This window comes from Pseudoalteromonas sp. GW168-MNA-CIBAN-0100, assembly GCF_040309225.1.
GTDB classification, from domain to species: domain Bacteria; phylum Pseudomonadota; class Gammaproteobacteria; order Enterobacterales; family Alteromonadaceae; genus Pseudoalteromonas; species Pseudoalteromonas arctica.
Genome location: NZ_JBEOOL010000036.1, coordinates 1 through 41,487, shown reverse-complemented (window position 1 = coordinate 41,487; position 41,487 = coordinate 1). Strand labels below are relative to the sequence as shown.

Here is a 41,487-nt window from a genome sequence, read left to right as displayed (position 1 = left end):
CAAATATGGGATAACCCCAAGGTAAGTGTGGCTCAAATGGTCAGAATAGGATCTCCGCGTAGCGGCTTAGTTCAACAGCTTTATCAAAGGACACTTTCCCTATCTTAGAGCGAAAACGTCCTTATTTCATGAGCTTCTATTATTATCAAATAGTGTAAATTATTACCAGCTATAAATATTATGCTTACTGTAGTTTATTTACACATATGAAAAAGGAGATAGTTTCCTTTTATTCTTACTAAGTTAATGACAACTCACCTGAGTGACGGCTTATCGCTCTTTCCTGACTATCAACTAATTGCCAAAAGCTAACTTTATTACTCCCGAATAAATTAACTATATTCGATTCTTAATATTTACCACGCAAAAGTTTTGTGGAATAATGCCCGCCTCTTAGGGGAGTAGCCCGCTCAGTAATGAGTAAACTTATCAACATAATTGCACCTCATGTGCATGGTAAGTTTGTAATGCTGTAGCAAGCGTTATCGGCGAGACCTAGGTAGACACTATCCTCATGGCGGGAGATAGTTGTTTGCCTTGGTTTAGTATTCCCGCCTGTAAGAATCAATAATGGAAGTTTTTTTAACCTCAACCGTCACTGTCACACTTGCCGAAATAGGCGATAAAACCCAGCTTTTATCGCTCCTGTTAGCCGCCCGTTTTCGTAATAAAGGCGCGCTTATTCTTGGTATTTTAGCCGCAACTTTACTCAATCATGGTTTATCAGCATGGTTTGGGCAGTGGTTAACTAATAGTTTTTCTTCTGAATACTTACCTTGGCTTGTAAACATCAGTTTTATTGTCGTTGGCCTTTGGCTATTAATTCCAGACAAAGACGAAACTGTAAGTAGTAAATATGATAGCTACGGGGCTTTTTTAGTCGCTTTTGTATTATTTTTTATTGCAGAAATTGGTGATAAAACACAAATAGCCACCGTACTATTAGGCGCACAATATCAGTCTGTGTTTTGGGTAACAGTAGGAACCACGTTAGGTATGCTAATTGCTAACGTGCCTGTTATATACGCCGGAAATGCATTGCTAAAAAGAATATCACTAAACACTGTACGTGCTATTGCTGCTTGTGTGTTTGTCTCATTAGGTATTTATGGCTTAGTTACAATTTAATCAATATTAAAGCTCGCAACTATTGATTAAAGTGCGAGCTTTAGTTTATCGATACGTTATTTATGCATTATTTACACAGTAACATCCCTTGGTTTGTGTAATTAAGAGATTTGAGTTAAAACCAGCAGCTAAATTAGTGACCACAGTTTCAACAAAACCACTTCCTTGGGCGCAAGCTAGACCTTCGGAGAGCGGCCCTGCATAAACAAATTCACCCGCTTTGTTAATAATAACAGCAGCAGGAGTAGCTGGAATAACGTGTTTAAGAATTGGTGTTAATTCAACTTGCACAATCTTCATGCCTTTATTTGTAGCAAAAGAATTTAACGATGAAATATGTGGTTTAGCTTGTATAGTACACCCACAGTTTTTTTCTGTTATAATCACTAAAGACGGCTCACCAGTATCAACCCAATCTAATTGCTTTTTAAAATTACTAAACCAATGTTTTTGCAATAAAATTTTTGAGCTATCAAACGGTTTAAGCTGCTCTAATTGAAAATAAACTAACCCTGCAACAACACAAATAAGCCATGTAGCTATAAGCGAAAATACGAAAGTGTTAGATTTATTTAAACTTGGCAATGCTTTGCTCTAACAAATCAATACTTACGTCTATTAACTGCACCTTAGCAGTTAACTGCTGCACTATTTGCGTATCTTGGTACTGATTTTGGCGCATAGTATCAGTACTGCTTGCTATTAATTCAGTATTACCTGCCTGCTCAGCTACAACTTGTGCAACTGAATCAGAGCTTGAAGATACTGCAGCTATTTGCTCGCTCATTGCTGAAATATTCTCTTTCATCGCAGCACTAATACTTGTTAAATCCACTACAAAACTTACACACTGACTCATTGATTGCGTTGACGTTTTACTATTATTAACGAGATCTTTTAATGTTAAACTAATTTTATCTGTTGTTGCTTTACTATGATTAGCCAAAGATCTCACCTCATCAGCAACAACAGCAAAACCTCGACCATGCTCGCCTGCACGGGCAGCTTCAATAGCAGCATTTAAAGCAAGTAAGTTAGTTTGCTCGGCAATACCTGATATCTCATTAAGAAGACCTGAAATAACATCACCCGCAGCCACTAAGTGGTTAATTTTTTCTTCGGTATGGTTAAGTAGTGTTAGCAGCTCTCTACTTTTAGCGTCTGTTTGAAGTACTTCTTTTAATGCATCGCTCGCAGCTTGTGTAATATGGTCTACTTGACGCTTAAGCACCTCACTTTCTTCTTCTACAAGTTTAAAACCATTAGCAACTTGAGCGCCAGAATTAGCAATATCATCAGTTTGTTGTGTACGCTGTACTGCGCCACCCGCCAACTGATCATGAACATGAATAAGCTCTTGTGAGTTTTTTTGCAGTGATTCTGATTGAGTTTGTACCTGTTTAATAACATCAGATAAGTAATCTAGTAACGTGTTAAACCCTGCTACAGCCTCACTTTTAGTGTCATCAGCGCGTAGAGAGAGTTTAATGTTTTCGGGGTCTTTCATTATTTGCTCTGTCGCATAACTTAAAGATAAACCCGCACGACGTTCGCGTTGCAACGTTATAGCGATGTAGCCTGCAACTAGCACCTCAACTATTGCGTATCCAGCATGAATAAGCACCGTAGTAAAAGCAAGCCTATCAGGGTCAAATACGTAAAACCCTGTATTTTGAGTTTGTAAATAATAAAAAGATAAATGATGAACAGCTACAAATACAATTGTAGTAATAAACACTCGCCACTGTACAAAAACAATTAACATGGGCATTAAAATAAATATTTCAAAATGGACTTCAATCAACCCAAAAGTTTGTTGAATGTGCAAAAAAGAAAACATCATTATGGCGGCAGCTACCACATGCGGGGTAACAGGACTGTCCCCTTGTGTGTTTAAAAGCCATATAGGTAATAAACACAATGGCAAACCTATCATAAAGGCCTGCGCTAATGTGTCGAAATACAAGCCAATAGCGATAGATTCGACAAACAAAAGACTAAAAATAATTGTAAATAACCGGCCAATACTAGACATAAGAACCTTAAAATTGTTGTTTGCATTGTTGTTTTATAAAGCAGTTTGCAATATACGTATCAAAACGAGTTTCAGTTTACTGAACACAATAATAAACTACCGACACATTAAAAAATAATACATTTAATTTACATTACATACATGCGGTCTACTTAATTATAGGCAGTATTTTTTTAAACGTAGGTGTTGCTGCTTTTTTTGTCCATTGAAAAATAACTATTTCAGCGCATGAAATTACCGAACCAGCTTGGCGTAGCTGTTCAATCGCCAAATTTTTATGTTGCGGATTTCTCGAGCCAACTCCGTCGTGTACGATAATAACTTCAAAACCATTTTCTATTAAATCTAAGCATGTTTGTAAAACACACACATGTGCTTCAGTGCCAACAACAACAACTTGCTTTTTACCATAGCTTTTTAACTTATCAACAAAGCCAGGCTCTGCACACGCACTAAAGTACGTTTTATGAAAATACGTAGCATTAGGTAACGTATTTTTAATTTGCTGATTAGTCTCGCCCAACCCTTTGACATATTGCTCGGTTATTAAGGCCGGGACGCCGTGAATAATACCGGCCTGCACTAACTGCAATGTACTTTTTAAAATATTCGGAAAGTCTTTAATTGCAGGAGCAAGCAACGCTTGTAAGTCTATTATTAATAACACGCTGTTTTTTGCATCAATATTAGATAAAACCACTATACTCTCCTTATGAACATTAGCTGTTATCTATATAGATTAGCTCACTATTTGAAAATAGAGCTTTTAACTTTACGTATATTATTTGTAATTAAAAAATAAAAACTTATGCTATATTTACTATCTAGCTAAGTATCATCCTATCTTCCACTGAGAGTGTTTATAAGTGCGTTTGAGCAAACTTTTTTTTCATATCACCATTGTTTTTTTACTATGCATCCAAAGCACTTTTGCATCACAAAACTATGCTCAACAATTACAACGAATTTCTACTGACGAAGGTCTCTCGCATGGTTATGTTGTCAACATTCAAGAGGATGATATCGGCTTTATATGGGTAGCGACTCAGCAAGGTTTAAACCGTTTTGATGGGTATCAAGTTACCACGTTTGACGGCGGTTTTGGTTTAGATAAACATTACATATATGCATTATTAAAAACAAATGATGGTAAGTTGATAGTTTCCACCGATATTGCAGGTGCATACATTATTGATCCAATAACGCTAAAAACAGAAAAAATTTACTCTGGACAAATAGATAAAGAAAAGCAGCTTTACTCTCCTATTTCAGCAATAGCTGAACAGCATGGTCTTTATTATTTAGCCATAGATGAACAAGTATTCAGATACGATAAAGCAAGTAAGCTTTTTGTATCAATATTAAGCTTACCTAGCAAAGATGATTATATCCGAGCATTAAAAATCGACAAAAATACACTCTATGTGGGCGCTAATAGTGGTTTATTTACTGCAAACTTAGCGACTAACCAATTAGTTGAATTGCCATTTCATTCCCCTGAGAAAACAACCGCAGACAATAAAAATGTAAAGTTTTTAAACGTGGATGACGAGTTAGGTTTACTCGTCGGTACTGTTGAAGGTATGTACCAAATTGCCTTTAATGATAATAAAGAAATAGACAGTTCAAATATAACAACCATAATCCCAGACTATAATATATGGGAATACATCAATAGTATTTACGGCGAATTTGTTGCGACAGAAAAAGGTTTATATAGCTACCATCGAGAAACTGGAGAGTTTGAATTCATATTAAGCTTTGATAAAAGTAAGTTTGATGTAAGTGAAAACTCTATTAATGATATTATGATCGATAAGTCTGGTACACTTTGGCTTACCTCAAGAACCCAAGGCGTATTTACTTGGCCAATTAAATCACGCCGATTTAAACATATACTTTTACCTGGTAACAATACCATCCACAAAATTTATCAAGACAAAGATAATATCATATGGCTTGCTACCGATGATGGCATTGCCCGTTATGATCCACTCACTAAACAAACCGATATTTTTCTCAATACCACCGATCCCAAAGCTGCATTTGGTAATGCTGCTATTTACGATATATTTCCATCATCAATAGGAGACGATTACCTATGGTTATCAACTTTTAATGGTTTTCAATTTTTTGACAAGAGAAGCGGCGAAATTATTGAAAACACAGGTGCTAATAAAGGTTTATTAATACGATATGATATATTTGGTTTCGCTCAAATAAAATCGAATGAATATGCATTTTTAACTGATAAAAACTATTATGTACTCGATGAAAAAACGGGCAAATCTAGAGTTATAAAAGGTCTTAAAGAACTGTTAGACCCCATTAATGCCTACTCGTTTCATACCCCATTAGAAAGCCACCCGAATGAATTTGTTATTGGTACAAATAAAAACCTATATAGGTACAACGAGAAAACACAAAAATTAACACGTATCTTTCAAACTCTAAACCCTAAGAATGGCCTTTTTACAACGATAGAAAACTATTATTTAGATTCAAAAAGAAATATTCTCTGGTTAGCCAGTACCTATGAAGGTTTATTTGGTGTAGACCCAATAACCTACGAAATTAAGCATCACATTGGCTCAAAAAATGCTGTTAATACTGACGAAATATATTCCCTCTTACCTGACGAATATGGTTTTTTATGGATTAGCACTAAAAATGGGTTATATCAGCTAAACCTCGATACGCTTAGTTTGGCAAGTTACTCAACAAAAGACGGCTTAGTTACGAACCAATTTTCAGCTATTGCCGCAATACCACTAAATGATGGTCGGCTTATGTTTGGGACTAACAACACAGGCGCTATTGTATTTGACCCATCGGACTTTTTAAAACAAGAACAGCTTAGCCATCAAAAATTAGCCATTACAGATATTAACCTTTTTACGAGAGAGCTGAATTATATACCTAATAAATATCTCAACATGCCTCTTGAGTTAGATTATGAGGATATGGGCTTAACCGTTAATTTTTCCACCTTTGCATACCCGAATGTCGAAAAAACGTATTATAAAGTAGTTCTTGATGGACCCACTTCGCTTTCCTACGAAGACTTAAGATCTAATCATGTCTTTTTCACTAAACTCCAACCCGGTAATTACTCGCTAACAATATCGGCACATACTAAAGAAGGGCTTAGAACCAGTGATCTGATAAGCATTCGAATAAATGTAGCCTACGCACCATGGAAGTCGCCCTTTGCTATTGCCGCCTATGTAATTTTAATAATTGCCGTGTTGTTTTTCATTTTTTGGCAATACCGCAGCCGCCAAGTTGCAATAGAACAAGCGCATAGAGCCACTATTCATTCGCAAAAGCAAACAGAACTCGCGCTTAAAAATAACAAAAGCGGCGTGTGGGATTATAATTTTAAAGATGCTTCCGTAAGTACGCTCAGAGGAAGTGAATTAGGCTATACAGGCTTACCTGTACGCGTACACATAGAACAATTTTTAGCGCTAATACACAAAGATGATCGACGTCGTTTTGAAAACCAATGGGAAAACTACTTCAAGTACAAAAAACAGCAAAACTGGCAAGCAACTTATCGTTTACAGCATAAAGAAGGGCATTGGTTATGGTATCAAGATACAGGACAAGTTATATACGATCCTCAAACAAATGAGCCGCTATATGTTTCTGGCATATATACCAATATCACTGAGCAACGGGCTAATGAGCAACAAGCAAAAATTTTAGGTGAAGCGTTTAGCCAAATAAACGACTGGTTACTTATACTCGATAAACATTTAATGCCATTTTCTGCGAACAACAGTTTTATTGAAACGTTTTCAAATGAACAAGCAGCCACTAAAATTAGTCCAAAATTATTTATTAGGGCCATTGGTAAAGATAAATGTAGAGAGTTTGCAAATATTCTAAAAAAATTAAAAGCTACAGAAAACTGGCAAAGTGATGCTTATATAAAAACAGCAAAAAGTAACGAACATCCAATACATATAAGCGCCACAGCCGTAACAAAAGATACTGCAAGCTACTACGTAGTTGTTATTACAGATTTAACTGAGCAAAAACGTGCTGAAAACGAATTGCGCTATTTGGCTAATTTTGACCCTCTAACACATCTCCCAAATCGTAGTTTAATGTATCAAAACATTGAAAAAGCGATTAAACATGCCAATGAGAGTAATACACAATGCGCATTATTATTTATTGATTTAGATAAGTTCAAACCTGTTAATGACTCTTTTGGCCACGCAGTTGGCGATAAGCTGCTTTGTAATATTACCCAAAGAGTAAACGGTATGCTTGGCGCAAACGCAAAACTTGGTCGCCAAAGTGGTGATGAATTTTTAGTGCTGATTCAAAATATAAAATCGCTTCAGTCTCTTCGCGATACAGTAAGAAAAATTAGTAATGAGTTAGCTAATAAAGTAATTATTGAAGACTTCTCTATTAATATTTCAGCCAGTATTGGCGTAGCTCTATACCCATTCGATGCTGTAACCACCGATATACTTATCCGTAATGCCGATGTTGCGATGATGCACGCTAAACAAGGCGGGAGAAACGACTTTAAGTTTTTTAGCGATGAAATGAATGAGCTGATAAAACAAAAATTACTGCTCGAAAATGATTTAAAAGATGCAGTGAAAGACAACCGATTTTTTAATCACTATCAACCCATTATCGACATAGAAGAAAAAACAATAAATGGCGTGGAGTTACTCATGCGCTGGAAAAATGAAGGCCAGTTAGTATCCCCAGCACTTTTTATTCCGGTAGCAGAAGAAACCGGTTTAATAGAGCTCCTTACTGAGCAAGCATTGCAACGAGCTCTTATTGAAATTGCACCTATACTAAGCGCAAACCCATTGTTTTATATATCTTTAAACTTATCTCCTAAACACATTTTAAAAACAAACATAACCCAGCGGCTAATGTCCATATTAGCGGACTCTCAAGTTCATCCAAGACAATTAAGACTTGAAATAACAGAGAGTATTTTACTAGAAGATAAACTCAAAGCAGCCAAGCAGCTACAAAACTTAAAAGCTGCTGGGTTTAAATTACTACTTGATGATTTTGGTACTGGTTACTCGTCACTCACCTATTTGAGCCAATTTCCTATTAATGTTATTAAAATAGATCAAAGCTTTGTAAACAGTATTGGTATAGATAAAGGTGATGAGTCGATTATTAAAACCATTCTTTCGTTGGCCGAAAACCTAGATCTTTACTGTATTGCAGAAGGAGTAGAAACGCGCGAACAGATGATCTTTTTAGCCGAGGTTGGGTGTACTGTACTGCAGGGTTATTACTTTGCAAGGCCAATGGATGCTAAAGACTTACGTAAAAGCGATTGTTTTAGCAATATCTTTGATTTGATTTGATTTGATTTGATTTGATTTGATTTGATTTGAAACATTAAAAGCGTGCTAATCATTATTACACGCTTTTATATTAATTAGATGCTACTAATGGATGTGATGGCATTCGTGGCTTTCTATTTGTAATACACTATTGCGTACATTAAATTTTTCAGCTAACAGTTGTTCTACCTTCATACGACATGCTTCATCGTGTTTTTCAATAGTACAATGCTCTTTAAGTACAACGTGCGCCCCGACTACTACACCCTTATATTTACGCGTTACAGTGACGTTATGGACATTGTGAACATGCTCCATATCTGTAATCTCACTTTCAATATCTGCTACTTTAGGGAGTTTTGCCTTATTTAAGCGTAAACCTTTTATACAACTAATAATAACCTTAATACCGGTAAACAACACGAAAGAGGCGATTAACATGCTCGATAAAATATCGATAACAACCCAGCCCGTAAAATATATAAGAATACCAGCCACAAATGTCGATACGGTAGAAATCAAATCAAAGAATGAATGTAAAAATACCGCGTAAACATTAATACTCGCTTTGCGGCCTTTATATAAAACCCATGCAGCAGCACCATGAAACAAAAAACCAATAGCAGCAATAACCGACATTAAATAACTATTAATAGCCAGCTCATTTCCTTCATGCTGGTGTATATAGCGCTCACCACCTTCATACAAAATAATTAAACTGATTGCTAGGTATAAAAATCCGTTCACCAGACCACCCAAAAGCTCGGCTCTTTGATGACCATCGTTATAGGTTTTAGCAAAATGAATAGCGAGACTTGATGCAATCAGTGCGATGAATAACGAACTATTGTGAACAAACAAATGCCCCGCATCGGCAAGTACAGCAAGCGAATTAGAATAATAAGCACCTATAACCTGAATTACCATAAACGAACACGTAATTGCTAGCGCAATAAGTAACCGACGACGAGAAGCTTGGTGTGTAGTGATTTCTGTCATGAAATGCTTGAATAACCTATACTTAAAGTGCAAATAAACCAAAGATGGATTAGAGTAGAAAAGGGTAATGATATACAGTATCAATTATAATACGTACCGCCCTCAAACGCACTAAAAACTTAGTAAATCAAAAAAAATGTGCTAATAATTAGTAGGGCTTGTTGAACTTCGGTGGTTGAATTTGCAGTAGTATTTTTGTTTTTTAGGCAAGGCAGAGTCTATGTAGTGTGGCTATTCCCCATAAATAGGCAATAACGCAGTATAAATACAAAACATGCGCTGCCCTTTGAGCTCGATCTAAGGACGATTAACACGCCCAAGTAAAAACAATAAAAAATACAATAGATAACAATTTAATTGTGGCTTAAACACATGGAGAGTTGAGTGAGTAATAACCTATCAGATGAAATATGGCGAAACTTGGAGTTACTGCCGTTTTGTGTATTACTTTATGATGCCAATGAAAATATATTTAAAGTTAACAGCCAAGCACAGGACTTGTTTGGCTTAAAAGACCAATCACATTTTAATAAAATTGATTTTGCACACATCACTTTGACCAATCATCACAGTAAAAAAGAACTGTTAATCGAAGATCTATTCTTAGACTATTTTACAGCAAATAATCAATGCCAGTTTGCTTTATCAAAACAAACATCTAAATTACTACTCAATGTAAAATTTGCAAAATTACCTAACTCACATTCAATTATTATCATTGATATATTAAATAACAATGTCGAAGAACAATATGATTTTGATAATATCATTTCGAACATATCAACTGACTTAATTGATATTCAAAACGACGACGTTGATAAGCATATCAACTATGCATTAAAAGCTATTGGTACCGTATGCCACGCAGATAGAAGTTATTTATTTAAGTTTGCCGAGGACGGTAAAACAATAAATAACACTCACGAATGGGTAAATAACGATATACAAGCATTTAAAGACGACTTACAGGACCTTCCAAAAAGCGACCTCCCTTATTTTTTTACTTTAATGGCCCGTACTCACTTATTTAGAGTTAACGATGTAACGTTGTTACCTATCCAAGCAACGAGCGAAAAAATAATTTTTCAGCGACAAAAAATAAAATCAGTACTTTGCATCGGGTTACGTTATGACAAAGAGCTCGTTGGCTTTATAGGCTGTGATTGCGTTGTTCAAAAGCGAAACTGGACTGATTTAGACCTTATTCGCCTAAGGTTAGTAGGTGAAATGCTTGCTAATGCTTTCAAAAATTTAAATTATAAGCAAGAGCTACAACAAGCTCAACAGCAACTCATTAATGCCAATCATAAACTTAACAAACAAGTTAATACTGATGGCCTTACAAACATTGCTAACAGACGCTGTTTTGATCAAACTTTAAAATGCGAAATAAAGCGCGGCGCACGTAATAAAGAACCCATTAGTTTAATAATGTGTGATATTGATTTTTTTAAGCGTTATAACGATAACTATGGGCATCAGCTCGGAGACGAAGTGTTAAAACGAGTTGCCAAAGCGCTGCATGATCTTTGTAAACGTGAAGGTGATTTAGCCGCTCGTTTCGGTGGTGAAGAATTTGCGATAATTTTACCTGCAGTCGACACAGATCATTGTCAAAGGTTTGCTGTTCTTATTCAGGAAAAAATCGCAGAACTCGCAATTGAACATAATTTTTCAAGTGCTAGTAATTACCTCTCTTTGAGTATTGGATTTTATAGCCTTATACCCAATCAAAAAACAACACCTAAAGAAGTAATAACTAACGCCGACATAGCCCTTTATAACGCAAAAGAAACAGGCAGAAATAAAATAGCCAGTTTTTAAAAAACCGACTAAGTCGGCGCGCTACAGTGAGTTTTAGTGGTTAAAAGTTCGCTGTAGTGATAATCTATACACGCTGAAATTATAAACAATACAACCACTCAGCGTTTAATTATTATAAGGAATGTTTAAATGGATCCAGTCACACAAATTCTCGATATGGTTTTTACTGTTGAGGCTTTTTTACTTGTTTTTGTTATCGTGCTTTTAAAAAGTAGCGTTAAATTTGTACCACAAAACCGCGCCTGGTTAATCGAACGTTTTGGTAAATACCAATCAACTAAAGAAGCCGGCCTCAACTTTATTATTCCATTTATTGATAGAATCTCGGCTGATCGTAGCTTAAAAGAACAAGCTCAAGATGTACCATCGCAGTCAGCTATCACTAAAGATAACATCTCACTTATAGTTGATGGCGTACTGTACTTTAGAGTACTAGACCCATACAAAGCAACGTATGGCGTTGACGACTATACGTTTGCAGTTGTACAACTTTCACAAACAACAATGCGTTCAGAATTAGGTAAAATGGAGCTTGATAAAACATTTGAAGAGCGTGATTTACTTAATACCAACATTGTTGCAGCTATAAACCAGGCATCTGAGCCTTGGGGTATTCAAGTACTTCGCTACGAAATTAAAGATATTGTGCCGCCTAACTCTATTATGGAAGCGATGGAAGCACAAATGAAAGCTGAGCGTGTTAAACGAGCTCAAATTTTAGAGTCAGAAGGTGATCGCCAAGCAAATATCAACGTTGCTGAAGGTAAAAAACAAGCACAAGTACTTGCTGCTGAAGCCGACAAAGCCGAGCAAATTTTACGCGCTGAAGGTGAAGCAACAGCTATTACTACAGTTGCAGAAGCACAAGCAAATGCACTTATTAAAATAGGTGAAGCTGCAGATACAGAGCAAGGTCAAAAAGCAATTCAGCTAGATTTAGCAACTAAAGCAATCGCGGCTAAAGAAGCTATTGCTCGTGAATCATCAATTGTATTACTACCAGACAACGCGACAGATGCAAGCTCAATGGTTGCCCAAGGTATGGCAATCATTAATAGCTTAAATAAAAAGCATCTGGGTTAATAACTAAATAAAGAGGTTTGTATGGATTTTATTACGCAAAATTTACCGCAAACACTTATGGTACTTGGTATTGTTGCTTTAATAATAGAAGTAGCAGTACTTGGCCTTTCTACATTTATTTTGTTGTTTTTTGGATTATCGTTATTCCTTACAGGATTATTAATGAGTTTTGGTATTTTGCCTGACTCATTAACAACAGCCCTTTGGAGTAATGCAGTTGTAACAGCTGGCTTGGCCGTTGCACTTTGGAAACCATTAAAACAAATGCAAAATCGCGTAGATAAGAAGCAAGTGAATAGTGATTTTGCTGAACTTACTTTTGTACTTACTAGCGATGTAACAGAACAAGGTTTAACTACACATCAATATTCAGGTATTAGCTGGAAACTCAAAAGTGAGCAACCAATTAGCGCCGGTACTGAGGTTTTAGTAACCAAAAAAGAAGTGGGTGTTATGTGGATTAAGCCTAAAAGCTAATCATCACTTTAAAACAAGCACTGTGTATAATAAATTACAGTAAAACGGGCGGCTCAAACTGCCCGTTTTTTATGCCTGAGATTTGAAATACAGCGCCTTGTTCACTAACAGTATTATTAATCGATTCATCAAATGCCGATGTCACAAGTAACAATTCAGCATTTTCACCACCAAATGCGGTGCATGTCGGTTTTATTGCACAAAGCTTTATTGTTTTAATTAGCTCACCGCCTGGGGATAAACATATAACACACCCCATTCCCCAAACAGCTAGCCACAAATTACCTAATTGGTCGGTTACGCAGCCATCGGGGTCAACATCAGTGTTATTAAATTGATAAAAAACACGTGGCTCAGAGCAAGGTTCGCCAGTTTGCTCATCCAAATCTAATACATAAATACAACTCGTTAAAGAGTCGCAGTAATAACCGCGTAAACGTGGCTTATCAAAGCACAATCCATTTGGGATACTCAAACCACTTACAACGGCTTTAAGCTGGTGTTTATAATAACGGTATATTTTACCGTAACCTTTTTTAGCATTTACGTTCATTGTACTTAACCAAAAACCACCCCATGGATCAGCGCGGCCGTCGTTTGAACGCCTATTTAGTTGTGTATTTTCAATATTAAGAATAAGGTGGCGAGTGCTCGAATTAATATGGTATTTATATAAACCAGTGCTTGTACCTAGCAACAAGTGCTGCTCATCAATCCACGCTATTGCACTGAGCGTATCGGGCATATTAACTGTTTTTGGTTGGCTTTCGCTGTGTATTTTTTTGCTTAAAAGTAATTTTTTATTTATGTCGACCCAAAAAAAAGTATTCAGCATAGGGTGCCAAAGAGGACTTTCTGCAAGCTGATTCTGTGTGCTTTCAAAAATGGTTACGCTAGGGTCAAACATAAATACTTATTCTTTATTATTAACAAAGCCTTGTAACCCAAACCTTACCAGAAAACAGTGAATTTCGCGATGTGTACCTGGCTTTAATTTATCAACACATTTAGTAATCTCTATCGCATTTTTTAGACTGAGTTGATAACATCAAATTTAATAAAAAGGATTGACCATGAACAACAATAATAAAAACACACTCGTCGTTGAAGGCGGTGCAATGCGCGGTATATTTGCCGCAGGTGTGCTTGATGAGTTTTTAAAACAGCAATATCAGCCGTTTGAACGCTATTTTGGTGTTTCAGCCGGGGCAACTAATATAGCCGCATTTTTATGCAAACAACCAATGCGAAATTATAAAGTGATTACTGACTACTCATGCCGTCCTGAATTTATTAATTTAGCGCGCTTTATTAAAGGTGGTCATTTATTTGATTTAGATTGGTTATGGCAAGAAACAATTCGCGAAATACGCCTACATACGGAGGTCTTTGAGCAAACTCCACACGAGTTTTATATTGTATCTACGGCAATCGAATCAGGCAAAGCACATTATTTAAAAGCCACCAGCGCCGATATGGTGCATCAATTAAAAGCATCATGCGCTATACCCATTGCATATCGTGACTACCCTATTATTAATGACATAGCGATGACCGATGGCGGTGTTGCTGATTCAATTCCGGTAATAAAAGCTTACGAAATGGGCGCACGCGAAATCACCGTTATTTTGTCTCAATGTTTAGGCTATCGTAAAAAATCAAGTAAGGCACCTTGGCTTACTAAAAAAATGTATAAAAACTATCCAGCATTAATTCAAACGACCTTAAACAGGGCTGATTTTTATAATAAGTCTATCGATTTTATTATAGATCCACCAAATGACTGCAAAATCAATATCATTGCACCACCGGCTAATTTTAAAGTTGGGCGTACCACTAAAAAGTTTGAAATACTTAATAGTGGTTACAACATGGGAGTTGATACTGCTAAGGCCTTTTTAGCTAAATAACTGCATTATTTAACCTAATAATTGCGGTGCTTTACCCGCAATAACTGCGGTTAGTAAACCAGCTAACATAGCTCCCACAACGGTGCATATTGCACCGCCTAAAATACCGTAAACACTCATAAAACATATCAGCGCTAAACCAAATAGCAGTGCACTTAAAAATGTTTTAGCCGCTAATGTAAGTGTGTTTTTTCGTAGGTTGAGCATCATGAGTAGTAAACTCACCATCGCAATTGTAATTAGTAGCTCGTTCATGCGGGTTGTACCTCAACTTGTAATTTTTGTGTGTTTTTTATTTTTAAGGCAACAAACATACACACGATACCCACCACCATAAAGCTTATATCTACTACCGCGACAAGCGAGCTATTAAGGTTAATAACATTGCTAACGCCAAGTAAAATATTAAGTGGCAGCACCAAAGCAAGCGAAGCGCCGCATAGTAAAAGAGTCAGCTTAAAGTAGTTTTTATAACCTATGGGTAATACACTTAATAGTAACCATGCCAACCACGTATAAAAGAACACGGGTCCAAAAAAGCTATTTTGCGCCACACCAACAACGCTATAATTAAGTAAAACTTGCATAGGAAATAGCACAAAGCTTGCTAATACCAAACCGCCACAACTGCCAATAATAAAACGATTCCAGCGTGCATATGCCTGCATACTCAGTGAAGGGCTACTACCACGTGTGCGCTTTGTTAGCCACATCATCATGCCCGAAATAGGTAAAAGCGCAGTACTTAAGCCAAGCAATACCCAAAGTAATTTTACAAACACTCCTGCAAAGTTCCCAAAGTGCAGCGGAAACATCAACTCAATTACTTTTATCGAAACACCTGAAATATCACCAAAACTACTCATCGACTGCACAAACTCACCATTGCCCTGATAATGCAGTAACTGAGAAGCAACAGCCTCGCCACCTAACAAACGCAAATATACCTGCGCATTCGCATCGTTATGCGCCATTATTGTGACATCCCTAATTATTGCTTCAGGGTAACGACTATGAGCATGCTCTAAAATAGTGTCTATTTTTGTAGGTTGCTTAATGTGGCTAACTACAGGCTCAGGAATAGCGGTAAACGTTTCTATTAACTTATCTTGATCGCCACCAAAGCTCACAAACGCAGCTGCTGGTAGTAAAATAATGGTCGCGAGCCCTAAAAATGATCCTGTAAAACCAATCACAATATTAAATACGCTGCCCCAAATACCTATAACCTTATGAGCATCGCTTACTGCAATATCTAACCCTTTATCTCGCCTAAACGTAAAGAGCTCTTTTATCAATTTGCGATGAATAAACAAGCCTGTCACTGCACTTACTAAAAGCGTTAAACCTAAAAACCCAGTGAGTATTAACCCAATTGGTCGCCCTAAATGCAAATCTGCATGAAATTCACCTATATAAGTTGGCGCATCCGTTTTTTTATTGGCGTAAAACTCTTTACTAGGCCCATAGTAAGTATTTTCCAGCGTCAACGTATCGGGATGAAATTGAAATACTCTGGCCACCTCTTGGTCGTAATTTTCATCGCCATGGTGAGATTCAAATACCAACGTTAACAAATGAAAGTTATGCCCACTTGGTAAAAACACATGAATGTTTTCGCCAAATTCACTAGGTACTTTTTTATGGTATTCGTTTACTAGTCGGTTAATTTGCGCGCTGGCAACGTATTGGCTAGATTGTAGTTCTGGATTAGCCCATATTTTTAACTCAGGTCGCGACAGAACTGCTAACGCCCCACTAAATGCAACAATAAATAGCAGTACCGCAGTAATAATTCCTACCCAGCTATGTAATAAAAATAGCTTTTTTAAAGTAATCGACTTCATCCCTGCCCCTGCGTTAACGCCCAAAAACTCAATAAACCATGTAATACACACAATGCAATCATTACTACAAAAGGTTGCCATACTTTTTGCGCCAAATACGCATAAATAAACAACGCAGTCCAAATAACAGGAAAGAGTAAAATAGGCAGTAATATTTGTTCATTCATTTGAAACGGTAAATAGGTTGTCATACCCGGAATCATTATTACCGCTGTAACTAGCGCTAATACACACGCAATTAAGTGCCTTCGCCGTGTAGCTGTAAACGTTTTTTTATTATTCATTATTCGCTCAATAAATTTGCCCAAACATATACAAAACAGCACATGCAAATGATAACAATTGTCATTATATTGTGCATTTAATGCTTAATGCAATTTATTAAACAAATTAAGTTTAAAAACACTGTTGGTTTACCTTAAGAGCTTTTATGCTACGCCTCGTAATTTAGGTACGCAGTAATGCGTCATTTCAGTTAAGCCGAGTTCGGGCTTTTTAATTTTTCAGGAAGCAGTAAACCGTGGATATAATTAACGCGATTATTTTAGGTATTATTGAAGGTATAACAGAATTTTTACCCATATCATCAACTGGGCACTTAATTGTAGCGTCAAAGTGGTTAGGCATTGAACCAACAGATGCTAACCTCGCCTTCGAAGTAATTATCCAGCTTGCCGCCATTTTAGCGGTACTAGCCAACTATAAAGACAAGTTTAGCCCTAAACATTTCAATTTATGGGTGAAAGTTGCCATTGCATTTATTCCTTTGGGTATTATTGGTTTTATATTTAGTGATGTAATAAAAACACTGTTTAGCGTACAGGTAGTAGGTGTTATGTTTATTGTAGGCGGTGTGATTTTTTTACTATTAGAGCGCAGTTATAAAGAGACTCACTGCACAACTACCGATGTAACCCAAGTTACTTATAAACAAGCTCTTTGGATTGGCGTAGCACAAGTATTTGCGTTAGTTCCAGGGACTAGTCGTGCTGGAAGTTCTATTGTTGGTGCCATGTTGTGTGGTTTAAACCGAAAAGCCAGCGCTGAATTCTCATTTTTACTTGGTTTACCTGTACTTGCAGCAGCCTCAGGGTACGACTTACTTAAACATTACCAACTGTTTAGCTTAGATGACCTAACTGCCCTTACTGTGGGTTTTTTAACGTCTTTTATAGTCGCTTACTTTACTATTAAACTATTCATACGCTTTCTAGAAAATTTCACTTTTGTTAGTTTTGGTCTTTACCGAATCGTATTTGGTGTTATTTTATTAGCTATAGCCTACACATAAGAGAATATTATGAGCGAAAAAATAAACGAAGAAGCACTCCACGCCCTAAAAATAGCTTTTACTTACATGCCTAAAGCGATTGAAGTGACAAAGTATGAATATGGCGAGCGCTACCAAAGCGTACTTGATCACATTGAAGCTGTACGTGAAACACTGCTTATTAACGATGTTGACCCAGAGGAAGTAGGCGGCGATATCAACCCGCAATATACCCCAAATTCAACGTATTAAAAGTATACCGCTGAGTATTATATGCTCGGCGGCATGCTGCGCTATATACAAGGGCCTGTTTATCTTTCGAGGTTAAATTTGCAGCAGACTGCTTGGTATTTAGGCAAGGCAGAGCCTATGTAGTGTGGTTATTCCCCATAAATAGGCGATAACGCAGCATAAATGCCAAACATGCGCTGCCCTTTGGGTTCTGCCTAGGGACAATTTTTAATCCTGAAAGGTCAACAGGCCCTACTACTATTAATAAACCACTAACTTAGTTCATAAAAACATAAGGTTATAAAATTTAATACGTATCAATTTTAGTTATTAGTAATTAAAACTGCTAAACTGGATTTTAAACTAATACCAATGCCCTAATTGGCCTATGTATTATATAAATTGAACAAAAGCTTACGGGGTGTTTTCTTTTGAATTTTTTACGATGTTTTCACGATATAGTTTCTAATCAATCTCTTGATTTTGAAAATAAAATTAATAAGCTCTTAGTGTTTGGGTTAGAAGTATTTGACCTTGAGCTAGGTATTATTAGTAAAGTAGATAAAAACAGCTACACCGTTTTATATGCCAAAACCCCTGACAACTCACTTTTACCCGGTACCGTGTTTGAATTACAAGGCACCTATTGCGTACATACGCTCGCTGCAGGCTCTGCACTTGCCTTTCATAAAGCATCTCAAAGTGCAATTGCAAACCACCCATGTTATATAAACTTTCAGTTAGAGTCTTATATTGGCGCGCCAATAAAAATTGGTGATAAAATATTTGGCACCGTTAACTTTTCATCCGCAAAAGACTCCCTCGCTTTTAACGATGATGCTTACGACTACATCGAATTATTTGCACAATGGCTTGGATCGGAATTTGCTCGCACCCAAGCTAAAGAACAACTAATAAAAAATAGTAATACTTTATTAAAGTTAGAGCACGTTGCAAATATAGGTACGTGGGAGGTTGATCTAGTCTCCGATAAAATTACCTGGAGCGAGCAAACATACCTCATACATGAAGTGGATGAACAATTTCAACCGCAAATGAATTCTGCAATCGAGTTTTATAAAGAAGGTCCAAGTCGTGAAGGCATTACTCGCGCGGTAGAATTAGCCATAGAAAAAGGCAAAAAATGGAATCTAGAGCTTGAAATTATAACCGCTAAAAATAAACACTTATGGGTGGCTACCTTTGGTGAGGCCGAATTTGATGAAGGCCGATGTGTCCGATTATTTGGCACCTGCCAAGATGTAACCGAATCAGTAATGCTACGAGAAGAGCTTAAACAAAAGCAAGCTCAAGCAGAGCGCCTACTTGAAGACAGAAGCATGCTATTTGCTAAAATCAGCCACGAATTAAGAACCCCACTGAATGGCATTACAGGTATGCTAACCACATTAGTTGATGAACACAGTGAAGAAGTTCGCGCTGAAAAAATTAAAATAGGACTTAGAAGCGCCGATATTTTACTTAGTATTATTAACGAAGTGCTCGATTTTTCTAAAATTAATCATGGTGAGCTAAAGCTTGAACCTACTGACTTTTTACTAAAAACAATTTTTACCGATTTAACTTCTTTATATACACCTCTATTTAAAAACACGCATGTAACGCTACAAGTAAATAATACAATTGATGACAACTGCTGGGCGTTTAGCGACAACACACGCCTTAGCCAGATTGCTTCTAACTTACTGAGTAATGCACTTAAATTTACTGAAAATGGTTCAGTTACACTAAACACAAGCCTTTCTAAAGTAAAAGCTAAGCTAAATTTAAATATTGAAGTGTCTGATACAGGCCGAGGAATGAGTAAAGGCTTTTTAGAATCACTGTTTTCTCCTTTTTCTCAAGAAGTAGATGCTAAGAATTCAAAAGGTGGAACAGGCCTTGGCCTTGCAATAGTAAAAGAGCTTGTTGAATATATGGGCGGAAAAATAAAGGTAAAAAGTACACCTAATAAAGGCACTACGTTTTTAGTAAATATTCCTATTGAGAAAGGGACAGAACAAAAACAAGAAAGCCTTAAATCAACGTTAGATATCAATGGCAGTGAACTATCAGTGCTTGTAGTAGATGATAACGATATTAATAGGTTGGTGCTTCACGCTTCTTTAGGCAAACTTAATATTAAAGCCGACTCTGCAGTTGATGGCCAAGATGCTGTATTAAAATGTCGCCAAAAGCATTATGACCTTATTTTTATGGACTGCATAATGCCCATACTCGATGGATTTGAGGCAACAAAGCAGCTTAGATCAGAAAAAATCTGCTCGCGTGAAGGAACCTACATAGTGGCTATAACTGCTAATACTTCATCACAAGATAAACTTGCCTGCAAACAAGCCGGTATGGATATGTTTATATCAAAACCTTTTAAACTACCCATACTTGAAAAAGCAGTTATTAACGCGCTTGAGCATACAGCTAAAATTAGCTAACCTTTATAGCTAACTAATTGGTTAAATAAGGATATAAAATTAAAAACATAATTAGAACTATATTGCTAACAGTGCTTATTGTTGCGGTATTTAAAGCCGTTTCCACTGGGCAATGGAGCTCATCAATAACAATAGTTATCGTATCTGGCGTATTGCTGTTAGTTACATTTATCAGTGCTAAGTCATCACGTGGATCATCCGCTTATACTGGCAGTGACTCATCAGTTTCCTCTAGCAGTAACTCATTGCACTCTCACACAAATTGTAGCAGCGGTGATTCTGGCGGTGGGTGCGATTAAATCGTGTGCTAATTCTTAAGCATTAAAAAAGCCGCCTTTGGAGAAGGGCGGCTTGGGTTAACAAACAGCTATGGGTGTAGCCTTGCTGTTATATCAAGAGAGTTTTTACTAATTACATTAAGCAGCGCTTTGATCAGCTTCTTCAGAGTGACGAATTAAATAATCAAATGCACCTAAACTTGCTGTTGCACCGCTGCCCATTGCAATAATAATTTGTTTAAACGGAGTATTGGTTGCATCCCCCGCGCCGTAAATTCCTGGTAGTGACGTTGCGCCTTTAGCATCAATCAGTATTTCACCAAATTTACTTAATTCAAGGTCGCTGTCTTTTAACCACTCGGTATTTGGTATTAAGCCTATTTGTACAAATATACCGGCAAGTTCAAGCTCTTTGCTCTCTCCCGACACTCTATCTGTGTACATTAAGCCAGTTACTTTTTTACCATCACCAAGTACTTCGGTAGTTTGTGCACTTTTGATAATGGTAATATTAGCCATGCTTTTAGCTTTACGAATAAGCACTTCATCAGCACGTAGTGTGTCTGCAAATTCAAGTACCGTAACGCTTTGCACAATATTAGCTAAATCGATTGCCGCTTCTATACCCGAATTGCCACCGCCAATTACGGCAACAGGTTTACCTTTAAATAAAGGGCCATCACAATGTGGGCAATATGCCACACCATGGCCGCGATATTCTTGCTCCCCTGGTACGTTCATTTCGCGCCAGCGTGCACCAGTGGCAAGTACGAGCGACTTAGCTTTGAGTACTGCGCCATTTTCTAGTGTAATTTCGTAGCCATTGTTATAACCAAGTGCCGCTGCACGCTGATTATGCATTACATCTACATCGTATTCTTTAACGTGCTCTTCAAGCTGGGCAACCAATTTTGGCCCTTCAGTCGCCTTAATCGAAATAAAGTTTTCTATTGCTAATGTATCTGCAACTTGTCCACCAAATCTGTCGGCAACAAGACCTGTATTTAACCCTTTTCGTGCTGAGTAAATCGCAGCCGATGCGCCCGCAGGCCCGCCACCAATTACAAGTACATCAAATTTATCTTTTTTACTTAGCGATTCAGCTTGGCGCTGTGCCCCTTTGCTATCTACTTTATTGAGTATGTCGGTAAGGCTTAGTGCACCTTGGCTAAATGGTTCGCCATTTAAATATACAGCCGGTACAGCTAAAATATTTCGCTCTTCTACTTCGTCTTGAAATAATGCGCCATCAATCATGGTCGCTTTAATATTGCTGTTTGTCGCTGCCATAGTATTAAGTGCTTGCACTACTTGCGGGCACGTTTGGCAACTTAAACTTATATATACTTCAAAGTTAAGTTCTTGAGTAAGCGATTGTATTTGTTCAATGTCTTCGCTTTTAGCTTTACTTGCGTGTCCGCCAGTATGTAAAAGAGCTAACACTAAACTTGTGAATTCGTGGCCCATAGGTACGCCTGCAAACGTAATATGAGTGTTTTTAATAGGTGAATGTACAACCATTGACGGGCGACGCGCGCTTGTATCTGGGTTGTTCATTACCGTAAATTTATCGCTCAGTGAGGCTAAATCGTTCGCTAAGCTTTCTACTTCTGCTGATTTTTTGCTGTCATCCAAGGCAATAAGCAGCTCAACAGGTTGAGTAAGCGATTCAAAATGGCTTTTTAATTGATTTTTTATGTTGTTATCTAACATGGCTTAACCCTTTTAGGAAAATTTAAACAGCAAGCCTCCCATGCCAAATAATGCATGTGCTTAAACAAGTATATTGATATAGGAGGCACCAACAAACGGATGTTCGGTGATTTAAGGGCAGTTACCTGCCCTTATAGTAGGAATAAATCTATACTTAGATTTTACCAACTAGGTCTAGTGAAGGTGCAAGTGTGTCTTCACCTGGCTGCCAAGATGCAGGACAAACTTCACCGTCGTGAGTTGCAATGTATTGTGCAGCTTGTACTTTACGAACAAGTTCTTTAGCGCTACGGCCAATACCTAAATCGTGAGTTTCAATAATTTTAATTTCACCTTCTGGGTTCATTACAAATGTACCGCGAAGTGCTAAGCCTTCTTCTTCAATCATTACGCCAAAGCTACGAGTAATACGTCCTGTTGGGTCGCCAATCATTGGGTAAGTAATTTTACCAATTGTGTCTGACGTATCGTGCCATGCTTTGTGAGTGAAGTGAGTGTCAGTAGATACTGAGTAAACTTCTACGCCCATTTCTTGAAGTTGTGCGTAATAATCTGCAACATCACCAAGTTCAGTAGGACATACAAATGTAAAGTCTGCTGGGTAAAAGAAGAAGATTGACCATTTACCTAGAACATCTTTTTCAGACAATTCTACAAAGTCACCGTTGTGGTAAGCGGTTGCATTGAATGGTTGTAATTTTGTATTGATTAATGAAGTGCTCATGGTATTTCCTCATCTATATTTAATGTATTTAAAAAGTAATCAACGCTCTCGTTTAAAACGACCTTCTGCGTTGGCTTGGTTAATACAATAAGGCTAATGGATAATTAAATAAAATTGATTGTTTAGATTAAAACAATCGGTTTTTTGGATTGAACTATATAATCCCTGTTATCGTAAGCATTATTTGGATTGTAAACGCTGGCGAATTATTAAGATCGCTAATCGCAATACTGCTACAATAGCCGCGCTTCAAATAAGTCATTAAATATAAGGCACGCCGTAATGGAAAAATTTTTTAACCACATACAACTAGGTTACTTAGGCTTAATCCCGTTTTTAGGGTGTGTGGGTTGGCCGCTTATGTTTGGCAGTAATAGCCTTAACTTAGAGTTTTTTACTTTTTACAGTATCGCCATTTTAGCATTTATGGCAGGTAGCTTGTGGCGCGCCGGAGAGCAAAGCTATAGCAATGCAATTAAAGCGGTATTACCTGTTATCCCAGTTCCATTTTTATCATTTTTACCTGTAGAGTGGGCACTGGCTTGGCTAGGTGCTAGTTTTTGGTTAGTACTTATATTTGAAAAAGCCACGCCGCAATGGAAAACCTATCATAAAGATTATCAAAAAATGCGTGTAGTACTTACCTCTGTTGTGTTTGTGTGTCATATCCTTACTATTGGTATGAGTATTTACCCTAAGTAACCTGAGCTCTGGATAATAAATCTATCTCAAGCAGCTATTTTCAGCGCTAACTGCGTTGAATTTACTTGCAATAGGCCCGCTATTGACGCGTAAATTCGCCTTGTTCTCACAGAAAATCTCTGGCTAGAGAAAATAAACTTAAATATCACCATAATTCAATGCGTTAGCAAATCTATTAACCAGAGTTCAGGTTAAATAGCAGCTGTAAACTTAAATATTGCGTGGTAATAAGGTAATATCCGCGCACTGCTATTTGAGGACACACCATGATTGACCAACTACGCCAACAACTCGACGAACTTGGCGAAAACTACGTAGAAAAAAACGCTGCATTTAAAATCAAAGTGATCCCATTTTTTTGTGCTATTCGCATTAAAAAAGATCATAAAAGCGAAGGTCGTTTAAGCTTTTATTCAAGTCAATTACTCGAAATTTTCTTAGTCGTCTTATTTTTGCTATTCGGTTTAACACTCTACGATACAGATGCAGGGTTTACTCACGGCCCTATTCATATTGCCTTTGCCATTTTAATTACCTTTAATCTTATTATTAAACAAATCGCAATCGAAGGATTAAAAACCAGACTTGCGTTTCATCGTTTACTAGCAAAAGACTCACAAACAAATAGCGATATAAATAATACTGCTACAAACATAAACGCTAAATAAAATATGTATTTAAATCCTCAATGGCGAATACTCACCGTAGGCGATGGCGATTTATCGTTTTCGAACGCTATTTACACTCATCTATCGCCAAAAGCTTTGCTTGCATCCACTTACGATGACCAAACTACTATTGAGCAAAAGTACCAGCACAATGCACTTGGTAACCTAAAAGCGCATAACGTTGAGGTACTTAATAGTTTTGATGTAACAAATCCCGCGTGTTGGCAAACTCTAAGTGAAAACCAGCACAGCTTTGACGTGGTTATTTTTCAGTTTCCGCTTATACCTGCGTTTGTTGGCCGTGAAGCATTTGAAAACAACACGCGCCAAACCAGTATGAACGTATTAAACCGCGCTTTGCTGCATCAATTTATTAAATACGCTAACGAATACGCGCTTGATAAAAATGGCCCAATGCTGTGCTACATCACTTCAAAAGATGTAAAACCTTATCGAGAATGGAATATAGAAGGGAGTTTAAATAACGGTTTAAACGCTGATTATTTAGGCCAAATCCCATTTGATATTAGCCATTTTGAAGGTTACAAAATTCGTAATGTTGACCGCGATAAACACGTAAAAGACACCAGCGGCATAACTTACGTTTTCAGCCCAAAAAGTATTGATACACATACTAGCGAATTAAGCTCACGTCTTACCAAACCTGCATACTTAACATCTAGCCATTGCTCCCTTTGCCGCGTTGGACCTTATATGGCAAGCGAGGACGAAGCCAAGCATCTAAACGCTAAAAAGCATCAGCAAATGCTACATCTTGAAAGCGATTGGCAACAATGGCTAAATGAGTTTTATAGCTAATTAATAGCCCTACTACAGTTTATTTAATTACACCTTTTCGTGTTTAATTAAATCAGCTGCTTTTTCAGCAATCGCAATTACCGGTGCATTTGTGTTGCCGGTAATAATGGTAGGCATAATCGACGCATCGACTACGCGTAAGTTACTTACCCCGTGTACTCGCAAATTAGTATCCACCACTGCCATTGAGTCCTGCCCCATTTTACATGTCCCGACTGGGTGATATTCGGTATCTGCAGTTTGGCGTATAAACTCAATTAGCTGATCATCATTATTTATATCAAGCGGGTAGACCATTTTACCGCGTATGTTATCAAAAGCTTTGCTTTGCATAATAGTGAGTGTTTTTCTAAGGCCTGCAAGCATTACAGTTAAATCATCTGGATGGCTTAAGTAATTAGGGTCAATAAGTGGAGCACTACGCGGGTTGTTATCGGCTAATGTAATAGTACCTCGGCTTTTGGGGCGCATAATACTGCTGTGTATACTGTAACCATGCCCAGTGTGTAATTTACGACTATGATCGTCCACCAGCCCAATTACAAATTCTAGCTGCACATCGGGAGCTGGCGAGCCTTCAAATAATTTAATAAACGCGTGCGACTCTGCAAAGTTACTGGTTAATCGCCCTTCTCGTTTACTAAACCAGTTAACACAGCCTTTTATAATGCTGGCAATGCCTAGCGGGCTTATACCAAATGTGCCTTTACTTGTTTTTGATTCATAAAGTGGCACTACCGTTAAATGATCTTGTAAATTAGCGCCAACACCTTCAAGTACGTGCTGAACCTTAATGTTATGTGCACTTAACTGCTCTTTTGGGCCAATACCTGAAAGCATTAATACCTGCGGCGAATTAATAGCGCCAGCACTAAGTATTACCTCTTTTTTAGCACGCAAATTAATAACCTCTTTATTACGCTCTATTTGCACGCCTTGCGCTATCTTATTGGTTATATTTATTTTATTAACGTGGCTATGGGTTAATACCGTTAAATTTGGGCGGTTTAAATACGGTGTTAAATACGCTTTTGCTGCACTACAACGCTCGCCATTGCGCTGAGTTACCTGCGATAGACGTGCGCCGCTTTGCTCTTTGCCATTTATATCGTCGCTTAAATTAACGCCCTGCTCAGCACAGGCATTTAAAAAGTATTGGTTTACATCGCTTGGGTTATTTAGCTCTTGTACATGTAGCAGACCCTTTGTCCCGTGCAGCTCATTATTTGTAAACGCTTTATTGTTCTCAGCTTTAATAAAGTACGGGAGTAAACTCTCAAAATCCCATCCCGTATTGCCATTAGCAGCCCATTGGTCGTAATCGTACTTATTACCTCTTATGTAAACCATTGCATTGATAGAGCTTGAGCCACCCAATACTTTGCCACGCGGCACAAAACCACATCGGTTATTAAGCTCTTTTTGTGGCACCGTATTGTAATGCCAGCTATTTATGCCATAAGGGACACTCGCTGCTATGCCTGCTGGCATTTGCACAAGTGCACTTTTATCGCTGCCGCCAGCTTCAATTAAACACACACTGACATTTTTATCCTCAGACAATCGCGATGCCATAACGCAGCCGCCACTGCCTGCGCCAATCACAATGTAATCAAATGTTGTATTGTTCATGGTGTACCTTAATAAAAGTTTTAAACGGCCTTAACAGTAATATTGCATAGAAAAACCCAATAAAACTTGATATTTTTAGACATCACTTATTTGGGGTTAACCATGAGCAGCCTAATCAGAGCCACGTCATTACAAGGTATAGATACCCTAATTAGCAAATTTGGCGGCGATCCGCATGAAATAATGCAAAACTGTAATATTAATAACGTTGACTTTAAAAATCTCGATAACCAATATTTACCTTATCGAGATTACGCTGAGCTATTAGAGTACTGTGCTTGTAAGTTCAATTGTTCTAGTTTTGGCCTTAGGCTCGCAAGTAGACAAAATTTTGATATTTTAGGGCATATTGCAATAGCAGCTAAAAGTAGTACTAATTTAGGTGATGCACTTAATTGGGTTATTAAATACCTTCACTTGCACAGCCCTGCACTTAGCTTAAACTCCCACCCTTTAGAGAATGATAAAAGCTTGTTTTTATCATTCGAAATTAATTTAAAACCATTACCGAACATTAACCAAGTGATTGAGCTAACCATTGGTTTAGCATTGGCTGTTATTAAAAAGCTGAGTAATAACCGCTGCAAACCAATTAATATATTTTTGCCAAAAAAATTAAGTACTAATACTCGTGCCTATAACACTTACTTTGGTTGTAACGTTATAGAGCATCGCAACAGCGCTGGTATTGTAATCTCAAAAAGTGATTTAACTCTTGAGCTTGATCACCCTGAACTAAATAAAGTACAAGCAGCGCTAAGCTTCTTGGCAAAAAACAAAGAACACACACAACCATTGCCCAACCAAGTTAGTGCACTAATTAGGCCTATGCTTCCTATTTATCAATGTAGTAACCAAACTATTTCAGCTGCGCTGGGTATGCACCCGCGTACTCTGCATCGAGAACTTATCAAACATAATACGAGCTTTATAAAACTTAAAGATGCCACTCGTCGCGCTTTAGCTGCACACTATTTAGCGCAAAACCAATTTACAATATCAACCATATCTGAGCTTTTAGGGTATCAGGAGCAAGCAACACTAAGTGTTAATGTTAAACGCTGGTTTGGATGTTCTCCTCGAGCATATAGGACTAAAAAGATGTTAAACTAAACACTCTTATTATTTTTATTTAAGCTAAGGAGTGAGCATGAACTTTGTTATTGTTGGCACCAATTTTATTAGCGACACACTGTTAGCCGCTGCAAATACATTAAACGATTTTAATTTATATGGGGTGTGCTCGCGCGCAGTATCAAGCGGCGAAGCATTTTTAGCCAAACACCCACAAAATGCACAAGCAAAAATTTTCACCTCAATCGAGCAAGTATGCCAAGATCAAAATGTTGATGCTGTCTACGTAGCCGCCCCTAACAGCTTACATAAGCAATATGCCGTTATGTGCCTAGAAGCAGGTAAACATGTCCTTGGCGAAAAACCATCAGCAGCCAATTCTAAAGAGCTTGCAAGCATTATAGCTACAGCAAAAAAACATCAGCGCCTTTACATGGAAGCCATGATGACCACTCACTTGCCTAACTTTGCACGACTGCAACAGGCAATGGTAAAAATTGGCACACCACGTAAATATATTGGCCAGTACAGTCAATATTCATCGCGTTACGATAAATATAAAAATGGCGAGCGTCCAAATACGTTTTTACCCGAGTTTGCTAATGGTGCTTTAGTTGATTTAGGGGTTTACCCACTGTATTTATTAATTGCACTTTGGGGAGCGCCGCAAAGCGTAAGTGCCAGTGGCGTATTACTTGATACAGGTGTAGATGGTGCGGGCGATGTATTACTAAACTACGCAGATAAACAAGCCGTTATTAGTTACTCTAAAATATCGCAAGGCGACAACATAACCGAAATACAAGGCGAGCTTGGACGCATACGTATAGAAGCTGTATCGCAACTCAAAAAGGTGGAGTTTATTGCTAATAATGGTGAGGTAGAGGTTATATCCCAGCCGTTTGATGAGCACTTTATGAAATACGAAGTTGAACATTTTATGGCATTAGTGAAGCAAAATGTTCTTGAGTCACCCGTTAATACACATATTTTAGCCAGTAACGTAATGAGCGTACTTGATGAAGCGCGCAAACAGCTTGGGGTTGTGTACCCTAACGACTAATTAAATAAAATATGGGCGTTAACCAACGACAGTTAACGCCCAGAAGAAAGCTTAAATAGCTCTCGTACAACGACACATTTTACAAAACACACTTTACAAACACATTTAAAAATAGCGATCCCCATCCATGGGCAATCAAATACTTCTACAGCAAACTTAACACTAACAACCCAAATTCGGTTTATTACCAATATTTATTATTCAATAACCTTAAAACTAACCTAACACATAAAAACATTACCAATCAAGCTAGCCAATTGCATTATTTTAAACTAAATTGGTAATACAATAATACAACCATTGGTGTATAGTGGTTTTTAACCATAACATCGCGTTAGAATTTTGACATAATAGTGAATTTTAAGGTAACCTCTGATATTAACAGTTGGTTTTGACTTTTAGGCCCCAGAGGCCATTATTCCTTAAGGTAATGAAGGTAAAGTATGGGTAATCGTCGCTTATTTTGGCGCATAGTTGATAAAATTGAGTCTTTAATAAATCAAGGCGAATTTTCTGCTGGGAGTCGTTTACCACCTGAACGTGAACTTGCAGAAATGTTTGATGTAAGTCGCCCTACCATTAGAGAAGCTATTATCGCATTAGAAGTACGTGGCCGAGTTGAAGTTAAAACCGGCTCTGGTGTTTACGTAGTAGAACAAAAAAATGCATCTATAAAATCAAAAGAGATCAGTGCATTTGAACTTACTCAAGCTCGCGCATTAATTGAAGGCGAAATTGCCGCTTTAGCTGCTCAAAGCATTACAGAAGAAGAACTAGAGCAACTAAATAAAACATTAATTGCCATGGAAAAAGGCCTTTATGTTGAGCAAGCCGACCGTGAGTTCCACGAAATTATAGCTAGAGCAACGCGCAATAAAGCACTTGAATTTGCAGTGTCTAACTTGTGGGATTTACGTTTAACAAACCCACAAATTGTTGCTGACTATGGCAGTGTGTGTAAAAACAATAACGAGTGCGTTATGGACGAACACACCGCTATTTATACAGCCCTAAAATCTCATGATGCAAATGCAGCGCGCACCGCAATGCACAAACATTTTAACCGCTTAATTAATGCTTTATTTGACGCTGTAGAATCGCGCGCACTTGAAGAAATTAAACGCAAAAATGATGAAAAACGAGGCCTCTACTCGCTTGATGGCTTAGTTAATAAAAGTGCCCACTAAGGCCTTTTAACCAACTGATTAAAGTTAGCAAACGCCTGTTTGCTAACTTTACCTCTTACTTTATTTACCCGCCCTATTTAATATACTTTTAATTGCGCTATTTTTGGTCGCAAACACTTACCTATAAATTTAAAAAAAGATACTATGCCGCCATTAATATCGGGCGGGTTTAGCTTTTATACTCCCTGCATTACAATTTAACTAATTGATAGAGTTACTCAACTCAAGGATAAAAATGCAAGCATCTTCAAAAAGTTATTTACTGGCTATCGTGTGTGTACTGCTTGCAATGATGACCATTCAAACGGGCGCGTCATTTGCAAAACAGCTTTTTCCTATTGTTGGTCCTGAAGGCACGACAGCCCTTAGGCTTGGTTTTTCTGCCTTTATACTTTGCTTAGTGTTTAAACCTTGGAAACACTTACCTACTTCGGGTAATCGTATTCCTATAATTGTGTATGGTTTAAGTTTAGGCGGCATGAACATTTTGTTTTATTACGCCATTGAACGCATTCCACTAGGCATTGGTGTAGCACTTGAATTTACAGGCCCGCTTGCTGTTGCCTTATTTTCATCACGCCGTAAACGTGACTTATTTTGGGTTGCGTGTGCTATTGCCGGTATTTTACTTCTGCTTCCTGATATGAGCGGCCAAGACAGCCTTGATCCATTGGGTGTAGCGCTTGCGCTTGGTGCCGGTGCATGTTGGGCAGGTTATATATTATTTGGTAAAAAAACGGGCACACAAAGCTCTGGTGGAGCCACTGTTGCATTGGGTATGACCGTTGCCGCTATAGTGCTAGTACCTTACGGCGGCATTATGCAAAGCGCCGCGTTTACGTGGGAAATTATCCCACTGGGTATTGGTATTGCTATTTTATCAAGCGCACTGCCTTACACACTTGAAATGGTTGCACTGCGTAACATGCCTTCACAAGGGTTTAGCGTAATGATGAGCTTAGAGCCTGCAATTGCCTCGCTCGCAGGGTTTATTATACTGGGTGAGTTACTTACTTTATGGCAGTGGCTCGCTATTTTACTTGTAATTATTGCATCTGTTGGTAGCTCGTTTTCAAACGCAAAAAAACAGGCTACTTAATTAACTACCAAATAACCTAAATAAAGTCACCACGTAACATGGTGACTTTATTGTGTTGTATCCGGTAACTTTTTAACTCACAGCCTTACTTTGCTTTTTAGTTGTAACCAAATAGCCAATCAACGAAATAAGCGGCATGCCCGTAGCAACCAGTGCAATACCTGTCCACCCGCCCGCTTCATATAATGGGCTGGCAATAAGCGAGCCTACTGCGCCACCTACAAATATACTCGTCATGTAAATAGCGTTTAAACGCGCACGGCTTTGTGGCTCTAGTGCGTACACAGCACGTTGACCCAATACCATATTGGCCTGCACAGCAAAATCAATAAACACACCGGTTAATGCCAATACTATAATGCCGTAAGGTAACTCAAATAAGCTTGGTAAAAAGCACACTGCTGCAATTACTTTGGCCAGTAACGACAACTGATGCGTATAGCCCTTATCTGCCAAGCGACCAACAATAGGGGCTGCTACAGCACCTGCCGCACCCACTAATGCAAACAATGCTATTTCTGATTGCGATAAACCATACTCACGGGCAAGCACAACCGGTACGCTCGTCCAAAATAAACTGAATGATGCAAACATTAATGCTTGAAAAAGTGAACGTTGGCGCAGCACTGGTTGGCTTATCATTAACTGTTTAAGCGATTTTAATAACTTAAAATACGTTGTTTTATGGGTAGGTTGCCTGCTTGGAATAGCAAAATAAATTACGCCTGCAATAAACACCATACACCCTGCTGCAAAGTAAAATACAGCGCGCCAACCAAAGTGATCGGCTATTAAGCTCGATATAGGTCTTGCTAGCAAAATACCTAACAACAAACCCGCCATAATATTACCAAGAACTTGTCCGCGTTTTTCGTCAGACGATAAATGCGCAGCAAGTGGAATAAGCACCTGAACAGAAACCGAACTTATACCTATCATTAAACATAAAATAAGCATTACATTAGGTGAATCAGCAAGTGCCGTACCCACTAAACTCAAAAACGACACACCAAGAGTGACCAACATAAGCTTTTTATTTTCAACTAAATCAGCTAACGGTACTAAAAAAAACAACCCCAAAGCGTAGCCTATTTGTGTAAGCGATACGATAAGGCTAGCACTGCGTGAACTTAATCCAACTTCTGGGGCAAGTAACTCAATAATAGGTTGAGCGTAATAAATATTGGCAACAATAAGACCGCAACACAAAGCAATAATAGTAACGAGTGTATTGCTAAGAGGTTGCGCTGAAACGCCTGTTTGGGTCATGTGTGTCTCTACTTTATAAAAATAATAAAACCCAACCAGCAAACGCGGGTTGGGTTTTTACAAAAAACTTCGTTTTACTTAATTGGTGATGGCTGCCCATGTGGGCTTGAGCGTAAATACTGTTTAGGTGCAGTTACTGTAGCGCCAAGCTCTGCAGCTGCATGCCACGGCCAATGCGGGTTATATAAAATGCCACGCGCCAGCGCTACACCATCGGCTTGCTGCTCACTAATAATATCTTCGGCTTGTTGCGCCTCAGTAATTAAGCCCACCGCTATAACAGGCATTTTAACCACTTCTTTTATGGCTGTTGCAAACGGTACCTGGAAATTAGGTTTAACTGGTATTTGTTGCTCTGGGCTTAGGCCCGCCGTACTTACATGAATAAAATCACAACCTAGTTCATCAAGCGCTTTACTAAGCACTATCGATTGCTCTAAATCCCAGCCACCTTCAACCCAATCGGTTGCCGAAATACGCACACCCACTGCTTTATTACTGGGGAATACCGCTCTTACCGCTTTAAACACATCAAGTAATAAGCGCATTCTGTTTTCTAGGCTGCCACCGTAGTTGTCATCGCGCTTGTTTGAAAGTGGCGACAAAAATTGATGTAACAGGTAACCGTGCGCACCATGAAGCTCGATTAAATCAAGGCCGAGTTCATCAGCGCGTTTAGCTGCACTTACAAAATCTTTAATTAGTGAATCTATGTCAGATTGGCTCATTGCTTTTGGCACTGGGCTGTTAGCGTCGTACGCAATTGCCGAAGGTGCGAGCGTTTGCCAGCCATTTACATCATCAGGTGCAATGGCATCACCACCGTCCCATGGTTTTTCAGTCGATGCTTTGCGCCCAGCATGCGCTAACTGAATACCAATAGGCATAGGGCTGTATTGCCTTACTGCTTTTAGGCTTTTGCCTAGTGCTTGTTGGGTTTCGTTATTCCAAAGCCCTAAATCGCCGTAACTAATACGCCCTTCTGGGTTTACTGCTGTTGCTTCTAAAATAAGTAACCCTGCACCACTTAAACTCAATTGGCCTAAATGAATAGTATGCCAATCGCTAGCAGCGCCATTATTGGCTGAATACTGGCACATGGGTGCAATAATAATACGGTTATCTAACGTTACTTGCCCAAGTGATAAAGGCGAAAATAGTTGGCTCATTGTTAATCCTTAAAAACACGCACAAAAAAGTGCGGACAAAATAAAAAAGAGAATACGAAGCGGCAATCAAACACGCTCACTCAATAACTTAAACTGTCACTAATAATGGCGACTTAACACTCTTAATGGGGATCAAAATACACTTTAATAGTGCTAATAAAAGTATAAGTAATGACATTATGAAATATTAATTTTAATGTAATAATTTGTTTAACGAGCATGTCATAACACCATCTTTAAAATATGAATGACTATTTACCTTTAAACAAGGGTTTAATTTTTAATCTAACTGTACCTAATTACACTAAGCCATTGCCTGCATTACCGATTAACCAAATAAAAACCCTACATATCAACCATATTTATTCTATAAAAGTGAATTAAAATTCAATTTAAATATTCCAAGCTACTTCACTCCCTGATAAACTGCTTAACTTAATTTACTAATGTAAAACATTTGAACCGGGGATCACTTTTTATGTTTAAACCAAGCTTGTTAACCTTGGCTATTTCGAGCGCTATTTCTAGCGTATTTTTATTGCCTAATGCCGCACTTGCTCAAGAAGAAGTTGCAGCTAAAAACAAATCACTCGAAGTAATCGAAGTTACAGCAACAAGGCGCAGCGGCTCTGTGCAAAATGCACCGCTAAATATTACAGCCCTTGATGCTGATATAATGAAAGATCAAAATATCAGTGAGCTTGCGGATGTAGCGCGCTGGGTACCTGGTTTAACAATTACCGATCAAGGTGGCCGCTCAGGCTCGCCTATTATTGTTCGTGGTTTAAATACAAACTCTTCTGGTCCATCGTCAGATGGTGGCACGGTATCTACTTACATTAACGAAATTCCAGTTTCGGTAGATATGCGCCTAGTAGATATTGAGCGTGTTGAAGTATTAATTGGGCCACAAGGCACGCTTTATGGAGCAGGCACATTGGGCGGTGCAATTCGTTACATGCTTAAACAGCCTGAGCTTGATTTTACATCGCTTGAAGTATACGGCGACCTATTTCAAACAAAAGAAAGTGACTCTTTAGGTGGCGAAGGCGGCTTTATATTTAACCTTCCACTTATTGAAGACAAGCTTGCAGTTCGCGCCAGCATAAACGTATATGAAGACCCAGGTTTTATCGATTACGGCTACGTAGTACGCGAACCAGGCGTATCGTTGCCAGATCCAGATTGGAACGATAGCTCAGCGGTTAACAACAACCTTAAAAATGTGAAAGACGCCAACGGCGAAACCACCACAACAGGTCGTATTTCTGTACGCTTTAAACCAAATGAATCGTTTGAAGGTACGCTTAACTACTTTTACCAAAACCAAGACAGCGAAGGCCGCTCGATTGTTCATTACAACAGCCTTAATGCAAACAACGGCTTAAGCGATGTAATAGGTAAATACGAATCGGCTTATCGCTTTGAAGAGCCTCGCGAGAAAAAAGATCAATTACTAAGCCTCGAACTAAAAGCCGACCTAGGTTTTGCAGAGCTCGTATCGGCAACCGGTATTTCAAGCTTTGATGCCGACGGTCAACGCGACCAAACAGACTTACTTATTCGCCTAGATTACGGTTATGAAGAGTTTCCTTCGTTTTCAACGTTTACCCGTGAAATAGACGAAGAAGATACCTTCACTCAAGAAATTCGCTTAGTGTCGCAAGGCGACAGCGACTTTAACTGGATTGTGGGTGGCTTTTACAACAAAACAGAAACCGAAGCATCAAGCAGAGAGTTTACGCCTGGGTTTGACCAATTCGCTATCGATAACTTTGGTGGCGAGCAGCTAAGACCTGACTCATTAGAATACTTAGAGCTTACAAAAAGTACCGTCACTGAGTCTGCACTATTTGGTGAAGTTGGCTACCAAGTTACCGACAAATTAGATGTGACCATTGGTGCCCGTTTTTACAAATACGATATAGAGTCGCAAGCGGCTTTTGACTTCCCGCTAGCAAATACATTGTATGGTGGAGTAGATCCTGATGTAACCACCGTTGCATACGAAAAAGACGAGGCAGGCGATAACGGTAACTTATTTAAATTTAATGCTAAATACCAGTTCACTGACTCAGTAATGGGTTATGTAACAGTAAGTGAAGGCTTTAGAATTGGCGGCTCAAACGGTTTAGTGTCTTGTCCTGATCCAATTGTTGAGGATCAACAAACAGGCTGTGGTAAACCTGACGAATTATTATATGAAGCCGACACCACAACAAACTACGAGCTAGGCTTTAAAAGTACATGGTTTAGAAGCCAGCTACACTTTAACGCCGCGTTATTTAACGTAGATTGGGATGATGCGCAAATCACTGGCGCTACAGATATAGGTCAATTAACGTACCTTTCAAACGCAGGCAGCGCTAATGCAAAAGGGGTAGAAATTTCGACTCGTGCAATTTTATCTGACTCGTTTTCAGTTTACGCTACGTACGCTTACACAAAAGCAGAACTAACATCAGACGCACCATTTTTGTTTAATGCCGATGGTACCGGTGGCGCAGAAGACGGCGACCGTTTACCTGGCTCACCTGAAAACCAATTTTCGATGGGTGTAAACTATCAAACAGATGTGTTTAACGACAAAACGCTTGATATTAACTACGGTTTAACCGCGCAAAGCGACGTGCTTTCAAGAGTAGGGCTTCGTGATAACGGCGAAACACTACCAGGTTACAGCTTAAGTAATATATCAGCTAAATTAACAGCTGATGCATGGTCAACTACCCTATATGTTGATAACCTATTCAACAAATACGCGGTTACCTCCGTTCGTCGTTCAGATGCCGATATAACATCCGCTAATGGCGCCGACATACAACGTAACTACGGTCATTACATTAATCGCCCGCTTACGGTAGGTGTTAAATTTAACTACAAATTTGAAATATAATTTAAGCGACTTTTAAACAGTCTCACTTTTTAAATACTGTTTTAAGGCTCAAATTTATTTGAGCCTTTTTATTTTCTTTTACAAAATAATAATTACCAAAACCATGCAGCCAAATTTAAAGCAACTTCATCAAAGCGCAATACACTCCCTAAACCAAGGTAAAATAGAGCAAGCACACAAAGCCCTAGTGGAGTTAGTTACACTCAAACCAGACTTTGCTGATGGATATTTTTTGTTAGCTATGGTTAATTTAACTGTTGGGCAAATACACAAAGCAATAAAGCTCATCGAAAAAGCCCTTACCCTTGGCCAAAGTATTGAATACACCGCGCAACTTGCTAAATGTTACGCACTTACTGGCGAATTACAAAAAGCAAAAAACACCGCGCTATCAGTGCCATTAAAACAAATAACTAAAGCACTTGATGCCGACACACTCGGCGTTGCACTTACTCAAGCAGGCATTCACGAGCAAGCACTTAACTACTTTGAGCGCGCTATTACACTGGCTACAGCGGCTAACAAAGCTCAACCACCGTTTTATTATAACTACGGCGTAAGCGCTAAGTTTTTAGGACTATTTGATAAAGCTCAACACGCTTTTGAAAATGCCATAGCGCTTAACCCGCTGCATCATCAAAGTCATTTTGCATTAAGTGATTTAACTAAAGTAAGTAAGCAAAACAACCATATTGAGCGCTTAAAAAACGTATTTGAGCAAGTAACGCACCCCGATGAAAAACTGCATATTGGCCATGCTTTAGCAAAAGAGTATCAAGATCTTGGTGAGTTTTCAGAGGCTTTTACCGCGTTAGAGCAAGGTAAAGTAGCAAAACGTGCTGTACAGCCGTTTGATCATAAAAGCTCAACTGAGTTATTTGAACATATTAAACTCTTAAGTGAACAGCACACACAAGCGCGAGTACAAGGTAACCCAACGGCAGAGCCTATTTTTGTATTAGGCATGCCCCGCTCTGGCACCACATTGGTTGAGCGTATTTTATCGAGCCACAGCGACGTGCAATCAGCCGGTGAATTACAAGACTTTGGCCTAAGTGTTAAAAAGCTAAGCCAAACGCAAACACCGCATGTACTCGACACTCAAACACTCAGTAAAGCCTACGAGCTTGATTTTAATCAGCTTGGGTCAACCTATTTAAACGCAACACGCGTAATAACAGGCAGCCATAAGCACTTTATTGATAAGCTCCCGTTTAACTTTTTTTATATCGACTTAATAACCAAAGCACTGCCAAACGCTAAGATTATTTGCATGCTGCGCGACCCTATGGACACCTGTATTGGCAACTACCGCCAGCTATTTACTATAAATAACCCCTACTACGCGTACTCGCTCGATTTACTCGACACCGCTAAATTTTACAGTCGTTTTTACAAACTAATGCAGCACTTCAGCGCCCTGCACAACAATATAAAATTAGTAAAATACGAAGAATTAGTCGCACAGCCCGAGCAACAAATTAAAGAGTTAGTCAGCTTTTGTAACTTAGATTGGCAAGAACAGTGTATAGATTTTCACTTAAACACCGCACCAGTTTCTACTGCAAGTAAAATGCAAGTACGCCAACCACTTAACAATAAAGCAATTGGCCGTTGGAAAGCATTTAAGCCACATACTGATAAAGCAGTGGAGTACCTTTTAAAACAAGGTATCAGTTTTGAGTAATGGTTTTATAGCTTGGGAGTTAAATGGATGGACTTAGGGATAGTCCGCTTTGTGCCATGAGCGGATATTGGTAACTCCCGCACAAGAGGGGGGTAATGTAGTTTTTGTTAAGGTCTGATAATAAGCATTTCGTGAGTTGAACTAGCATCAATTATATTTAATTCTAGTAGTCTGTTTATAAAGCTCACTCTATGTGTCCCTTCTATAAGGTGATACGGATGCCCAAGTCGACAGCCACCAAGCTCACAACCAAATGCATGATCAATAACCACTGGCGAAAAGCTCCATGTTCTATTTTTAAGACAATACTCTAGTGGTGGATAAGTAAGCCTGCTAGTACCATTCAAATAATCATCCACTTGGAAATACCAGAAATCTAGAGGCTTATTATCATCGTAACGAACCTCGCTATAGATCTGCTCAGCCGTGAATGAAACCCTTTCTACTCTGTGTTTGTTGATGTCAAATTCTGGGAAGCATCGATTAAATCTATCAAAGTGTTCCAAGCAAATAGAGCTAAGAAAATCACGATCAATTGTTTCAGCGAAATCACCAACCTGGATTAGGTATGACTCCCAATTCAAGTCACCTTGATAACGAGTGTCTGACTTTTTTAAAATACTCGGAAGCATGTATAGCCTTAACACCCGCATAACGGGCAGTAATGCATGGGCAAAACTTAAAGCGAAGCGACAGTGCCCATGTATTACTGTCCCAGCGAGCTTGCGAGCGAGTCTATGCGCTTGTTATGTGCCGACTTTAAACCGAGCACTCTTTAATTACACTAGCCATAAACGTTTTTGATAGCTTAAAAGATTTAGGGGTAAACACTTCAGGTGTTTCATCTGTTTTGGTGCCGTCGATAGTTAAATCATAAAATGTAATTTTTCCAGCTGCTTTTTCAACTACAACAGATAATTGATAATTTGTCTCTTTCTGAAGTTCGCTAAATTTGGTTTCAAAACAATTTTCAGAAACAGCATTATCAAGTATTTTGCCATAACCCACTTTATTTATAGATTTCACACCACACGCAGGTAACAAAGATAAAAATAAAATGGCAACGAAAGTTTTCATATCACCTCAGGCACATAACTTCTCAAATATGGGGCGCGGCTTTTTCGCATCCCACACATTATTTGTTTGTTAGGGCATCTTTAACTCTTAGCTGAAAATCTAATTTCCTTATCGAAGTTACCTAACCATGATTTAACTTTTATTATGTTTGCTGCTGGATAGTCAGAATTATCATGCGGTAATTCTGTTACTTTTAAAAGAGAAGATCCATTCCATCGCTCATCTAACCAGTAACTTACAATTGCCCATTCTTCACTAGTGACTTGAAGGATAAACTCTAAAGCGTCATCATAAGCATCATTGTTTCCAAAGTCGTCAAAATGGGCGTGATAGGCGTCAAAAGATACTGTAACTTCTTCATTAAAAGTATCCAAAATTAAGAGTTCTTCAGCCTTACCACTTGGGCAAGGGACTTTAGCCTCAAAAACAGTGACTCCTTCATATTCAGTTGGTCGGCCAAACTTCTTCCATTTTGGAAAACGCGAATTGAATTTCAATTCTATTTCTTTAGAGAATTCATCCATAGTTTAAATAGGTGCCCTAACGCCTCAAACAGAGGCTAAAATTGTTGGCTAAAATAGCGAGGCACGAGCAACAGCCAACTGTTTATAGTCCTGCTGATTTGCCTTGTTAGGTGTTTTTAAGACTAAAAAACAACTCACCTAATGTTAAGTTATCATGCCATAACCCATTAAAATTAATACTATATTTTTTCTCACAATATTCAGCTAATGTTTCAACTTCTAGATCATCAGCCATCAGTTTTGATGGATATAATTCGCGATAAATATCTAATATCTTATCATCAGGTTCGAATTTGAGCTTATCACTTGGAGAGAATGCGAAAGCATCAGTAAACATTAAGAGAAACTCACGAATATCTTCTTTATTAGAACTGGAAAATGTTGATTTCCAATTCTTGCCCATGCAACTACGCTTGCGATACTTTTTAGGCAAGGTGTCACCAACCCAAAAGAGCAACATGAGAATAACTCCGATCACGACGATGTACTCTAAATCCATGAAACACCAAACGCCCTAATAATGGGCAAAAAATTGTTGGCTAAAATGTTGAGGAACGAAAACAGCCAACTGTTTTTTGTCCTTATTAATTAGCTTGTTAGGCTATTTTTGCAGAGAACTCCGAATTGGAAACCACCACGTACCTAAATCTTCTTTATTTTGTCTTCTTGCAGCAAGAGTTTCTTGCGCCTCTGTTTCGACATTAAATAAATAGGACTTAGATATGAAGTCTTTGCTATTGCGATCAAACGCCTTAATTTCGAGGTTATATTCACCTGTTTGCAAAGCAACATCTGAAAGTTCATCAGAAGTTTTACCTAAGCTTGCAAACCTTAGATAATGTTGAGTTCCTGATTTTCCGTGAACCAAAATAGGGCTAGCAGCTCGTCCTGGTCCCCAACCTTCACCTTTGTGTGAGTTTTCCTCAGCGAAATCTTGCCAGAAAAGCTCCCACTTCTGTTTAGTTGGTGAAGTTAGAATTAACTTAAAATCAGTAATAGTACCGGAATGAGAGCCTTCATTTATTACCGTGATAGGAATGTACATGGCAAAATTTGAAGGCATATAGTAAGCCCAAACACGGTTATCAATGTAGACATCGACCTCGGCTTTGCTGTTGCTTAATTTGTAACCTAAAGCTGTTCCTGCTAATGCTCCAGCAATTGAACCGCCTGCGCCTAATATTGAAGCGAATAATGTAGGGTCCAACGAAACTCTCCTTAAATAGCCTAACGAGCCTGTAGATTAACTCGTTTTTAAATTTGTTTTTATTGATAAACAAACCATAGCTGAGTTCCTATTTTGG

The 41,487-nt window shown here is 38.3% G+C and carries 36 protein-coding genes and 1 riboswitch; of the genes, 18 read left to right on the top strand and 18 right to left on the bottom strand.

Annotated features, from left to right (window positions below):
* The first annotated feature begins 384 nt into the window (after positions 1–384).
* A riboswitch (yybP-ykoY riboswitch) is annotated at positions 385–487 on the top strand.
* 83 nt (positions 488–570) lie between these two features.
* Entirely contained in the window at positions 571–1,128 is a 558-nt protein-coding gene (locus AAEY62_RS17785; protein ID WP_024591865.1) for a TMEM165/GDT1 family protein, read from the top strand.
* A gap of 60 nt (positions 1,129–1,188) precedes the next feature.
* On the opposite strand, the gene AAEY62_RS17780 is transcribed toward AAEY62_RS17785, so the two are convergent.
* From AAEY62_RS17780 to AAEY62_RS17770, 3 genes are all read right to left on the bottom strand, one after another.
* The gene (locus AAEY62_RS17780) at positions 1,189–1,713 is read right to left on the bottom strand and encodes a DUF6436 domain-containing protein (protein WP_024591866.1); all 525 of its coding nucleotides are present in this window, start codon (positions 1,711–1,713) and stop codon (positions 1,189–1,191) included.
* Positions 1,697–3,163 carry a methyl-accepting chemotaxis protein gene (locus tag AAEY62_RS17775; RefSeq protein WP_024591867.1) on the bottom strand — a complete coding sequence of 489 codons (1,467 nt, stop codon included), beginning with the start codon at positions 3,161–3,163 and terminating at the stop codon, positions 1,697–1,699. Before AAEY62_RS17775 ends, AAEY62_RS17780 begins: the two co-directional genes overlap by 17 nt.
* A gap of 148 nt (positions 3,164–3,311) precedes the next feature.
* Positions 3,312–3,863, bottom strand: coding sequence for an isochorismatase family protein (locus AAEY62_RS17770; RefSeq protein WP_024591868.1), 552 nt, complete (start codon positions 3,861–3,863; stop codon positions 3,312–3,314).
* Positions 3,864–4,029: 166 nt separating this feature from the next.
* On the opposite strand from AAEY62_RS17770, the gene AAEY62_RS17765 reads away from it, so the two are divergent.
* Positions 4,030–8,529, top strand: coding sequence for an EAL domain-containing protein (locus tag AAEY62_RS17765; protein ID WP_024591869.1), 4,500 nt, complete (start codon positions 4,030–4,032; stop codon positions 8,527–8,529).
* Between the two features lie 84 nt (positions 8,530–8,613).
* On the opposite strand, the gene AAEY62_RS17760 is transcribed toward AAEY62_RS17765, so the two are convergent.
* A complete protein-coding gene (locus AAEY62_RS17760; RefSeq protein ID WP_024591870.1) occupies positions 8,614–9,507 on the bottom strand; it encodes a cation diffusion facilitator family transporter in 894 nt (297 codons plus the stop codon).
* A 384-nt stretch (positions 9,508–9,891) separates the two neighbouring features.
* Between AAEY62_RS17760 and AAEY62_RS17755 the strand changes: the two genes are divergently transcribed.
* From AAEY62_RS17755 to AAEY62_RS17745, 3 genes are all read left to right on the top strand, one after another.
* The gene (locus AAEY62_RS17755) at positions 9,892–11,331 is read left to right on the top strand and encodes a diguanylate cyclase domain-containing protein (RefSeq protein ID WP_029769960.1); all 1,440 of its coding nucleotides are present in this window, start codon (positions 9,892–9,894) and stop codon (positions 11,329–11,331) included.
* A gap of 129 nt (positions 11,332–11,460) precedes the next feature.
* Entirely contained in the window at positions 11,461–12,414 is a 954-nt protein-coding gene (locus AAEY62_RS17750; protein WP_007581832.1) for an SPFH domain-containing protein, read from the top strand.
* Between the two features lie 21 nt (positions 12,415–12,435).
* A complete protein-coding gene (locus AAEY62_RS17745; protein ID WP_024591871.1) occupies positions 12,436–12,891 on the top strand; it encodes an NfeD family protein in 456 nt (151 codons plus the stop codon).
* Between the two features lie 34 nt (positions 12,892–12,925).
* On the opposite strand, the gene AAEY62_RS17740 is transcribed toward AAEY62_RS17745, so the two are convergent.
* A complete protein-coding gene (locus tag AAEY62_RS17740; RefSeq protein WP_024591872.1) occupies positions 12,926–13,798 on the bottom strand; it encodes an SMP-30/gluconolactonase/LRE family protein in 873 nt (290 codons plus the stop codon).
* Positions 13,799–13,964: 166 nt separating this feature from the next.
* Between AAEY62_RS17740 and AAEY62_RS17735 the strand changes: the two genes are divergently transcribed.
* Complete coding sequence (locus AAEY62_RS17735; protein WP_101164248.1) at positions 13,965–14,801, top strand: patatin-like phospholipase family protein; 837 nt, start codon at positions 13,965–13,967, stop codon at positions 14,799–14,801.
* Between the two features lie 9 nt (positions 14,802–14,810).
* Here the strand turns inward: AAEY62_RS17735 and AAEY62_RS17730 are convergent, their stop codons facing one another.
* Genes AAEY62_RS17730 through AAEY62_RS17720 form a run of 3 tightly spaced genes read right to left on the bottom strand, consistent with a single transcriptional unit; the run spans position 14,811 to position 16,932 of the window.
* Positions 14,811–15,056 (bottom strand): hypothetical protein, encoded by a 246-nt coding sequence (locus AAEY62_RS17730; protein WP_101164247.1) that lies wholly within the window; start codon positions 15,054–15,056, stop codon positions 14,811–14,813.
* Positions 15,053–16,648 carry a PepSY-associated TM helix domain-containing protein gene (locus tag AAEY62_RS17725; protein ID WP_198551863.1) on the bottom strand — a complete coding sequence of 532 codons (1,596 nt, stop codon included), beginning with the start codon at positions 16,646–16,648 and terminating at the stop codon, positions 15,053–15,055. Before AAEY62_RS17725 ends, AAEY62_RS17730 begins: the two co-directional genes overlap by 4 nt.
* On the bottom strand, positions 16,645–16,932 hold the full coding sequence (locus AAEY62_RS17720; RefSeq protein WP_024600574.1) for a hypothetical protein: 288 nt from the start codon (positions 16,930–16,932) through the stop codon (positions 16,645–16,647). The genes AAEY62_RS17725 and AAEY62_RS17720 overlap by 4 nt, the downstream gene beginning before the upstream one ends.
* Before the next feature lie 236 nt (positions 16,933–17,168).
* Between AAEY62_RS17720 and AAEY62_RS17715 the strand changes: the two genes are divergently transcribed.
* From AAEY62_RS17715 to AAEY62_RS17705, 3 genes are all read left to right on the top strand, one after another.
* Positions 17,169–17,939 carry an undecaprenyl-diphosphate phosphatase gene (locus AAEY62_RS17715; RefSeq protein ID WP_197152998.1) on the top strand — a complete coding sequence of 257 codons (771 nt, stop codon included), beginning with the start codon at positions 17,169–17,171 and terminating at the stop codon, positions 17,937–17,939.
* A gap of 9 nt (positions 17,940–17,948) precedes the next feature.
* On the top strand, positions 17,949–18,170 hold the full coding sequence (locus AAEY62_RS17710; RefSeq protein WP_007581825.1) for a hypothetical protein: 222 nt from the start codon (positions 17,949–17,951) through the stop codon (positions 18,168–18,170).
* A 410-nt stretch (positions 18,171–18,580) separates the two neighbouring features.
* Positions 18,581–20,602 carry a GAF domain-containing hybrid sensor histidine kinase/response regulator gene (locus tag AAEY62_RS17705; protein ID WP_101164243.1) on the top strand — a complete coding sequence of 674 codons (2,022 nt, stop codon included), beginning with the start codon at positions 18,581–18,583 and terminating at the stop codon, positions 20,600–20,602.
* 416 nt (positions 20,603–21,018) lie between these two features.
* Here AAEY62_RS17705 and ahpF read toward each other — a convergent pair whose 3' ends face one another.
* The gene (gene ahpF, locus AAEY62_RS17700; RefSeq protein WP_350635577.1) at positions 21,019–22,593 is read right to left on the bottom strand and encodes an alkyl hydroperoxide reductase subunit F; all 1,575 of its coding nucleotides are present in this window, start codon (positions 22,591–22,593) and stop codon (positions 21,019–21,021) included.
* Between the two features lie 154 nt (positions 22,594–22,747).
* The gene (ahpC, locus tag AAEY62_RS17695) at positions 22,748–23,317 is read right to left on the bottom strand and encodes an alkyl hydroperoxide reductase subunit C (RefSeq protein WP_007581822.1); all 570 of its coding nucleotides are present in this window, start codon (positions 23,315–23,317) and stop codon (positions 22,748–22,750) included.
* A gap of 282 nt (positions 23,318–23,599) precedes the next feature.
* Between ahpC and AAEY62_RS17690 the strand changes: the two genes are divergently transcribed.
* The 3 genes from AAEY62_RS17690 (at position 23,600) to AAEY62_RS17680 (ending at position 25,506) form a co-directional block, all read left to right on the top strand.
* Entirely contained in the window at positions 23,600–24,019 is a 420-nt protein-coding gene (locus tag AAEY62_RS17690; RefSeq protein ID WP_024591878.1) for a DUF3429 domain-containing protein, read from the top strand.
* Between the two features lie 266 nt (positions 24,020–24,285).
* Positions 24,286–24,687 carry a hypothetical protein gene (locus AAEY62_RS17685; protein WP_002960599.1) on the top strand — a complete coding sequence of 134 codons (402 nt, stop codon included), beginning with the start codon at positions 24,286–24,288 and terminating at the stop codon, positions 24,685–24,687.
* 3 nt (positions 24,688–24,690) lie between these two features.
* On the top strand, positions 24,691–25,506 hold the full coding sequence (locus AAEY62_RS17680) for a class I SAM-dependent methyltransferase (protein WP_350635575.1): 816 nt from the start codon (positions 24,691–24,693) through the stop codon (positions 25,504–25,506).
* A 27-nt stretch (positions 25,507–25,533) separates the two neighbouring features.
* On the opposite strand, the gene AAEY62_RS17675 is transcribed toward AAEY62_RS17680, so the two are convergent.
* The gene (locus AAEY62_RS17675) at positions 25,534–27,138 is read right to left on the bottom strand and encodes a GMC family oxidoreductase (protein ID WP_350635573.1); all 1,605 of its coding nucleotides are present in this window, start codon (positions 27,136–27,138) and stop codon (positions 25,534–25,536) included.
* A gap of 102 nt (positions 27,139–27,240) precedes the next feature.
* Between AAEY62_RS17675 and AAEY62_RS17670 the strand changes: the two genes are divergently transcribed.
* The 4 genes from AAEY62_RS17670 (at position 27,241) to AAEY62_RS17655 (ending at position 31,561) form a co-directional block, all read left to right on the top strand.
* On the top strand, positions 27,241–28,251 hold the full coding sequence (locus tag AAEY62_RS17670; RefSeq protein ID WP_350635571.1) for an AraC family transcriptional regulator: 1,011 nt from the start codon (positions 27,241–27,243) through the stop codon (positions 28,249–28,251).
* 37 nt (positions 28,252–28,288) lie between these two features.
* Entirely contained in the window at positions 28,289–29,275 is a 987-nt protein-coding gene (locus AAEY62_RS17665; protein WP_350635569.1) for a Gfo/Idh/MocA family protein, read from the top strand.
* A 443-nt stretch (positions 29,276–29,718) separates the two neighbouring features.
* Positions 29,719–30,462 carry a FadR/GntR family transcriptional regulator gene (locus tag AAEY62_RS17660; protein ID WP_024591884.1) on the top strand — a complete coding sequence of 248 codons (744 nt, stop codon included), beginning with the start codon at positions 29,719–29,721 and terminating at the stop codon, positions 30,460–30,462.
* A gap of 235 nt (positions 30,463–30,697) precedes the next feature.
* Positions 30,698–31,561, top strand: coding sequence for an EamA family transporter (locus AAEY62_RS17655; RefSeq protein WP_024591885.1), 864 nt, complete (start codon positions 30,698–30,700; stop codon positions 31,559–31,561).
* Between the two features lie 72 nt (positions 31,562–31,633).
* Here the strand turns inward: AAEY62_RS17655 and AAEY62_RS17650 are convergent, their stop codons facing one another.
* Together AAEY62_RS17650 and AAEY62_RS17645 are read right to left on the bottom strand one after the other, a co-directional pair.
* On the bottom strand, positions 31,634–32,830 hold the full coding sequence (locus AAEY62_RS17650) for an MFS transporter (protein WP_350635567.1): 1,197 nt from the start codon (positions 32,828–32,830) through the stop codon (positions 31,634–31,636).
* Positions 32,831–32,904: 74 nt separating this feature from the next.
* Positions 32,905–33,999, bottom strand: a complete 1,095-nt coding sequence (locus tag AAEY62_RS17645) for an NADH:flavin oxidoreductase/NADH oxidase (protein WP_350635565.1) — start codon at positions 33,997–33,999, stop codon at positions 32,905–32,907.
* Positions 34,000–34,477: 478 nt separating this feature from the next.
* Here AAEY62_RS17645 and AAEY62_RS17640 point away from each other — a divergent pair, with 478 nt between their 5' ends.
* Both AAEY62_RS17640 and AAEY62_RS17635 read left to right on the top strand, forming a co-directional pair.
* Complete coding sequence (locus AAEY62_RS17640) at positions 34,478–36,895, top strand: TonB-dependent receptor (RefSeq protein WP_350635563.1); 2,418 nt, start codon at positions 34,478–34,480, stop codon at positions 36,893–36,895.
* Between the two features lie 103 nt (positions 36,896–36,998).
* Positions 36,999–38,582: a tetratricopeptide repeat-containing sulfotransferase family protein gene (locus tag AAEY62_RS17635; RefSeq protein ID WP_350635561.1), complete on the top strand. Its 1,584-nt coding sequence runs from the start codon at positions 36,999–37,001 to the stop codon at positions 38,580–38,582.
* 107 nt (positions 38,583–38,689) lie between these two features.
* On the opposite strand, the gene AAEY62_RS17630 is transcribed toward AAEY62_RS17635, so the two are convergent.
* From AAEY62_RS17630 to AAEY62_RS17610, 5 genes are all read right to left on the bottom strand, one after another.
* Positions 38,690–38,941 (bottom strand): hypothetical protein, encoded by a 252-nt coding sequence (locus AAEY62_RS17630; protein WP_169060418.1) that lies wholly within the window; start codon positions 38,939–38,941, stop codon positions 38,690–38,692.
* Between the two features lie 400 nt (positions 38,942–39,341).
* A complete protein-coding gene (locus tag AAEY62_RS17625) occupies positions 39,342–39,659 on the bottom strand; it encodes a hypothetical protein (protein WP_350635559.1) in 318 nt (105 codons plus the stop codon).
* 80 nt (positions 39,660–39,739) lie between these two features.
* On the bottom strand, positions 39,740–40,183 hold the full coding sequence (locus AAEY62_RS17620) for a hypothetical protein (protein WP_350635557.1): 444 nt from the start codon (positions 40,181–40,183) through the stop codon (positions 39,740–39,742).
* A gap of 106 nt (positions 40,184–40,289) precedes the next feature.
* Positions 40,290–40,682 (bottom strand): hypothetical protein, encoded by a 393-nt coding sequence (locus AAEY62_RS17615; RefSeq protein WP_169060415.1) that lies wholly within the window; start codon positions 40,680–40,682, stop codon positions 40,290–40,292.
* 102 nt (positions 40,683–40,784) lie between these two features.
* Entirely contained in the window at positions 40,785–41,390 is a 606-nt protein-coding gene (locus AAEY62_RS17610) for a hypothetical protein (RefSeq protein WP_350635554.1), read from the bottom strand.
* Between the last annotated feature and the right edge of the window lie 97 nt (positions 41,391–41,487).

Bases quoted from the DNA above. Each gene is read 5' to 3' on its own strand.
- AAEY62_RS17785 (WP_024591865.1), top strand. From the start codon at position 571: ATGGAAGTTTTTTTAACCTCAACCGTCACTGTCACACTTGCCGAAATA.
- AAEY62_RS17775 (WP_024591867.1), bottom strand. From the start codon at position 3,163: ATGTCTAGTATTGGCCGGTTATTTACAATTATTTTTAGTCTTTTGTTT.
- AAEY62_RS17760 (WP_024591870.1), bottom strand. From the start codon at position 9,507: ATGACAGAAATCACTACACACCAAGCTTCTCGTCGTCGGTTACTTATT.
- AAEY62_RS17750 (WP_007581832.1), top strand. From the start codon at position 11,461: ATGGATCCAGTCACACAAATTCTCGATATGGTTTTTACTGTTGAGGCT.
- AAEY62_RS17745 (WP_024591871.1), top strand. From the start codon at position 12,436: ATGGATTTTATTACGCAAAATTTACCGCAAACACTTATGGTACTTGGT.
- AAEY62_RS17740 (WP_024591872.1), bottom strand. From the start codon at position 13,798: ATGTTTGACCCTAGCGTAACCATTTTTGAAAGCACACAGAATCAGCTT.
- AAEY62_RS17735 (WP_101164248.1), top strand. From the start codon at position 13,965: ATGAACAACAATAATAAAAACACACTCGTCGTTGAAGGCGGTGCAATG.
- AAEY62_RS17730 (WP_101164247.1), bottom strand. From the start codon at position 15,056: ATGAACGAGCTACTAATTACAATTGCGATGGTGAGTTTACTACTCATG.
- AAEY62_RS17725 (WP_198551863.1), bottom strand. From the start codon at position 16,648: ATGAAGTCGATTACTTTAAAAAAGCTATTTTTATTACATAGCTGGGTA.
- AAEY62_RS17720 (WP_024600574.1), bottom strand. From the start codon at position 16,932: ATGAATAATAAAAAAACGTTTACAGCTACACGGCGAAGGCACTTAATT.
- AAEY62_RS17710 (WP_007581825.1), top strand. From the start codon at position 17,949: ATGAGCGAAAAAATAAACGAAGAAGCACTCCACGCCCTAAAAATAGCT.
- ahpF (WP_350635577.1), bottom strand. From the start codon at position 22,593: ATGTTAGATAACAACATAAAAAATCAATTAAAAAGCCATTTTGAATCG.
- ahpC (WP_007581822.1), bottom strand. From the start codon at position 23,317: ATGAGCACTTCATTAATCAATACAAAATTACAACCATTCAATGCAACC.
- AAEY62_RS17690 (WP_024591878.1), top strand. From the start codon at position 23,600: ATGGAAAAATTTTTTAACCACATACAACTAGGTTACTTAGGCTTAATC.
- AAEY62_RS17685 (WP_002960599.1), top strand. From the start codon at position 24,286: ATGATTGACCAACTACGCCAACAACTCGACGAACTTGGCGAAAACTAC.
- AAEY62_RS17680 (WP_350635575.1), top strand. From the start codon at position 24,691: ATGTATTTAAATCCTCAATGGCGAATACTCACCGTAGGCGATGGCGAT.
- AAEY62_RS17675 (WP_350635573.1), bottom strand. From the start codon at position 27,138: ATGAACAATACAACATTTGATTACATTGTGATTGGCGCAGGCAGTGGC.
- AAEY62_RS17670 (WP_350635571.1), top strand. From the start codon at position 27,241: ATGAGCAGCCTAATCAGAGCCACGTCATTACAAGGTATAGATACCCTA.
- AAEY62_RS17665 (WP_350635569.1), top strand. From the start codon at position 28,289: ATGAACTTTGTTATTGTTGGCACCAATTTTATTAGCGACACACTGTTA.
- AAEY62_RS17660 (WP_024591884.1), top strand. From the start codon at position 29,719: ATGGGTAATCGTCGCTTATTTTGGCGCATAGTTGATAAAATTGAGTCT.
- AAEY62_RS17655 (WP_024591885.1), top strand. From the start codon at position 30,698: ATGCAAGCATCTTCAAAAAGTTATTTACTGGCTATCGTGTGTGTACTG.
- AAEY62_RS17650 (WP_350635567.1), bottom strand. From the start codon at position 32,830: ATGACCCAAACAGGCGTTTCAGCGCAACCTCTTAGCAATACACTCGTT.
- AAEY62_RS17645 (WP_350635565.1), bottom strand. From the start codon at position 33,999: ATGAGCCAACTATTTTCGCCTTTATCACTTGGGCAAGTAACGTTAGAT.
- AAEY62_RS17640 (WP_350635563.1), top strand. From the start codon at position 34,478: ATGTTTAAACCAAGCTTGTTAACCTTGGCTATTTCGAGCGCTATTTCT.
- AAEY62_RS17635 (WP_350635561.1), top strand. From the start codon at position 36,999: ATGCAGCCAAATTTAAAGCAACTTCATCAAAGCGCAATACACTCCCTA.
- AAEY62_RS17625 (WP_350635559.1), bottom strand. From the start codon at position 39,659: ATGAAAACTTTCGTTGCCATTTTATTTTTATCTTTGTTACCTGCGTGT.
- AAEY62_RS17620 (WP_350635557.1), bottom strand. From the start codon at position 40,183: ATGGATGAATTCTCTAAAGAAATAGAATTGAAATTCAATTCGCGTTTT.
- AAEY62_RS17615 (WP_169060415.1), bottom strand. From the start codon at position 40,682: ATGGATTTAGAGTACATCGTCGTGATCGGAGTTATTCTCATGTTGCTC.